The sequence below is a fragment of the Enterobacter sp. H2G27 genome, assembly GCF_054403075.1.
On the sequence record NZ_JBSVSI010000001.1, the window covers coordinates 4,298,410 to 4,356,080 of the forward strand.

General features: G+C 54.7%; 53 protein-coding genes, 2 pseudogenes and 1 other annotated feature (2 of these 56 only partly in view). Of the genes and pseudogenes, 29 read left to right on the forward strand and 26 right to left on the reverse strand.

The features are described from left to right. From ACW9E7_RS20460 to ACW9E7_RS20540, 17 genes and pseudogenes are all read right to left on the reverse strand, one after another. Positions 1-317, reverse strand: the 5' portion of a protein-coding gene (locus ACW9E7_RS20460) for an NADPH-dependent FMN reductase (RefSeq protein ID WP_045372098.1). 250 nt of this gene lie to the left of the window's left edge; only the first 317 of its 567 coding nucleotides appear in the window; its start codon is at positions 315-317; its stop codon lies off the left edge, out of view. Positions 318-353: 36 nt separating this feature from the next. Next, positions 354-1,100 (reverse strand): 4'-phosphopantetheinyl transferase family protein, encoded by a 747-nt coding sequence (locus ACW9E7_RS20465; protein WP_458728274.1) that lies wholly within the window; start codon positions 1,098-1,100, stop codon positions 354-356. Between the two features lie 122 nt (positions 1,101-1,222). Beyond that, positions 1,223-2,194, reverse strand: a complete 972-nt coding sequence (yidZ, locus tag ACW9E7_RS20470) for an HTH-type transcriptional regulator YidZ (protein ID WP_458728275.1) — start codon at positions 2,192-2,194, stop codon at positions 1,223-1,225. Next, the gene (locus tag ACW9E7_RS20475) at positions 2,163-3,338 is read right to left on the reverse strand and encodes an MdtL family multidrug efflux MFS transporter (RefSeq protein WP_458728276.1); all 1,176 of its coding nucleotides are present in this window, start codon (positions 3,336-3,338) and stop codon (positions 2,163-2,165) included. Before ACW9E7_RS20475 ends, yidZ begins: the two co-directional genes overlap by 32 nt. A 161-nt stretch (positions 3,339-3,499) precedes the next feature. After that, on the reverse strand, positions 3,500-4,117 hold the full coding sequence (locus ACW9E7_RS20480; protein ID WP_458728277.1) for a hypothetical protein: 618 nt from the start codon (positions 4,115-4,117) through the stop codon (positions 3,500-3,502). Between the two features lie 505 nt (positions 4,118-4,622). Next, positions 4,623-5,066, reverse strand: a complete 444-nt coding sequence (locus ACW9E7_RS20485) for a hypothetical protein (RefSeq protein WP_458728278.1) — start codon at positions 5,064-5,066, stop codon at positions 4,623-4,625. Further along, entirely contained in the window at positions 5,063-7,294 is a 2,232-nt protein-coding gene (locus tag ACW9E7_RS20490) for a M23 family peptidase (RefSeq protein WP_458728279.1), read from the reverse strand. The genes ACW9E7_RS20485 and ACW9E7_RS20490 overlap by 4 nt, the downstream gene beginning before the upstream one ends. A gap of 312 nt (positions 7,295-7,606) precedes the next feature. Further along, entirely contained in the window at positions 7,607-7,915 is a 309-nt protein-coding gene (locus tag ACW9E7_RS20495; RefSeq protein ID WP_458728280.1) for a phage integrase N-terminal domain-containing protein, read from the reverse strand. 758 nt (positions 7,916-8,673) lie between these two features. Next, on the reverse strand, positions 8,674-10,842 hold the full coding sequence (locus ACW9E7_RS20500; protein ID WP_458728281.1) for a DEAD/DEAH box helicase: 2,169 nt from the start codon (positions 10,840-10,842) through the stop codon (positions 8,674-8,676). Continuing rightward, positions 10,835-12,487, reverse strand: a complete 1,653-nt coding sequence (locus ACW9E7_RS20505) for a dsDNA nuclease domain-containing protein (protein WP_458728282.1) — start codon at positions 12,485-12,487, stop codon at positions 10,835-10,837. Before ACW9E7_RS20505 ends, ACW9E7_RS20500 begins: the two co-directional genes overlap by 8 nt. Positions 12,488-12,691: 204 nt before the next feature. Then, positions 12,692-13,742: pseudogene (locus ACW9E7_RS20510) on the reverse strand (tyrosine-type recombinase/integrase); the annotation flags it as partial. 143 nt (positions 13,743-13,885) lie between these two features. Further along, the gene (gene mnmE, locus ACW9E7_RS20515; protein ID WP_024907875.1) at positions 13,886-15,250 is read right to left on the reverse strand and encodes a tRNA uridine-5-carboxymethylaminomethyl(34) synthesis GTPase MnmE; all 1,365 of its coding nucleotides are present in this window, start codon (positions 15,248-15,250) and stop codon (positions 13,886-13,888) included. Positions 15,251-15,322: 72 nt separating this feature from the next. After that, on the reverse strand, positions 15,323-16,966 hold the full coding sequence (gene yidC, locus ACW9E7_RS20520) for a membrane protein insertase YidC (protein WP_115876769.1): 1,644 nt from the start codon (positions 16,964-16,966) through the stop codon (positions 15,323-15,325). A gap of 2 nt (positions 16,967-16,968) precedes the next feature. Continuing rightward, positions 16,969-17,226: a membrane protein insertion efficiency factor YidD gene (yidD, locus tag ACW9E7_RS20525; RefSeq protein ID WP_001307474.1), complete on the reverse strand. Its 258-nt coding sequence runs from the start codon at positions 17,224-17,226 to the stop codon at positions 16,969-16,971. Further along, positions 17,190-17,549: a ribonuclease P protein component gene (gene rnpA, locus ACW9E7_RS20530; RefSeq protein WP_032640303.1), complete on the reverse strand. Its 360-nt coding sequence runs from the start codon at positions 17,547-17,549 to the stop codon at positions 17,190-17,192. The genes yidD and rnpA overlap by 37 nt, the downstream gene beginning before the upstream one ends. Before the next feature lie 16 nt (positions 17,550-17,565). Next, complete coding sequence (gene rpmH, locus ACW9E7_RS20535) at positions 17,566-17,706, reverse strand: 50S ribosomal protein L34 (RefSeq protein ID WP_000831330.1); 141 nt, start codon at positions 17,704-17,706, stop codon at positions 17,566-17,568. Positions 17,707-17,934: 228 nt separating this feature from the next. Beyond that, a pseudogene (locus tag ACW9E7_RS20540) lies at positions 17,935-17,985 on the reverse strand (hypothetical protein); the annotation flags it as partial. A gap of 320 nt (positions 17,986-18,305) precedes the next feature. On the opposite strand from ACW9E7_RS20540, the gene dnaA reads away from it, so the two are divergent. The 4 genes from dnaA to gyrB are packed head-to-tail and all read left to right on the forward strand — an operon-like array spanning position 18,306 to position 24,318. After that, positions 18,306-19,700, forward strand: a complete 1,395-nt coding sequence (gene dnaA, locus ACW9E7_RS20545) for a chromosomal replication initiator protein DnaA (RefSeq protein WP_010426558.1) — start codon at positions 18,306-18,308, stop codon at positions 19,698-19,700. A 4-nt stretch (positions 19,701-19,704) separates the two neighbouring features. Beyond that, the gene (gene dnaN, locus ACW9E7_RS20550) at positions 19,705-20,805 is read left to right on the forward strand and encodes a DNA polymerase III subunit beta (protein WP_008500170.1); all 1,101 of its coding nucleotides are present in this window, start codon (positions 19,705-19,707) and stop codon (positions 20,803-20,805) included. Continuing rightward, positions 20,805-21,878 (forward strand): DNA replication/repair protein RecF, encoded by a 1,074-nt coding sequence (gene recF / locus ACW9E7_RS20555; protein ID WP_048030318.1) that lies wholly within the window; start codon positions 20,805-20,807, stop codon positions 21,876-21,878. Before dnaN ends, recF begins: the two co-directional genes overlap by 1 nt. 28 nt (positions 21,879-21,906) lie before the next feature. Further along, positions 21,907-24,318, forward strand: a complete 2,412-nt coding sequence (gene gyrB / locus ACW9E7_RS20560) for a DNA topoisomerase (ATP-hydrolyzing) subunit B (protein ID WP_111964243.1) — start codon at positions 21,907-21,909, stop codon at positions 24,316-24,318. Positions 24,319-24,352: 34 nt separating this feature from the next. On the opposite strand, the gene ACW9E7_RS20565 is transcribed toward gyrB, so the two are convergent. Beyond that, a complete protein-coding gene (locus ACW9E7_RS20565) occupies positions 24,353-25,288 on the reverse strand; it encodes a LysR family transcriptional regulator (RefSeq protein WP_458728283.1) in 936 nt (311 codons plus the stop codon). Between the two features lie 109 nt (positions 25,289-25,397). Here ACW9E7_RS20565 and ACW9E7_RS20570 point away from each other — a divergent pair, with 109 nt between their 5' ends. The 8 genes from ACW9E7_RS20570 (at position 25,398) to ACW9E7_RS20605 (ending at position 33,585) form a co-directional block, all read left to right on the forward strand. Further along, a complete protein-coding gene (locus tag ACW9E7_RS20570) occupies positions 25,398-26,423 on the forward strand; it encodes a zinc-dependent alcohol dehydrogenase family protein (RefSeq protein WP_458728284.1) in 1,026 nt (341 codons plus the stop codon). Positions 26,424-26,538: 115 nt separating this feature from the next. After that, positions 26,539-27,351, forward strand: a complete 813-nt coding sequence (gene yidA, locus ACW9E7_RS20575) for a sugar-phosphatase (protein WP_133293459.1) — start codon at positions 26,539-26,541, stop codon at positions 27,349-27,351. Positions 27,352-27,577: 226 nt separating this feature from the next. Then, positions 27,578-28,267 (forward strand): D-galactonate utilization transcriptional regulator DgoR, encoded by a 690-nt coding sequence (gene dgoR, locus ACW9E7_RS20580; RefSeq protein ID WP_003861109.1) that lies wholly within the window; start codon positions 27,578-27,580, stop codon positions 28,265-28,267. Further along, entirely contained in the window at positions 28,264-29,142 is an 879-nt protein-coding gene (locus ACW9E7_RS20585) for a 2-dehydro-3-deoxygalactonokinase (RefSeq protein WP_458728285.1), read from the forward strand. Before dgoR ends, ACW9E7_RS20585 begins: the two co-directional genes overlap by 4 nt. Then, positions 29,126-29,743: a 2-dehydro-3-deoxy-6-phosphogalactonate aldolase gene (locus tag ACW9E7_RS20590; RefSeq protein ID WP_458728286.1), complete on the forward strand. Its 618-nt coding sequence runs from the start codon at positions 29,126-29,128 to the stop codon at positions 29,741-29,743. Before ACW9E7_RS20585 ends, ACW9E7_RS20590 begins: the two co-directional genes overlap by 17 nt. Further along, positions 29,740-30,888: a galactonate dehydratase gene (dgoD, locus tag ACW9E7_RS20595; protein ID WP_136195852.1), complete on the forward strand. Its 1,149-nt coding sequence runs from the start codon at positions 29,740-29,742 to the stop codon at positions 30,886-30,888. The genes ACW9E7_RS20590 and dgoD overlap by 4 nt, the downstream gene beginning before the upstream one ends. A gap of 78 nt (positions 30,889-30,966) precedes the next feature. Further along, positions 30,967-32,304, forward strand: coding sequence for an MFS transporter (locus tag ACW9E7_RS20600; RefSeq protein WP_458728287.1), 1,338 nt, complete (start codon positions 30,967-30,969; stop codon positions 32,302-32,304). Positions 32,305-32,355: 51 nt separating this feature from the next. Beyond that, a complete protein-coding gene (locus ACW9E7_RS20605) occupies positions 32,356-33,585 on the forward strand; it encodes a DUF3748 domain-containing protein (protein WP_271369063.1) in 1,230 nt (409 codons plus the stop codon). On the opposite strand, the gene ACW9E7_RS20610 is transcribed toward ACW9E7_RS20605, so the two are convergent. Beyond that, on the reverse strand, positions 33,582-33,914 hold the full coding sequence (locus ACW9E7_RS20610) for a YceK/YidQ family lipoprotein (protein WP_096150942.1): 333 nt from the start codon (positions 33,912-33,914) through the stop codon (positions 33,582-33,584). The two genes, ACW9E7_RS20605 and ACW9E7_RS20610, sit on opposite strands and share 4 nt — an antisense overlap. 248 nt (positions 33,915-34,162) lie before the next feature. Then, positions 34,163-34,234: a sequence feature (ROSE (Repression Of Heat Shock gene Expression) occurs in the 5'-region of heat shock genes and acts as an RNA thermometer to modulate expression.), on the forward strand. Between ACW9E7_RS20610 and ibpA the strand changes: the two genes are divergently transcribed. From ibpA to ACW9E7_RS20625, 3 genes are all read left to right on the forward strand, one after another. Continuing rightward, positions 34,228-34,638 carry a small heat shock chaperone IbpA gene (ibpA, locus tag ACW9E7_RS20615; protein ID WP_008500162.1) on the forward strand — a complete coding sequence of 137 codons (411 nt, stop codon included), beginning with the start codon at positions 34,228-34,230 and terminating at the stop codon, positions 34,636-34,638. Its footprint overlaps the feature before it by 7 nt. A 136-nt stretch (positions 34,639-34,774) precedes the next feature. Beyond that, positions 34,775-35,203, forward strand: a complete 429-nt coding sequence (ibpB, locus tag ACW9E7_RS20620; RefSeq protein ID WP_458728288.1) for a small heat shock chaperone IbpB — start codon at positions 34,775-34,777, stop codon at positions 35,201-35,203. Positions 35,204-35,367: 164 nt separating this feature from the next. Continuing rightward, positions 35,368-37,029: a putative transporter gene (locus ACW9E7_RS20625; RefSeq protein ID WP_458728289.1), complete on the forward strand. Its 1,662-nt coding sequence runs from the start codon at positions 35,368-35,370 to the stop codon at positions 37,027-37,029. Here the strand turns inward: ACW9E7_RS20625 and ACW9E7_RS20630 are convergent. Next, positions 36,997-37,743, reverse strand: coding sequence for a GntR family transcriptional regulator (locus tag ACW9E7_RS20630; RefSeq protein WP_063440101.1), 747 nt, complete (start codon positions 37,741-37,743; stop codon positions 36,997-36,999). The genes ACW9E7_RS20625 and ACW9E7_RS20630 overlap by 33 nt on opposite strands. Before the next feature lie 221 nt (positions 37,744-37,964). Between ACW9E7_RS20630 and ACW9E7_RS20635 the strand changes: the two genes are divergently transcribed. The 4 genes from ACW9E7_RS20635 to ACW9E7_RS20650 all read left to right on the forward strand — a co-directional run bounded on the left by ACW9E7_RS20635 (position 37,965) and on the right by ACW9E7_RS20650 (position 41,683). Continuing rightward, the gene (locus ACW9E7_RS20635) at positions 37,965-39,587 is read left to right on the forward strand and encodes an alpha-glucoside-specific PTS transporter subunit IIBC (protein WP_458728290.1); all 1,623 of its coding nucleotides are present in this window, start codon (positions 37,965-37,967) and stop codon (positions 39,585-39,587) included. Continuing rightward, positions 39,584-40,906, forward strand: a complete 1,323-nt coding sequence (locus tag ACW9E7_RS20640) for a 6-phospho-alpha-glucosidase (protein WP_111964251.1) — start codon at positions 39,584-39,586, stop codon at positions 40,904-40,906. The genes ACW9E7_RS20635 and ACW9E7_RS20640 overlap by 4 nt, the downstream gene beginning before the upstream one ends. A gap of 92 nt (positions 40,907-40,998) precedes the next feature. Next, entirely contained in the window at positions 40,999-41,346 is a 348-nt protein-coding gene (locus ACW9E7_RS20645; protein WP_115876760.1) for a YidH family protein, read from the forward strand. Continuing rightward, positions 41,336-41,683: a DUF202 domain-containing protein gene (locus ACW9E7_RS20650; protein ID WP_115876759.1), complete on the forward strand. Its 348-nt coding sequence runs from the start codon at positions 41,336-41,338 to the stop codon at positions 41,681-41,683. Before ACW9E7_RS20645 ends, ACW9E7_RS20650 begins: the two co-directional genes overlap by 11 nt. 35 nt (positions 41,684-41,718) lie before the next feature. Here the strand turns inward: ACW9E7_RS20650 and dsdA are convergent, their stop codons facing one another. Next, positions 41,719-43,005 (reverse strand): D-serine ammonia-lyase, encoded by a 1,287-nt coding sequence (gene dsdA / locus ACW9E7_RS20655; protein WP_458728291.1) that lies wholly within the window; start codon positions 43,003-43,005, stop codon positions 41,719-41,721. 17 nt (positions 43,006-43,022) lie between these two features. Next, positions 43,023-44,360, reverse strand: a complete 1,338-nt coding sequence (dsdX, locus tag ACW9E7_RS20660) for a D-serine transporter DsdX (RefSeq protein WP_458728292.1) — start codon at positions 44,358-44,360, stop codon at positions 43,023-43,025. 204 nt (positions 44,361-44,564) lie between these two features. On the opposite strand from dsdX, the gene dsdC reads away from it, so the two are divergent. Then, positions 44,565-45,491 (forward strand): DNA-binding transcriptional regulator DsdC, encoded by a 927-nt coding sequence (gene dsdC, locus ACW9E7_RS20665; protein WP_458728293.1) that lies wholly within the window; start codon positions 44,565-44,567, stop codon positions 45,489-45,491. An 84-nt stretch (positions 45,492-45,575) separates the two neighbouring features. Then, entirely contained in the window at positions 45,576-46,664 is a 1,089-nt protein-coding gene (locus ACW9E7_RS20670; protein ID WP_458728294.1) for a cellulase family glycosylhydrolase, read from the forward strand. Here ACW9E7_RS20670 and emrD read toward each other — a convergent pair. From emrD to tisB, 4 genes are all read right to left on the reverse strand, one after another. Beyond that, a complete protein-coding gene (gene emrD / locus ACW9E7_RS20675) occupies positions 46,567-47,751 on the reverse strand; it encodes a multidrug efflux MFS transporter EmrD (RefSeq protein WP_149367384.1) in 1,185 nt (394 codons plus the stop codon). The genes ACW9E7_RS20670 and emrD overlap by 98 nt on opposite strands. A 175-nt stretch (positions 47,752-47,926) precedes the next feature. Then, positions 47,927-48,760 carry an EamA family transporter gene (locus tag ACW9E7_RS20680; RefSeq protein ID WP_127729032.1) on the reverse strand — a complete coding sequence of 278 codons (834 nt, stop codon included), beginning with the start codon at positions 48,758-48,760 and terminating at the stop codon, positions 47,927-47,929. 62 nt (positions 48,761-48,822) lie between these two features. Further along, on the reverse strand, positions 48,823-49,269 hold the full coding sequence (locus ACW9E7_RS20685) for a GNAT family N-acetyltransferase (RefSeq protein ID WP_458728295.1): 447 nt from the start codon (positions 49,267-49,269) through the stop codon (positions 48,823-48,825). 64 nt (positions 49,270-49,333) lie between these two features. Continuing rightward, positions 49,334-49,423, reverse strand: a complete 90-nt coding sequence (gene tisB / locus ACW9E7_RS20690) for a type I toxin-antitoxin system toxin TisB (RefSeq protein WP_008500146.1) — start codon at positions 49,421-49,423, stop codon at positions 49,334-49,336. A 523-nt stretch (positions 49,424-49,946) separates the two neighbouring features. Here tisB and ivbL point away from each other — a divergent pair. The 8 genes from ivbL to ACW9E7_RS20730 form a co-directional block, all read left to right on the forward strand. Beyond that, on the forward strand, positions 49,947-50,045 hold the full coding sequence (ivbL, locus tag ACW9E7_RS20695; protein WP_057979964.1) for an ilvB operon leader peptide IvbL: 99 nt from the start codon (positions 49,947-49,949) through the stop codon (positions 50,043-50,045). A 106-nt stretch (positions 50,046-50,151) separates the two neighbouring features. Next, positions 50,152-51,840: an acetolactate synthase large subunit gene (ilvB, locus tag ACW9E7_RS20700; RefSeq protein ID WP_458728296.1), complete on the forward strand. Its 1,689-nt coding sequence runs from the start codon at positions 50,152-50,154 to the stop codon at positions 51,838-51,840. 3 nt (positions 51,841-51,843) lie between these two features. Further along, a complete protein-coding gene (ilvN, locus tag ACW9E7_RS20705; protein ID WP_008500144.1) occupies positions 51,844-52,131 on the forward strand; it encodes an acetolactate synthase small subunit in 288 nt (95 codons plus the stop codon). A gap of 76 nt (positions 52,132-52,207) precedes the next feature. Beyond that, the gene (gene uhpA / locus ACW9E7_RS20710) at positions 52,208-52,801 is read left to right on the forward strand and encodes a transcriptional regulator UhpA (protein ID WP_022646555.1); all 594 of its coding nucleotides are present in this window, start codon (positions 52,208-52,210) and stop codon (positions 52,799-52,801) included. Further along, positions 52,798-54,303, forward strand: coding sequence for a signal transduction histidine-protein kinase/phosphatase UhpB (gene uhpB, locus ACW9E7_RS20715; protein WP_127729034.1), 1,506 nt, complete (start codon positions 52,798-52,800; stop codon positions 54,301-54,303). The genes uhpA and uhpB overlap by 4 nt, the downstream gene beginning before the upstream one ends. Then, a complete protein-coding gene (uhpC, locus tag ACW9E7_RS20720; RefSeq protein WP_111964259.1) occupies positions 54,296-55,615 on the forward strand; it encodes an MFS transporter in 1,320 nt (439 codons plus the stop codon). The genes uhpB and uhpC overlap by 8 nt, the downstream gene beginning before the upstream one ends. A gap of 140 nt (positions 55,616-55,755) precedes the next feature. Continuing rightward, positions 55,756-57,147 (forward strand): hexose-6-phosphate:phosphate antiporter, encoded by a 1,392-nt coding sequence (uhpT, locus tag ACW9E7_RS20725; protein WP_023309834.1) that lies wholly within the window; start codon positions 55,756-55,758, stop codon positions 57,145-57,147. 175 nt (positions 57,148-57,322) lie between these two features. Then, a protein-coding gene (locus tag ACW9E7_RS20730; RefSeq protein WP_115876746.1) for a DUF1198 domain-containing protein crosses the window boundary here: on the forward strand, positions 57,323-57,671 show its 5' portion. The gene runs 104 nt beyond the window's last position; only the first 349 of its 453 coding nucleotides appear in the window; its start codon is at positions 57,323-57,325; the stop codon falls past the right edge of the window.

A 57,671-nucleotide genomic window follows, 5' to 3' on the forward strand; every position in this document is an offset into this window, starting at 1 on the left:
AGAGGCTGTTCAGGTAAACGGGACAGCCAGTCGATGGCATTCTTCAGGCCACCCGGAACCGAGTAGTTATATTCCGGCGTGACGATGACCACGCCGTCAGCCTGGCGGATCTGCTCTGCCAGCGCCTCGACGCTCTGCGGGAACCCTTCTTCCTGCTGGACGTCCGCATCATACAGCGGAATATCGCCAATAGACGGCAGGGCGCTAATTTCCATACCTGCCGGTGCCAGCTGTGGCAGCGTGCGGGCAACCATCCCGTTAAATGAACCTTTGCGCAGGCTTCCCAGTAACGTAACTATTTTCAACGTATCAGACATGATTACTCCTGTTTCATCATGATGACCCTGATTGGATCAGCTAAGGGTGAATACTTTTTCTGCCGGTAAACTGGTTAAACGCATCAGGCGTGCGGCGGGCTCGTTGGCGCGCTCGGGCACATCAGGAAGGCTACGCCATCCCTGTTGACTGTCAAATTCCCAGATTTTCATGCGTTCGATGGCAGGGGTAACCGCAATCGACCAAATAAGCACATCCTCTGCGTCACTGAGTGCCTCCACCAGCGTGGCCTGTGCGGCACGCAGACGTCCGGAACCAGGCAACAGCTGCAGCAGGCTGGCGTCGTCTGAGGCGCATCCACAGAGCTTGCGAATGCTCTGTCGCAGGGTAATGAGCTGGGCTCTGGCTTCGACAGGATCGTTCTGGTTGCGTACCCACAGCTTCTCATTGCTGGAGAGCGGATAGTCTTCATGCGCATTACCGCCATGGAAGCTGCGCGTTGCGCGCTGAAGTTCCATATCGAGCCCACAATCCCCTTCGGTGGTCAGCGCGACGCCGATGATATTGCCCGCGTAGGCAATCGAAAAACGAGGGAGATCCGGGTCGGCAAAGACCGGACGGCCTTCGGGTTGGGTAATGATGTCCGGCAGCTCGCTGGTGCCGTACAGCATAAACAGCAGTTCTGCGAGAAGCGCTCTGGACGCTAAAAACCGCGTCCTGCGGTGTTCCGGGAGAGCGAGTGCTTCACGGTGACAGGCTGAAGAAATTCTTGCCGATACGAGACGTCCTTCCGTAAGTATCCCTCTTGCAAAGTGCGTAGCCATTTTTCGCTCCTTGATAATGGTCGTAATCGGTTAAACGGTTACATGATTATCGCTTAACTTGACTCCTGTTTTAATCAGTAAATGGGAGTAAGAGAAGCCTTAGGACCGAACTTTACATTTTCTTAGGCAAAAATTGGATCGCTCGCACCGTACAGCGCCTTGATGGTTTCCCGCAACCAGAGAATTTTCGGATTATGGCTGTTCCGTTTATGCCAGATCAGCGTGAAGGGAACGGTAAGCTTTTCAGCCTGCGCATCGTCAATGGGAATAGGAAGCGCGATCAGCTTCCGCTGGTGGAGTTGATTGTAGTGATGACAGTAGTGCGGAGCCGTGGCGATATAGTTGTGATCGGGCTGCGCTGCCATAAACATCGACTGCTCAAAGCCCGGCACGCTCATGGCAATGTTTCTCTCCCGACCCATCTCCTTTAGCACTTCGTCCAGTGCCCAGGTGTCGCTGCGTTCCCAGAAGATGCTGATGTGCGGGTAGCGCAGGAAGGTCTCGAGGTTCCATTCATCCTGTAGCGCGGGGTGATCCTCACGCAGATACACGCACGGGCGGTCGCTGAACAGGATCTCATAGTCGATGAACCACGGCATTAGCTTCAGCAATTCACGCGATCGCGGGTGCGTTTCGCGTCCGGTGAATCCCAGGTCCACCTCTCCACGCGTAATGGCGTCCAGAGAGTCGTAATCCCAGTGGCGCATTTTCACCGTAGCCTGCGGATAGCGCTGGTTCACCTGCTCCAGCAGGGCATTGAAGCGGATCAGCATCAACGGCGTTTCCGCGGCCAGCACGAACGTCAGCCCGCCCGGAGAATCATGGTGGAATTTATCGAGGATTTGGTTGCCGATTTGCATCCAGTCAGCCAGATCCTGCTCAAGACTCACCGTCAGCGGCGTCGGCAACAGCCCTAGCGGCGTTTTGACAAATAGGGGGTCTTCGAACCAGTCGCGCAGCTTGGCAAGCGATTTGCTCACCGCCGACGGCGTCACGTTCATCCGCTTTGCCGCTTTGGTGACGCTGCGCTCCTGCAGCAAAAGCTGCAGGCACAGCAACAGGTTAAGATCGAGACTGCTGATGGGCTTCTTCATAGCGCGCCGCGGGCTGGATGACCATAAGTAAGGTAATGCACAGTATGCTACAGCCAATCAGAACCCCGATCAGCATATTCAGCGCGTTAAGCCCGATGACCGCCGCCAGCCAAATCCACAGCGACGAGCCGCAGACCTGTGCGATACCCAGCACCGAGCTGGCCACGCCTGCCCGCAGCGAAAATGGGCCAAGCGCCTGGCTCATCGCTACGCCAAAGCCAACCGAGAACCCGGCACAAATGAGCGTAATACCCGCCAGCATGACCGCATGTGAGCTGGTGGTCGCCAGGATCGCGCCGGCGGCGAGGAATAAAACCTGTGAGGTCAGCATCAATGTGCGCTGGCTGAAAACATTTAGCGCAAACGGCGTCGAAAACGAAACGGCCATACTGACCATCGCGGTTAATGCCATCACCGTTGAATACTGACCGCGATCGAAGCCCATGGTCTCCATCAGCAAAACCGGGGAAACGTTTACATAGGTCAGGATCACCGCCACGCTTAACGTGGTCACGGCCAGACGACTGAGGAAAAAGCGGTTGATGAGCCTCTCTGCCGGGTGAATGGTTGCGGTATGGCCGGTATTCTGCGAGCCCGGGTGGGTCTCCTTCAGCACGGCAATCGACAGGACAAACACCAGCGCGCCCATCGCCGCCATGGTCCAGAACAGGCTCTGCCAGGGGAATTTCAGCATGATGAGATAGCCCACAACCGGGGCCAGCACCGGGATGATGCAGGTAATTCCGTTCAGCATCGACAGCACTTTGGCGCGACGCTGGGCGCTTAAGGTGTCGCGCAAAATCGCAAACGCGACGACGTAGCATCCACCGGCTCCAATGCCCTGGATAAACCGTCCGGTCAGGAACACGGTGCTATTCTGCGCCTGTGAGCAGAGAAGGGACGCCAGGGCAAAAACGATGGCTCCGGCGATAGCGACAGGCTGACGGCCTGCCTTATCCGCGATCTTTCCGGCAAACACCATCGACGACGCCATCCCCGCGAGGTAGGCCGAAAACGCGATGTGCAGCTGCGCTTCGCTGGCGCCCAGATCGCGGGCGATATGCGGTAATCCCACCAGATACATATCAATGCCTGACGGATAAAGCAGAACTAAAGCGAAACTACAAAACAGAAAACGCGCCATAAACCCCCCATAGATGAAGGCATGCAGGATAGGGGGTGAAAAGGAATTAGGCGAGTTGCCATTTGGACAATGGTGATTTCCCTGGAGGAAATCACCGATACAGAAACCGGGAAATGACTAAGACGTTAATAGCTTCCTGGTTCTTTATCGGAGCCACTCGTTTACAGCTTTGCCGGAAGCCCCATTTCAATCGTTTCAAGGGATTTGAACACATAGGGGCTGAAATCCACATCCTTGCCGTCAAATGTGTAAACCATCGGGCCAGAGCCACACAGAGCATCGCCATCGTGCATTAGGCAGAATGAAATTCTTTTACCTTTCATTCCGTGGTTGTGGTCTTCTTTGGGGATGTTGCTGTCAATGACGGCATATCCTTGGGCGTTCACTGACTCAATGTTATATACCGTTACCGTTTGCAGGGCGTTGATATCGCTGATTCCGTAAGTGCGTAATGACGCCTTCGTTTCTTCCTTGCTCAGGTGGTATTTCTTTTTCTTCCAGATCCCGTTTTTTTCATCAAAATAGACTTTTTCCGGGAGCAGGCGACCAGGACCATACCCATCCTTTCTTTCTGTGTTCTCAAACTCGCAGTACCAAAAATCTATCCCTTTATACACAGGATCGTTGTTTTTATCTTTTAGGGTGCGATAGGGTGTTGGATTGAAGTCTTTAAATGTCACCCCTCCACAGCCGTTATTTGTCACTGCGTTGTATCCTTCAAATCCACCGGCATCAAGACGAACGGCTGAAAATGAGCTCTTATTAAATCCATCAGGCATGGTTATGCTTGGTGTGATATTTCCCCATGCTGTGGATGAGCAAAGTATTAATACTAAAGGTAAAAAATGTTTGCTTACTTAGTTCTCCTTAGCTGATTTGATTCTGGTTTTTCATTCGCTAATTCACCATGAAAGTTGGGAAACATCTGTTTAGTAAGAACTGAAATAGCACTACCGTAAACACAGCAGCGAGCCTCAACTCCATTCAGCCTTCTGTAATGAGTGTCCCCAATGCGTCCAGAAGGTTAGCTGACGCACTGGCCTTCCAGAATGCTTGGCTGCGGTAATATACCTTGCCACCTACTGAACATATTTGAACATATTTCTAGTGAGTACCCAGCATTGGCGTACTTAGCCATTCCCTTGCCTACGGGAAAACTGATGCTACGGGTTGCGCCTAATTTGAAGATGCTCTGCGTTTCACGTACCACTACTTTCTCCCGTCTGACCCCAGAAATGCCGCCAGTGTGAACCGGATGGTGTACGTGATGGAAGTTCTGATAAATCATTTTTGAGATAGTGAGCCAAAGTATGTTGGATCTATATTAATTAAATCACCATAAACACTATTCGGCGTACAATATAGTGTCTTTATTACATGTTCACCTTTCATTATATTCAATGATGTGGTTGATTCGTGCTCCTCTGAAAATTTATCAATATTAGATGTTAATTGGTAAGAGTATGCGCCATTTTTTACCTCTACTGAGTTGCTCAACCCACCCCCTTCAGGATCTTCTAAATATATTTGCACATCACTTTTCTTTCTAATTATCTCTAACTCTGGCTTTGAATTTTTCTTTCCAAATATGTATTTTATGTTTTCACCATCTCTATACAGAGATACTTGTTTATTGTTGTCTGTCGTGCATTTGAATACCAAGTCCTTAGCATTGGCATTCATGCTAAATACAACAAGAAAGGCTGGAATTATTACGTTAATTTTCACTTGTCTCTCCTGAGTTGGTTTGATTCCGGTTTTTCAATTGTTAACTGTTGATTTGAGTCTGGGAATTTCATTTCAGTAAGTACCGATATTGCGTTGCCATAAACACAACATCTGGTATCAAAAGCATTGATCCCAGAGTAGCCGGTTTTGCCAACTTCACTTGGAAGGTTAACTGCTGCGCTTGCGTTCCAAAACGAGTGACTACGATAGTATACTTTTACACCTCGATTAGTTCTAATGCTACACCTTTCTAGAACGTGAGGGTTGTCAGCATATTTAGCCATTTCCCTGGATACCCAGTAAAAGCCAGCACTGTCAGTAGCCTCATAATCCGGCGACTCTACATTACCTCGCCATTCAATTACATTTGCAGGAAGATTACTATTCTCTGCATCCGAAAGATGGTTGTCTGAGTATCTTAAATTTCTATGTTTATATAGACGCTCGTATTCAAATGAAAGACTCGACTTTACCCTTTCTGGATAGGTGCGACCTTTAAAACTAAAGTAATTGAAATAGTTTTCTGGATTGGTGATCTGTAATAATCCACGACCGTGCCAAGGGTAATACCAAATATTGTGGTGCCCTATAACAGCTTTTGTTCGTGGATCTCTATCTGTATATCTATACCCTTCGTAAGTTGTGCTTAACCACTTTGTTTCTTGAATGGCGTTACCAAAGAAACAGGACATTCTCAGCGGAGTTGTAACCAGATACTTTTGCATCATTTTATTTAAACTGAGATGAATATTATCTGGCACACTTCCTTTTGAATCATCAAAATGTACAGGGCTCCAAGTTATCTCATTTAGAGCATTTAGCGGGACAAGCTGTTTTAGCTCTGACGTACTTAGCCAGCAACACTTGCGCAAATGGCTGATAAATGCAACAGGGTGGAAATGCCAAAGTCGGCCTGTGCCAAGTGCGCCTGTATCAAAGCACAGAGCGAAAGCATGCTCCTTGATTTTGCTGTACTCCGTATCCGACATGATGGGGACATCTTCGCTGCCTTTTTTCAGCCAGGCATAGCGCTGGTCAAAGGTGGCTGCATTCCATTCCAGCGGAAAATGGCAGACAAGCTTGCTGCTCAGTTCACTGAGTTGCCCGTTTTTCTGTAAATCCGCAATGAGTGGGGAATTACACTGGCTGTTATTGTCCGTGTCATCGTCCACCATCCACCACCCTGTCCAGTGGGGAAAGTCGGCATCACTAAATTTTTTTATGCCAGTAGATGCAAGGTTAACCATTCCCTTACCTCCGGGAAAACTGACGGTACGCCACAGCGGAGCGCTGGCAGGTGTCAGGGTTTCATGTTCGGTGTTGATGACCCGCCCGAAGCGAAGGAGTTCGAACCCGGCTGACGGGTTTTGTGGATACAGACGGCATGCAGTACGGTAAAGACTGTATTCATAGCCAACAGGCTTTCCGTCCTTATTTTTTTCGCTATCTGTATCCACCAGGGGAGCGCCCACCATGTCATAAACAAAATCACTGCCCGAACTTTTCCGACGCGTAAGCATCGTACAGCTACCTTTTTCAAAATTCATACTGACGAAAAGCGGGGTTGTACTGGTGTGAATCTTATTCAGATTGCCTGTATCAGGTGAACCTGCATCGGCTACCTGCTCATAAAACGGCGTTCCCGAAGGCAGATAAAAATGTATATCACCGTATACGGTGTCCGTTCTGCCGTCTGTCGCAATATTCAGCCCCGGAGTGGTGCGGCCGGTTATCTTCATCATGTTCTCATCGTCACAGAATACCTGAAAATGGAAGGCATTCGCGCCATCCACCATGCCACTCTGTCCAATGACATCCTTGCGCCAGATTTTGGCCCCTTCCACGATGGCTGGGGCCAGCCGCTCCCGCAGATGCATGTACAGGGAATAGAAAACAATTCTGCCGCTGTCTCCGCTACCAATCGCGGTTTCATGCTTTAGCAGCACATAGCCGTCATCTGTTTTTCCGTTGTAGTTCAGCGGGAACGCATCGCGCTTTTCCAGACCTGAAGGTTTGCGAAAAGAAACCACCACACCATCAGCAATAGCCCGGAGCATTTCCGGGCGGCTGGTTGCATCGGTATGGGTGACATGCACGCCACCATGCCAAGAACTATGTGTATTCAGCGGAAAGCTTCGGTGTGCATCGATGGGAAGCATATTGTTTACCCAGGTATAATCACTGTCACCAGCGTTCTGTTCACGGATAAAGGGCGGGCTGATAATCATGATGACTTCCTGTCTGTGTAGCGGGAAAATCCCTGTTTTTCGTATGTCTAATTACGATAGCGTACTGAAAGACTGAGAGAAAAGGCAAAAAGAGCGACAACTGGATTTAGCTACTAACGATGCCCATTTTTGATTAAAAAGATACTGTTTTGAGGGCATTTTCTATGTCCTATGAGTTTCGATATATCAGATAGTTACTTAACTAATGTAAGCTTTCGTTCTAATAGATTTCAGCCCCCAGCAGGGGCTTCGAAAAAAGCACTGGGTCGGATAACCGGTACGCCAACCCTGTCTGGTTCACTACCAGTGAGCCTAGCGTTGCCCAACCCGAACGCTTCGTTCCGATTGGGTAAACCTTTCGCGTCCAGCCAGAGCAAAAATGGTGCGCAGGTCGGCCATCTCGTTTTGTAGCGTGCGTGGCGTAATGCCTGCTTCCCGTCGCGCCATCACGTAGCTTTCGATATGTGACGATTTCAGATGCTGGAGATCCTGAATCTGGATATTCAGCTTGTGCAGATGCTGGCTTAAACGCCCGGCGATGCGGAGGCAATCATGGACTGTTTTAAAACTGCCGCCAGCCAGCAGGGCAAGTTTTTCCATGCGTTTTGTTAGTTTCGACATAGCTACTCTCCACTCAATTCCCCGATGCGCGGTTGGGCACAGCGTGCTGTGCTGAACGATACCGGTGCGCCGGAGAATGCGCGGATGAGGTATGACGGGGTACGGTGATGCACGAATGCAGCCGCCTGCTCAGGCAGGTATATCCCCACAGATAAAATGACCTGTCCTCCGGTATCGGTCCGGTAGTGCTGGTTTCTCCTCCTGGTAAGTGAATTTCTGACATCTGTTTGAGTGTCAGCCTGTTTGTTGCAGTGGAATTGCAGGCAGTAGCTGGGTTGAAGCTGATCTGCGCGCTGGCGTCACTTTCACTCGCTTACGCTCTTAAAAGTGACGCCGCGTTTTGTAAATTCAGCAGGAAGTTCGGACGCAAAGCCTTCGGCAATGCCGTCCGACTTCTCTACAGCGTTCTGTCTGTCGCTACGCTTGCAACAGGGTAGCGATAAAGGGGGTGGTCACCTGTATCGAGACAGGAGGTCAGTTTCAGACCACGCTTCGTTCCCTGATCGACCGGCGGGCTGACCGCCAAAGGCGCTTCTTACAGGTCGCAGTTCGTCTTAGAACAGGAAGCTTTTAGGGGGACTGCTATGAGTTGGGGATAGGGTAGATCTGGGGAAGGGGGAAAGCTGCGGGAAAATGTTTTTAGAATTTAGAAATTTATAAAAGAAAGGAATTATGATGTGCAAATTATTTATGACATCAAAGGGAGGGCTTTTAATAAGCACAGAGAGGTATCGAGCCTCTCTATGCTAACTAAGATATTAAATAATCAATGCTCTCTCAATAAATTTCCGTTCTAACCTACTTAGTGTTTTATTTAAAAAATAAATATTCTTTATATATTCGATGCATTTATTTATATCTACAATCGCGTCATCAGGAAAATTGATTTTTTGTAATATCTGAAGTGGAACGCCCATTTCTTCTAGTGCGGATATGTTACCCGGTAAGTGAAATTTTTCAAAAATATTAATAATAAAACTATAATCAGCAGTTAAGTTCAATTTTCTTTTTTGGCTTATGAAATTGATTATATCTTGTTGCAAAGCCAAAGATTTAGGTATTGAATAAGAAAATACATTTCTGATTATTTTTAACTCTCTATTTATAAGTTCCGAAATTTCTGGCTCTGAGATTTGGCTATTTATGATTCTACTTAATTGAGAGTCAAAATATGTTTGATGTGTTTCCGCGCTTATATATGAAAATAACATTCCGCTTATATGCTCGATCTCAGTAGATACCGAATTTCTTGTAAATGTTTGTCGGGATGTAATCAGTAAATTTTTGCTGATCTGGTTCATTGCTTTTTTATCAGGATATCTCTGGAAGCACAAATCCGAAATTTCACTGTCTTTTAACCAGTCAATTTCATTGAATAACTCTAAAACTTTATTGATTTCATATGAAGCATGTTTTTTTATTATTTCTTTAGGGAGCCTATTTTCCGATAAATACTCTTCCAGTCTATTTTCAGAAAGGCTAGATACGTGTTCGTCTTGCATACCAGCTATGAGATTTAGAGGCGTTGTGTCGTCTTGTAGTCCTATTGGTATTTCAACTATACTGTCTTCTATTTTTCCCTCAGGAGATTCTTCAAGACAATGAACATTTCCAATGAAATGTTGTTTCATACGTCCCGCTCGTCCTTTTATATTATTATGTGTAAATTTATCAATGCTATTGTTCCCATCTCTGTTATCATAAATAATCACATGTTGAGCATTGGTATTAACTCCTTCAATTATTGTAGAGGTACAAATTAATATATTCACCTTTTTATTATTAAACAAATCAATTGTATATTGTTGAATTGCTCTAGGCAGAGTTCCATAATGTAGACCTATACCATGTCTGATTGCCTTTGTATAAACCCAAAATTGAGAATAATATTTTTCCAACCAAAGTGAGTATTCCTCTTCATTAGTATCTGATGATACCCCTGATTTTATTAAAAAAGAAGCAATAGATTCTGCAACCTTTGGCGATTTACAGTATATTATGAATTGACCATTATTTTTTTCTATAATACTAAGTGTTGTTAATTGTTTTAATGATTCATTATTAGGCAGTATATTATATTCAAAAACATTCAAAGCAACGGTGTTAAAATCTGATGACAGGAAAATAAAATCTTCATTAATGTTATTAAGGCCACGAAGAAAATCAATATTAGGTCCTATCATATAAAACTGTTTTGAAACAGTAAGTAACTTACTTAATGCGACATTTAACGATATTACTCGCTCATCATAATATTTTTCACTGGTTTTGTTCTTGAATGATAATTTATAAAATTCATCGATAACAAAGATGTCTACCTCATTTAAGTCTTCACGCTCGTTAACTCTCTCTTGAGTTAATATATATATTGTTTTCTCATTGTTTCTTTCTTGTGCAGAGTGATATATTATCTCATATATGTTTGAGAATTTTTTGTGTAATCTTCTTCTTGTTTCATCAATTAGAGCTATTGTAGGTACAACAATTACTATTGTATTATATTTTTCACATGAAACTAATGAGTCAATAATTATACTCTTGCCCATGCTGGTTGGTGCACTGAGGGCAAGGTTAGCGCCATTCATTAACAAATGGAATACAGTCATTTGCATTGAATGAAAAATAAAATCATCACTATTTGGTGAGCGATATATTTCAGTGGCTAATTTTTCATCTGAGTCTAAATCGTCAAATTCACTGTATAAATATGGGTATAAACCAGATTTTCTGATCATTGCTCTTAGTTGTTTTATATGATGAGAAAATTTACTTTTTTCATTTAATGCTCGAATCGTAAGATCACGACCTTGTGTCTTTTGGACTGGATTATCTAATAATGTATTTATTGTTTTTATATATTCAAAGGCATCGAAATGTTCATTATCAGCAGATAAATTGTTTTTCGCTATCTCATATAAATTATCCATTTATATCACCAACCATTTTATTTTTGAAGGAGTCCACCAAACTATCAATACAAGGCAATGGATACATATATATTATAAAGTTTAAATCTATAACGGAATCATGGTTATGAATTAGTTCTTCGATGATGCTTTTAAACTTTAATAAAACTTCTTCCTTTAGATTTTCTTCATAATCTTTTTTAACTTCTAATGTCTGGGTTTCGCTAATGTATCCAATAAAAACAACGAAATATATTCTAGATAAATGATCAGTTATTGATGTTGCTGGGTCCAGTACACAATTAACATCATGTTTAACTAAATACTCATCTGATTTTATGTCTAATATTATTTTTCTTTGTGTGTCACATGTTACATCTACGAAAGAAAGAACCTTAGATGCAAATAAACTAACTGTTTTTTCTATACTTCCATCACACCAAAAACTCAGACCGAACCACATCTCATCTGGATCGTTTTCTCTAATTACTATATGAATATTATCGAAATCGATCATATCCCCTTTCTTTTCAGTGTAAAGATGAGCAGGAATTGGTTGGCTTGAACAATGGTGCCGAACTAAAGAATGTAGTAAAACTCGAGAAATTATATTTTTAATATCATGATTGTTCTCGCTGATTGTTTTATAAACATCCCGCACTCTGGAAATCATATTTGTTGGAGTGATTGTAGATAACTCTTCTGGTCTAAGTAGTAACTCTGGAAGCCACTGTACTAAATTTGTAGAAATGAAATCAAATCGATAGCTCAATCTATTATAAGACTGATAATAGCTTGTGCCGCTAATAGTATCAATCTTGGAATCTTTTAATTTATTTAATTCATTCAATATTGTTGGTAAGTTATTAGATTTTGTTTTGTACACTTTATGCGGTTTTTCTTCGCTAATACGTTCTATTTCAGCTTGAAACCATGTAATCAGATCCACTCTAAAATATGTTTTATCTTTACTTAAAAATTCTTTTTTAGATAATGTGCTTAGTTTAGTTACTTTAGCCAAAATAGAGTTTAATATAATTTCATTATCATGATTCGGGTCAAGATAAAATCCATTTTCACTAGCACATTTCATTATATTACTTAAACATAATAATTTAATGTGGTCACTGTTATGAAATGTATTCCATTCACAATTATCCACCCAATATGCAATGTCGTTATTATTATTTGATCTAAATTCTTTTATTTGTCTTGTAATTGAGTTAATTAATTTATCTCTCTGTGATGTTTTATCAAATCTTTTATCATGTTCAATCTTTAAATAAAGCAGTGTCGAATCAACATCTCTGGTGCTGATTATTCCAAACATTGCCTTAAATTTATCTGACGAATCACATGTTAATGATTTATGAACAATTGAATCTTGATTATAACGATTAGAATCTTTCTTTTTGGTACGCTGGCAGAGTTCTTTAGTGCTCCATTTTTTATCACCATCAGTTGTTTTTATTTGAATAAAACGAACATGATTTTCATAAATTATATCTACATCGTCTTTAACTTCACAACATACGCCTTTAATTCGTTTATCGCGAAGCATTTCGGTTACATATAAGGCAGCGACATAATCCTGAAATAAAAAACCTTTTTTTGCCCCAACGCCGCCAGAATTACTATTGTCCATGTTATCCAAGCCCATGGTCATGTAGAGTTCCTTTTTTATGTATATAAAAACAGTGCTGTGTATGCATACAACTATATTTGCAATAATAACAACGATTTAAGTACATATAGTTCAGATTGTCCACATAAAACCCCTTCATTTGTAAGCTTCTAGTGCTTAAACCTATATAACCAGTATTTTCTCACTGGTTTAATTTTATTGGCAGCCTTATGAGATCTCATAAGCCTACCCAAACTTCCCGATAACCACCTGCCGCCCCACCTCAATCTGCGCATCAACAAAGTCCGCCCAGGACTGAAGCATCTCCCGGCGCTGATTCAGGTACTCCGTACGGTTGTAGACACCGCGAACGCCGCCGATCTTATGCGCCAGACATTTCTCTACCCAGTCGGAGTTTTAGCCTTGCTCATTTAGCAATGTGCTGGCAGTACGCCGGAAGTCATGAATAACAAAATCCCTGACGTCCAGATCCAGTGTACGCACCGCACAGTTAAGTGTTGTTTTGGAGATCGGGCGTCGGTGGTCGTTTCGGCTGGGGAAGACGTAAGAGGAATCTCCGGCCAGAAATTTTAGCTCTTCGAACATCGACAGCGCCTGCTTTGACAGCGGAACAATATATGGGTTATCCATCTTCATTCTTTCGCCGGGGATACGCCATTCCAGCGCGTTGAAGTTAACTTCACCCCATGTCGCTTCAATCAATTCGATTTACGCACCATGCAGATGATCGGCAGGTGCAGGGCCAGCTTGTGGCGTCGGTTCATATTAGAGATGTAGATCCCCCGTGGCAGGATGCCGATCTCTTCTGCTGTTAGCGCCACGTCTCGGCTTGTTGCTTGTGCAATATAGCGGCTGACGGGTTGTTGAATATGATTCCCCTGGAAATCGCATAGGCCAGCATGCGTTTAAGCACGTTTCGCGTCAGTAGCTCGACGTGATCCGAACCTCGTTGCTTGATAAGGTCGAGCACGACCTGAATATGGGCGGTTGTGAGTTCTTCGAGTTCCAGCTTCCCGATGATGGGAATGATGTCCTTCTCGATAACGCGAGTGACGTTGCGCGGATCGCGGTTACTTTTTTCAACGATATCGGTCAGCCAGCGTTTGGCGAATGTTTTGACTGTCGTTGGGTCTTTCTGTTTAAGCTTTTCTTCCTGCTTTTTCTGCGAGGGATTGATGCCATGGGCAACCATTGAGCGGCACTTTTCACGCCAAAGCCGCGCTTCTGCAAGTGAGAAAGTAGGGGATTCGCCCAGTGTGATATTTTTCTGTTTGTTAATTTTGAGATGGGTACAATTTCAGGACACAAAAATCGCGGATGAACCCGTACGACAACGGACCAGTACGAAAAGTAAAAACCCGCCTTAACAGATAGTTAATGCGGGTTAGTGAACGTTCACGGACGAGGATGGACTAAAACTTACTTACCAATACAGAAGCTCGAGAAGATCCGTCCCAGCAGATCGTCCGACGTAAACTCCCCGGTGATCTCGCTCAGATTCTGCTGTGCCAGACGCAGCTCTTCCGCCAGCAGCTCGCCCGCCCACGCGCCGATCAGCTGCGCTTTACCCTGGACAAGGTGGTTAGCCGCCTCTTCCAGCGCCTGCAGGTGACGGCGACGCGCCAGGAAGCCGCCTTCCATGCTGGTGTCAAAGCCCATGCTCTGCTTGAGATGATTGCGCAGGTCGTCCACGCCTTCACCGGTCCGCGCCGACAGGCGAATCAGTGAGTGACCATTCACATCGCTGATACCGAGCGTTTCGCCGGTCACGTCCGCTTTGTTACGCACCACGGTGATCGGCAGTTTGGCCGGCAGGCGGGCAATAAAGTCCGGCCAGATCTCTGCCGGGTCAACGGCGTCGGTCGTGGTGCCGTCCACCATAAACAGCACGCGGTCGGCCTGCTCGATCTCCTGCCAGGCGCGTTCGATACCGATGCGCTCAACCTCGTCGCTGGCATCGCGCAGACCGGCGGTGTCGATGATGTGCAGCGGCATGCCGTCGATGTGGATGTGTTCGCGCAGCACGTCGCGAGTGGTACCGGCAATGTCGGTCACGATTGCCGCTTCACGGCCCGCCAGGGCGTTCAGCAGGCTCGATTTCCCGGCGTTAGGGCGTCCGGCAATCACCACCTTCATCCCTTCGCGCAGCAGGCTTCCCTGGCGCGCTTCGGCGCGAACGGCGTCGAGATCGGCCATCACCTGGTTGAGCTGGGCTTCGATTTTGCCGTCAGAGAGGAAGTCGATCTCCTCGTCCGGGAAGTCGATAGCCGCTTCCACGTAGATGCGCAGGTGAGTAAGTGCTTCCACAAGGTGATTCACACGCGCGGAGAATGCCCCCTGCAGCGAGTTCAGGGCAGAGCGGGCCGCCTGCTCGGAGCTGGCGTCGATCAGGTCAGCAATGGCCTCAGCCTGCGCCAGGTCGAGCTTGTCGTTGAGGAAGGCGCGTTCGGAGAACTCGCCCGGCTTCGCAATGCGCAGGCCCGGCAGGGTCAGGATCCGTTTTAACAGCAGGTCGAGGATAACCGGGCCGCCGTGGCCCTGAAGCTCCAGCACGTCTTCGCCGGTGAAGGAGTTAGGGCCGGGGAACCACAGCGCAATGCCCTGGTCCAGCGGCGTGCCGTCGGCATCTTTAAACGGCAGGTAATCAGCGTAGCGCGGCTTTGGCAGTTTACCCAGCACCGCTTCGGCCACCTCGCGCGCCTTCAGGCCGGAGATGCGCAGAATGCCTACACCACCGCGTCCCGGTGGGGTTGCCTGGGCGACGATAGTGTCGTTATGGCTCATGGTTGCTCTCGTTCAATACAAATAAAAAAGGCGGTCAATCGACCGCCCTTATTTTAGCGTTAACTTATCGGATCAGGACTTTTTCTTTTCGCGGCTATGCAGGCCACGTTTTTCCAGACCACGGTAAATCAGCTGCTGCTGGATGATGGTCACCAGGTTGCTGACGATATAGTACAGCACCAGACCTGACGGGAACCACAGGAAGAACACGGTGAAGATGACCGGCATAAAGGTCATGATCTTCTGCTGCATCGGGTCGGTCACGGTGGTCGGCGACATCTTCTGGATGAAGAACATCGTCACGCCCATCAGGATCGGCAGGATGTAGTACGGGTCCTGTGCGGACAGGTCATGGATCCACAGAGCGAACGGCGCGTGGCGCAGCTCAACGGAACCCATCAGCATGTAGTAAAGCGCAAGGAAGATTGGCATCTGAATCAGCAGCGGGAAGCAGCCACCCAGTGGGTTCACTTTCTCTGCTTTATACAGGGCCATCATTTCCTGGCTCTGACGCTGTTTGTCATCGCCCAGACGCTCACGCATTGCCTGAATCTTCGGCTGCAGCATGCGCATCTTCGCCATGGAGGTGTACTGCGCTTTAGTCAGCGGGTACATGATGCCACGAACGATGAAGGTGATAACGATGATGGAGAAGCCCCAGTTACCCAGGAAGCTGTGGATGAACTTCAGCAGCTTAAACAGCGGCTGAGAGATGAACCACAACCAACCGTAATCCACGGTCAGATCCAGGTGCGGCGCAACAGCGGCCATTTTGTCCTGAATTTCCGGGCCGACCCACAGGGTGCTTGCCAGCTTACCGGTTTGACCCGGCTGTACCAGAACCGGCTGAGATTTGTAGCCGATGGCTGCAATACCGTTGCCCAGGTTCGCGGTATAGAAGTTGTTGGTACCGTCGTTATTTGGCACCCACGCAGTGGCGAAATACTGCTGCAGCATTGCCACCCAACCGCCTTTAGCGCTGACGTTCAGGTTTTCGTTATCGGCAATGGTGTCGAATTTGTATTTCTCATACTTCGCGTCTGGCGTGGAGTACGCCGCGCCGCGGAAGGTATGCAGCGCAAAGTTGCTGCTTCCGGTGTCACGGTGAGACGGCAGATTGATGGACTGCTTCAGCTGACCGAAGGTGGACAGTTCCAGCGGTTTCGCACTGGCGTTCTGTACGCTGTAGCCCACGTTCACCGCATACTCACCGCGCTTCAGGGTGAAGGTTTTGGTGAAGGTGTTGCCTGCGGCGTCGGTATAGGTCATCGGGATAACGAGTTCGTTCTGGCCATCAGCCAGCACAAAGGTGTCATTCTCGACGGTATACAGTGGACGCGCACCGTTAGCCGGGTTATCCGGGCCATCACGACCGGTCAGGCCGCTCTGCGCCTGGTAGATAAACTCAGGCGTGGTTTCCAGTAACTGGAACGGTTCGTTAGACTTCAGCTCTTTCGGGTAGGTCAACAGCAGCGCCTGCTCAACATCACCACCACGGGTGTTGATTGTCAGCTCAAGCACATCGGTCTTAACCGTAATCTGTTTCCCCTGGCCACTGGCCGGTACGCCCTGGTCGGCGGCGCTACCCGCTGCGGTGGTCGTAGTCTGCGTGGTCTGCTGCTGGGGTTGAGGATTTTTATCCTGCTCCCATGCCTGCCAGATCATGAAAGACACGAACAACAAAGCGATGATAAGAAGATTGCGTTGCGAATCCATCGTTAGTGTTCTCTGGTATCAAAGGGTCCTGGAGGGACGGGGTCGTCTCCACCGGGGTGTAAAGGGTGGCATTTTAATACGCGTTTCACCGTCAACCAACTGCCTTTTATCACTCCAAACCTGCGCAATGCCTCAATTCCGTAGCTTGAGCATGTTGGTGTGAAACGGCAGTGCGGCCCGAGTAGCGGACTAATCAGGCGTTGATAGACCCGAATAAGGGCTATCAGGACCCGTGAGCCAGGCGACAGTGGCGGCGCCATAATTTTTCCAACGCTTCCGAGAGAGCACGGTTATCGAGGTCGGCAACCCCCTTTTTAGCCACCACCACGAAATCCATTGAAGGCAGTTCGTGCTGACGTAAACGGAAGCTTTCACGCGTCAGACGTTTAATCCGATTGCGTTCATGCGCACGCTTAACATTTTTCTTGGCGACTGTGAGACCGATGCGGGGATGCCCCAGCGAATTTTGGCGGCCGAGGATGGTGATTTGCGGCGTGCCAGCCCGTAGTGGCTGCTGGAAGACGAAAGTGAAATGAGCGGGAGTTAACAAACGTAACTCCCTGGGAAATGCTAGCTTAACCACTCAGGGGTTAGCTTTATTACTTGGAAACGGTCAGACGAGCGCGGCCTTTAGCACGACGACGTGCCAGAACCTGACGACCATTTTTAGTAGCCATACGAGCACGGAAGCCGTGAGAACGGTTGCGCTTCAGTACAGACGGTTGAAAAGTGCGTTTCATGGCGATTTCTACCTAAACTTGAATAAATTCACTGACTTTTGCGTATACCCGAACGAGTTTCGAACGACTAACGCCTCAGCGTGGGTGATTAAAGAGGCCGGATTGTAATAATTGTACACTCCGGAGTCAATTCTCTTTCCTTATTTCCCGCGTATTTCCGCACGTTTTCGCGTGGAAAATGAGCAACGGACGACGCAGGAAGATGAGCATCACGCGCCGGGTCGAGGATTATACGGGCTCACCGACAAAGCGCAAGGATCGTCCCGGATCTTCGTTAGATCATTTAAGCAATAAATTGTCTGTGCTCATTAATTTTTCCAATATGCGGACTAAATCGCGGGGCACTCGCGCCAGGATCGTTTACACTTACCCGGTTCTGGATCTTCCTGTGGATAAATCGGGAAGAATCTGTGAGAAACAGAAGATCTCTGGCTCAGTTTAGGCTATGATCCGCGGTCCCGATCGGGATCCCAGGATCCTGGTCAGGATAAATTGCAGATAGCAATTCGCACGTCCCCCTTTACACAGGGTCATGTCGATGTGCGCCAACAATCATGAATATTCAATAGTTTTCTTTTATTGTTCGAGTGGAGTCCGCCGTGTCACTTTCGCTTTGGCAGCAGTGTCTTGCCCGATTGCAGGATGAGTTACCAGCCACAGAATTCAGTATGTGGATCCGCCCGTTGCAGGCGGAACTGAGCGATAACACGCTGGCTTTGTATGCGCCAAACCGTTTTGTGCTCGATTGGGTAAGGGACAAGTATCTTAATAACATCAATGGACTGCTGAACGATTTCTGTGGGTCAGATGCCCCGCAGCTGCGCTTTGAAGTGGGCACAAAGCCGGTCACCCAAACCGTACGTGAAACCGTGAACGTCGCAGCGCCTGCTCAGGCCGCTCCTGCTCCGGCCCCTCGCGTCGCACCCGCTCGTCAGGGCTGGGATAATGTCCCTGCACCGGCTGAGCCAACCTACCGCTCTAACGTTAACGTGAAACACACGTTCGATAACTTCGTTGAAGGTAAATCGAACCAGCTGGCGCGCGCGGCGGCTCGTCAGGTTGCTGATAATCCCGGTGGCGCCTACAACCCGCTGTTCCTTTATGGCGGCACGGGTCTGGGTAAAACGCACCTGCTGCATGCGGTGGGCAACGGCATCATGGCGCGCAAGCCCAATGCCAAAGTGGTGTATATGCACTCCGAACGCTTCGTTCAGGACATGGTAAAAGCCCTGCAAAACAATGCGATCGAAGAGTTTAAACGCTACTATCGTTCCGTTGACGCGCTGCTGATCGATGACATCCAGTTCTTTGCCAATAAAGAACGATCGCAGGAAGAATTTTTCCACACCTTCAATGCCCTGCTGGAAGGCAATCAGCAGATCATTTTGACCTCGGATCGTTACCCAAAAGAGATCAACGGCGTTGAAGATCGTCTGAAATCCCGCTTCGGCTGGGGCCTGACCGTGGCGATCGAGCCACCGGAGCTGGAAACCCGCGTCGCGATCCTGATGAAGAAAGCCGATGAAAATGACATTCGCCTGCCGGGTGAAGTGGCGTTCTTCATTGCCAAGCGTCTGCGCTCCAACGTCCGTGAGCTGGAGGGGGCACTGAACCGCGTTATCGCCAATGCCAACTTCACCGGTCGTGCGATCACCATCGATTTTGTGCGTGAAGCGCTGCGCGATTTGCTGGCATTGCAGGAAAAACTGGTCACTATCGACAATATTCAAAAGACGGTGGCTGAGTACTACAAGATCAAAGTGGCAGATTTACTGTCTAAACGTCGTTCCCGCTCGGTGGCGCGTCCGCGTCAGATGGCGATGGCGCTGGCAAAGGAGTTAACCAACCACAGTCTGCCGGAAATCGGGGATGCGTTTGGTGGCCGTGACCATACGACCGTGCTGCACGCTTGTCGCAAGATTGAGCAGTTACGCGAAGAAAGCCACGACATAAAAGAAGATTTTTCCAATCTAATCAGAACATTATCATCGTGACGCTATGAAATTTACCGTTGAACGTGAACATTTATTAAAACCGCTGCAACAGGTGAGTGGCCCATTAGGCGGTCGCCCAACGCTGCCTATTCTCGGAAACCTGCTGCTTCAGGTCGCGGACGGTACGCTGTCGCTGACCGGTACAGATCTGGAAATGGAAATGATCGCGCGCGTTACGCTGACGCAGCCGCACGACGCGGGCGCGACCACGGTTCCGGCACGTAAATTCTTTGATATCTGCCGCGGGCTGCCGGAAGGCGCTGAAATCGCCGTGCAGCTGGAAGGCGACCGTATGCTGGTGCGTTCTGGCCGCAGCCGTTTCTCGCTCTCCACGCTGCCAGCAGCGGACTTCCCGAACCTGGACGACTGGCAGAGCGAAGTTGAATTCACCCTGCCTCAGGCGACGATGAAGCGTCTGATTGAAGCCACGCAGTTTTCCATGGCGCATCAGGACGTTCGTTACTACTTAAACGGCATGCTGTTCGAAACCGAAGGTGAAGAGCTGCGTACCGTGGCAACCGACGGCCACCGTCTGGCGGTCTGTTCTATGCCGATTGGCGACTCACTGCCAAACCATTCGGTGATCGTGCCGCGTAAAGGGGTGATTGAGCTGATGCGTATGCTCGACGGTGGCGACACGCCGCTGCGCGTGCAGATCGGCAGCAACAACATCCGCGCACACGTGGGCGACTTTGTCTTCACATCGAAGCTGGTTGACGGCCGTTTTCCCGATTACCGCCGCGTATTGCCGAAGAATCCGGACAAAACGCTGGAAGCAGGCTGCGACAGCCTCAAGCAGGCCTTTGCCCGTGCCGCCATCCTCTCTAACGAGAAATTCCGCGGCGTGCGCCTGTACGTGAGTGAAAACCAGATCAAAATCACCGCCAACAACCCGGAGCAGGAAGAGGCAGAAGAGATTCTGGACGTCACCTACGCCGGGGCTGAGATGGAAATCGGCTTCAACGTTAGCTACGTGCTGGATGTGCTGAATGCGCTGAAATGCGAGAACGTGCGCATCCTGCTGACCGACTCCGTTTCGAGCGTACAGATTGAAGATGCCGCATCACAGTCGGCTGCCTATGTTGTCATGCCAATGAGACTGTAATGTCGCTCACCCGTCTGTTGATCCGCGACTTTCGCAATATCGAAAGCGCGGATCTCGCTTTATCCCCCGGCTTTAACTTCCTGGTTGGCGCGAACGGCAGCGGCAAAACCAGCGTGCTGGAAGCCATCTATACGCTCGGCCACGGCCGGGCGTTTCGCAGTTTGCAGATTGGCCGCGTCATTCGCCACGAGCAGGAATCCTTTGTTCTGCACGGGCGTTTGCAGGGCGAGGAGCGGGAGACCGCCATCGGCCTGACCAAAGATAAGCAGGGCGACAGCAAGGTGCGCATCGACGGCACTGACGGCCATAAAGTGGCGGAGCTTGCGCTGCTGATGCCGATGCAGCTGATAACGCCCGAGGGGTTTACTTTACTCAACGGCGGCCCCAAATACAGAAGAGCGTTCCTCGACTGGGGATGCTTTCACAACGAAGCCGGATTCTTTAACGCCTGGAGCAACCTGAAGCGTCTGCTCAAGCAGCGTAACGCCGCGCTGCGCCAGGTGACGCGCTACGCCCAGCTGCGTCCGTGGGACATGGAGTTAATCCCTCTTGCGGAACAGATTAGCCGCTGGCGTGCCGAATACAGCGCTGGTATCGCCGAAGACATGGCCGACACCTGCAAACAGTTTTTACCTGAATTCTCTCTCACCTTCTCCTTCCAGCGCGGCTGGGAGAAAGAGACGGACTATGCCGAGGTGTTAGAGAGAAGCTTCGAGCGCGACCGCATGTTGACCTATACCGCGCACGGCCCGCACAAGGCGGATTTCCGCATTCGTGCTGACGGTGCGCCGGTGGAAGACACGCTGTCGCGCGGGCAGCTCAAGCTCCTGATGTGTGCGCTGCGCCTGGCACAGGGGGAGTTTCTCACCCGCGAGAGCGGAAGACGCTGCCTGTACCTGATAGATGATTTTGCCTCGGAACTTGACGACGCGCGGCGCGGGCTGCTTGCCAGCCGCTTAAAAGCCACGCAGTCGCAGGTTTTCGTTAGCGCGATAAGCGCTGAACACGTTATAGACATGTCGGACGAAAATTCGAAGATGTTTACCGTGGAAAAGGGTAAAATAACGGATTAACCCAAGTTGAAATGAGCGAGAAACGTTGATGTCGAATTCTTATGACTCCTCCAGTATCAAAGTCCTGAAAGGGCTGGATGCGGTGCGTAAGCGCCCGGGTATGTATATCGGCGACACGGATGACGGCACCGGTCTGCACCACATGGTATTCGAGGTGGTAGATAACGCTATCGACGAAGCGCTCGCGGGTCACTGTAAAGACATCGTGGTCACCATCCATGCGGACAACTCCGTCTCCGTCACCGATGACGGTCGTGGCATCCCAACCGGTATTCACCCGGAAGAGGGCGTCTCTGCAGCGGAAGTGATCATGACCGTCCTGCACGCAGGCGGTAAGTTCGACGATAACTCCTATAAAGTTTCCGGCGGCCTGCACGGTGTAGGTGTTTCGGTAGTAAACGCCCTGTCGCAGAAGCTGGAGCTGGTTATCCAGCGCGAAGGCAAAATCCACCGTCAGCTTTATACGCACGGCGTGCCGCAGGCACCGCTGGCCGTTACGGGCGACACCGACAAAACCGGTACCATGGTGCGTTTCTGGCCGAGCCTCGAAACCTTCACCAACGTCACCGAGTTCGAGTACGACATCCTGGCGAAACGCCTGCGTGAACTGTCGTTCCTGAACTCCGGCGTCTCGATTCGCCTGCGCGACAAGCGTGATAACAAAGAAGACCACTTCCACTACGAAGGCGGTATCAAGGCGTTCGTTGAGTATCTGAACAAGAACAAAACGCCTATTCACCCGAATATCTTCTACTTCTCCACCGAAAAAGACGGTATCGGCGTGGAAGTGGCGCTGCAGTGGAACGATGGTTTCCAGGAAAACATCTACTGCTTTACCAACAACATTCCACAGCGTGACGGTGGTACTCACCTTGCCGGCTTCCGTGCGGCGATGACCCGTACCCTGAACGCCTACATGGACAAAGAAGGCTACAGCAAGAAAGCGAAAGTCAGCGCCACCGGTGACGATGCCCGTGAAGGCCTGATTGCCGTGGTTTCCGTGAAGGTGCCGGATCCGAAGTTCTCCTCACAGACCAAAGATAAGCTGGTCTCTTCTGAGGTGAAATCGGCGGTTGAGCAGCAGATGAACGAACTGCTGAGCGAATACCTGCTGGAAAACCCGTCCGACGCGAAAATCGTGGTGGGCAAAATTATCGATGCGGCGCGTGCCCGTGAAGCGGCGCGTAAAGCGCGTGAAATGACACGTCGTAAAGGCGCGCTGGACCTGGCAGGCCTGCCGGGCAAACTTGCTGACTGTCAGGAACGCGACCCGGCATTGTCCGAACTGTACCTCGTGGAAGGGGACTCTGCGGGCGGTTCTGCGAAGCAGGGCCGTAACCGTAAGAACCAGGCTATCCTGCCGCTGAAGGGTAAAATCCTCAACGTTGAGAAGGCGCGCTTCGACAAGATGCTCTCTTCACAGGAAGTGGCGACCCTCATCACCGCGCTGGGCTGCGGCATTGGCCGTGATGAGTACAACCCGGACAAACTGCGCTACCACAGCATCATCATCATGACCGATGCGGACGTCGACGGCTCGCACATTCGTACGCTGCTGTTGACCTTCTTCTATCGTCAGATGCCTGAAATCGTTGAGCGTGGCCACGTCTACATTGCACAGCCGCCGCTGTACAAGGTGAAAAAAGGCAAGCAGGAACAGTACATTAAAGACGACGAAGCGATGGATCAGTACCAAATCGCGATCGCCCTTGATGGCGCGACCCTGCACGCGAACTCGCACGCCCCTGCACTGGCCGGTGAGCCGCTGGAGCGTCTGGTGTCCGAGTTCAACGCCACGCAGAAAATGATCACGCGTATGGAACGTCGTTATCCGAAAACGCTGCTGAAGGAACTGGTTTATCAGCCAACCCTGACCGAGGCCGATCTGAGCGACGAGCAGACCGTCACCCGCTGGGTGAACGCCCTGGTGACCGATCTGAACGAAAAAGAGCAGCACGGCAGCCAGTGGAAATGCGATGTTCAGCAGAATGCCGATCAGCAGTTCGAGCCGATCGTTCGCGTGCGTACCCACGGCGTCGACACCGACTACCCGCTGGAGCACGAATTTGTGACCGGTCCGGAATACCGTCGTATCTGCACGCTCGGCGAGAAGCTGCGCGGCCTGATCGAAGACGATGCGTTCATCGAACGTGGCGAACGTCGTCAGCCGGTAGCCAGCTTCGAGCAGGCGCTGGACTGGCTGGTGAAAGAGTCCCGTCGCGGCCTCGCGATCCAGCGCTATAAAGGTCTGGGCGAAATGAACCCGGAGCAGCTGTGGGAAACCACCATGGATCCGGAAAGCCGCCGCATGCTGCGCGTTACCGTTAAGGACGCGATTGCTGCAGACCAGCTGTTCACCACCCTGATGGGCGATGCGGTTGAACCACGTCGTGCCTTCATCGAAGAGAACGCCCTGAAAGCGGCAAATATCGATATTTAATCGACGTTATACCGCACGATAACTGGCCGCGCGTTTAGCGCGGCTTTTTTATGGGCGCAGGCATATCCAGCGACATCACGGATGGTAAACGGCTCGCCAGCGTATCTATCGCTATTCTTACCCTCAGCGGCAGATGCGGCGTCTGCTGCCACACGGCATGAACGTTGAAATGCACATCCGGTGCCTGCTTCAGGAGAGGGACGAGTTTACCCTGGTGAATATCTTTGACGACCATCCAGCAGGGCAGCCATGCAATGCCGCGTCCGGCCAGCGCAGCGTCGAAGATCGCCTGCAAATCATCCATATTGAGTGATGACCGGGGTGTAAAGGTGTGCGACGTTCCTTCGTTATCCATCAGCTGCCAGGACAACACTCTGCCTGCGCGCAGATAGTTAATCGCCGTATGATGGGGTAAATCAGCCACGCTTTGCGGCTGGCCTTTTTTCTGCAGATATTCCGGCGCAGCGCACAGCACCATGCGGTGTTCGCCCAGCTTTCTGGCGACCATCATGCTGCTGTCCTGCAGCGTGCCGTTACGCACCGCCATATCAAACCCTTCCTCTACCAGATCCACCACGCGGTCGCTGAACGACATTTCAAGCTCAAGCCCGGGGTGTTCCTGCGCCAGTTCAATCAGCAGCGGCGCGACGCACTGGCGGCCAAACAGTACCGGCATGGCAACGCGCAGGCGGCCGCTGACCTGCTGTTTCCCCGTTTCAAGCAGCGACTCTGCGCCCCGAATCTCCTCCAGCGCGCGCAGGCAGCGTTCATAAAAAAGGGCGCCGTTATCGGTCAGCCTCTGGCTGCGGGTGGTGCGCTGAAAGAGCCGTACTCCCAGGCGTTCCTCAAGGCGAGCAATGCTTTTTCCCACCGCCGAGCGCGACAGGTGCAGGCGAACTGCGGCCTGTGCAAAACTTCCCGCCTCAACGGCAGCGACAAAAACAGGAATATCTTTCAGCGTATCGGTCATGGATTGTATCCATTCAGGCATCAATAAAGAGAAAAATTATCGCCATTGGTGACGAAGAGTCAACGCTAAACTGTAGGTACTGAAGATTATTTGATCGCAGGAGAGAAAAATGACAGAGACAATGCAACGCTGGACGATGAACGCCCTCGGGCGCGAGAGCCTTACGCTTATTCAGGAGCCCATTCCACAGCCCGGTCCGGGTGAAGTGCGCGTAAGGGTGAATGCCGTCGCGCTCAACTATCGCGACAAAATGGTGATTGAAGGCACGATGCCGATTCCTCTTTCCTTCCCGTTTACCCCGGCGTCTGACATGGCGGGCGTCGTCGACAGCATTGGTGAAGGCGTCACGCGTTTCCAGCCAGGCGCCCGCGTCATCTCAACCTTCTTCCCGGAGTGGATCGACGGTAAACCGCAGGCTGATGCGCGCAATTTGCCCTATAAAACGTCCGGCGGATACTTCCAGGGAATGCTGGCCGAGTACGTGATTGTGAAGGAAGACGCGCTGGCGGCTTCCCCGGAGACCCTGGATGACGCCGAGGCCAGCACCTTACCCTGCGCAGGGCTTACCGCCTGGTTTGCGCTGGTGGAACGTGGCCAGCTGCGCGCCGGTCAATCGGTGCTGGTGCAGGGCACGGGCGGCGTGGCGATATTCGCCCTGCAAATCGCAAAAGCGCACGGGGCGGAGGTTTTTGTCACCTCGGGGAGTGATGAAAAACTGGCGCTGGCCAAAAAGCTGGGAGCCAGCCAGGGCATCAACCGTCTGAAAGGCGACTGGGCGGAAAATACGCTGGCGCTCACGCAGGATCGCGGCATCGACCATATTATTGAAACCGTAGGCGGAGAGAACCTGAAGCATTCCCTGCGCGCCGTTGCCGTTCACGGACGTATCTCCGTCATTGGCGTGCTGGCCGGGACGGAGATTACGCTCTCTGCTGGCGAACTGCTGCTGAAATCACCCGTCATTCAGGGGATTGGCGTGGGGCACCGCCGGGCGCTGGAAGATTTTGTCCGCGCAGTTGACGTCACGGGGCTGAAGCCGGTGATAGAGCATCGCTACCGTTTTAACGAGCTTGAACAGGCGTTTGAACACCTCGATCGCGGCGCGTTCGGTAAAATAGTTCTCACCCGCGAGTAAGCCTTCGTTCCCCGGAATCAGCGTAAAAGGGGCATTCCTGTTGCGCAATATAGCTCTATTTTTGTGTGCTTAATCGCGTTAGCATGAGGCAGCACTCATTTATTCCGGGGAACTCATGGCTATCAAACTCATTGCAATCGACATGGACGGCACGCTGCTGCTGCCAGACCACACCATTTCTCCAGCCGTTAAAAACGCGATCGCCGCGGCGCGCGCAAAGGGCGTGAATGTGGTCCTGACCACGGGGCGTCCGTATGCGGGCGTACACAGCTATCTGAAAGAGCTGCACATGAATCAGCCGGGCGACTACTGCATCACCTATAACGGCGCGCTGGTGCAGAAAGCCGCTGACGGCAGTACGGTTGCGCAAACCGCGCTGAGCTACGATGACTACCGGTTCCTGGAAAAACTGTCCCGTGAGGTGGGTTCCCACTTCCACGCGCTCGATCGCAATACGCTTTACACCGCCAACCGTGATATCAGCTACTACACGGTACATGAATCCTACGTTGCGACCATTCCGCTGGTGTTCTGTGAAGCCGAGAAAATGGACCCGGCGACCCAGTTCCTGAAAGTGATGATGATCGACGAGCCGGAGATCCTGGATAAGGCGATTGCACGCATTCCGGCCGAGGTGAAAGAGAAATACACCGTGCTGAAAAGTGCGCCGTACTTCCTCGAAATCCTCGATAAACGCGTCAATAAAGGCACCGGCGTTAAATCGCTGGCCGACGCGCTGGGCATCAAGCCGGATGAAATCATGGCGCTGGGCGATCAGGAAAACGACATCGCGATGATTGAATTCGCGGGCATGGGAGTGGCGATGGATAACGCTATTCCGTCGGTGAAAGAAGTGGCTAATTTTGTCACCAAATCCAACCTGGAAGACGGCGTTGCCTACGCGATCGAGAAGTTTGTGCTGCAATAACGCTTATTTTTAATCATCTGCCTCGGTTATCAACCGGGGCTTTTTTTTGCGCTGAATTTATTGAATTGTTCTTTTTGTGATCTTGATTGTAGTACAACATTAAATAATTGTACTACATTACAGCCATGACAAAGACGAACTCCCTCACGTTTGTACTGCAAAAGTGAGGTGAAATTCAGCGGTCGCGGTAAAGTAGTGATGGACATACAGAGCACAAGGACTCTCCATGACACTCAATAAAACCGATCGCATCGTCATCACGCTGGGCACACAGATTGTGGGTGGCAAATACGTTCCCGGTTCGCCGCTGCCGGCAGAGGCCGAACTGTGTGAGGAGTTTGAAACCTCGCGCAACATCATCCGGGAAGTATTCCGCTCGCTGATGGCGAAGCGGCTGATTGAAATGAAGCGCTATCGCGGCGCGTTTGTTGCCCCGCGTAACCAGTGGAACTATCTCGATACCGACGTGCTGCAGTGGGTGCTGGAAAACGACTACGACCCGCGGCTTATCGGCGCGATGAGCGAAGTCCGAAACCTGGTTGAACCGGCCATCGCCCGCTGGGCGGCGGAACGCGCAACTTCCGGCGATTTGGCCCAGATCGAGTCGGCTTTAAACGACATGATCGCCAATAACCAGAACCGGGAGGCGTTTAACGAGGCAGATATTCGCTACCACGAAGCGGTGCTGCAGTCGGTGCATAACCCGGTATTACAGCAGCTTAGCGTAGCGATCAGCTCGCTACAGCGAGCAGTATTTGAACGTACCTGGATGGGCGATGAGGCCAACATGCCGAAAACGCTCCAGGAACATAAAGCGCTGTTCGATGCGATACGGCATCAGGACGGCGATGCGGCAGAGCAGGCGGCACTTACTATGATTGCCAGCTCGACACGAAGGCTGAAGGAAATCACATGACATCTCGCTACATCGCAATTGACTGGGGATCGACCAATCTGCGCGCCTGGCTGTATCAGGGCGAGCAGTGCCTGGAGAGCAGGCAATCAGATGCAGGCGTGACGCGCCTGAACGGTAAATCCCCCGAGGCGGTGTTAGCAGAGGTCACACAAAACTGGCGCGACAGCGCCACGCCGGTGGTAATGGCGGGAATGGTAGGCAGCAATGTAGGCTGGAAAGTTGCGCCTTATCTGCCGGTTCCCGCCCATTTCTCCGCGATTGGCGAGCAGTTAACGTCCGTTGGCGACAATATCTGGATTATTCCCGGCTTGCGCGTTTCTCGCGACGACAACCATAACGTGATGCGCGGCGAAGAGACGCAGCTGCTTGGCGCGCGCGTGCTTTCTCCTTCTTCTGTCTACGTCATGCCCGGAACGCACTGCAAGTGGGTCCAGGCTGACGCTGAGCAAATCCACGACTTTCGCACCGTGATGACCGGCGAGCTGCACCATTTGCTGCTCAACCATTCGCTGGTCGGGGCCGGTTTACCTGAGCAGGAAGACTCGGCAGAGGTGTTTGCTGCCGGGCTTGAACGTGGGATCGCTTCTCCTGATGTCTTGCCGCACCTTTTTGAGGTTCGCGCCTCGCACGTGCTGGGAAATCTCCCGCGCGAGCAGGTCAGCGAGTTTCTTTCCGGCCTGCTGATTGGCGCTGAGGTTGCCAGCATGCGTGATTTCATCGCGCACGAGCAGGCCATCACCATTGTCGCAGGCGCATCGCTGACGTCGCGCTACGAGCAGGCGTTTCGCACCGTTGGGCGTAACGTTTCAACGCTATCCGGCGACACGGCATTTCAGGCAGGAATAAGGAGCATCGCTCATGCAGTGGCAAACTGATCTTCCCCTTATCGCAATTTTGCGCGGCATCACGCCCGATGAGGCGTTAGCCCACGTCGGCGCGGTTATTGACGCCGGGTTCGACGCGGTGGAAATCCCGCTTAACTCTCCGAAGTGGGAAAAAAGCATTCCGACCGTGGTGGAGGCCTTCGGCGATAGGGCGCTGATTGGCGCAGGCACAGTGTTACGGCCTGAGCAGGTGGATGAACTGGCGAAAATGGGCTGCAAGCTTATCGTCACGCCCAACATTCAGCCAGAGGTGATCCGCCGCGCGGTAGGGCACGGCATGACCGTCTGCCCGGGCTGCGCCACCGCCACGGAAGCCTTTACTGCCCTTGAAGCAGGCGCACAGTCGCTCAAGATTTTCCCGTCATCGGCTTTTGGTCCGGACTACATCAAAGCGCTTAAAGCGGTATTGCCCGCCAGCGTGCCGGTCTTTGCCGTGGGCGGCGTAACGCCAGAAAACCTGGGCCAGTGGATGAGCGCTGGCTGTGTGGGCGCGGGGCTGGGCAGCGATCTTTATCGTGCCGGACAGTCCGTGGAGCGTACCGCACAGCAGGCGGTAGCATTTGTGAAAGCGTATCGAGAGGCAGTGAAATGAAAATAACCAAACTCACCACGTACCGTTTACCCCCGCGCTGGATGTTCCTGAAAATCGAAACCGATGAAGGGGTTGTGGGCTGGGGCGAACCGGTGATTGAAGGGCGGGCGCGTACCGTAGAAGCGGCGGTGCACGAGCTGGGTGAATACCTGATTGGTCAGGATCCGGCGCGCATTAACGACCTTTGGCAGGTAATGTACCGCGCGGGCTTCTACCGCGGGGGGCCGATCCTGATGAGCGCCATCGCCGGCATCGACCAGGCGCTGTGGGATATCAAAGGCAAAGTGCTGAACGCGCCGGTATGGCAATTGATGGGCGGCCTGGTGCGCGACAAAATCAAAGCCTACAGCTGGGTCGGCGGTGACCGTCCTGCGGATGTGATTGATGGCATCACGCAGCTGCGCAACATCGGCTTCGACACTTTCAAGCTCAACGGCTGCGAAGAGATGGGCATTATCGACAACTCGCGCGCGGTAGACCGGGCGGTGAATACCGTGGCGCAAATCCGTGAAGCCTTCGGCAACGAGATTGAGTTTGGCCTGGATTTCCACGGCCGCGTCAGCGCGCCGATGGCCAAAGTGCTAATTAAAGAACTGGAGCCGTATCGTCCGCTGTTTATCGAAGAGCCGGTGCTGGCCGAGCAGGCCGAGTACTACCCGAAGCTGGCTGAACAGACCCACATTCCTATCGCGGCGGGTGAACGTATGTTCTCGCGCTTCGAGTTTAAACGCGTGCTTGAAGCGGGAGGCATTGCCATCCTGCAGCCGGACCTCTCTCACGCGGGCGGCATCACCGAATGCTATAAAATTGCCGGGATGGCCGAAGCTTACGATGTGGCGCTGGCGCCGCACTGCCCGCTTGGCCCGATCGCGCTGGCTGCCTGTTTGCACGTCGACTTTGTCTCCCGCAATGCGGTGTTCCAGGAACAGAGCATGGGGATTCACTATAACAAGGGCGCGGAACTGCTCGATTTTGTGAAAAATAAAGAAGACTTCTGCATGGAAGGCGGTTTCTTTAAACCGTTAACGAAGCCGGGCCTTGGAGTGGAAATTGACGAAGCCAAAGTCATTGAGCTGAGTAAAAATGCGCCGGACTGGCGCAACCCGCTGTGGCGTCATGAGGACGGCAGCGTAGCGGAATGGTAATCGCCATCCCGTAGACCCGATAAGCCTCCGGGCAAAAATCATACATACAAAAATATAACCCTCTGTAAATTACAGGGCATGGTGAGCGGCTTCGCTATGCCCAAAATCTGGAGACAGATTGCGATGGATATTCCAGTTACCGCTACAAAAACCGGGCGTCGCCGCTACCTGACGCTGATTATGATATTTATTACCGTGGTCATTTGTTATGTCGACCGCGCCAACCTTGCCGTGGCATCGGCCCATATTCAGGCAGAGTTTGGCATCACCAAAGCGGAAATGGGCTACGTCTTCTCGGCGTTTGCCTGGCTGTATACTTTATGTCAGATACCGGGCGGCTGGTTCCTTGACCGCGTGGGCTCACGTTTGACCTACTTTATCGCCATTTTCGGCTGGTCCGTGGCGACCCTGTTCCAGGGCTTCGCGACCGGGCTGATGTCGCTGATTGGCCTGCGCGCCATCACCGGAATTTTCGAAGCGCCCGCGTTTCCCACCAACAACCGCATGGTGACCAGCTGGTTCCCGGAACACGAGCGTGCGTCAGCCGTCGGCATTTACACCTCCGGACAGTTCGTTGGCCTGGCGTTTCTGACGCCGCTGCTGATCTGGATCCAGGAGCTGCTGAGCTGGCACTGGGTATTCATCGTCACGGGTGGGATTGGCATTATCTGGTCACTAATCTGGTTCAAGGTTTACCAGCCGCCGCGTCTGACCAAAAGCATCACCAAAGCCGAGCTGGACTACATCCGTGACGGCGGTGGCCTGGTGGACGGCGATGCACCGGTGAAAAAAGAGGCGCGCCAGCCGCTGACCAAAGCGGACTGGAAGCTGGTCTTCCATCGTAAGCTGGTGGGTGTTTATCTGGGCCAGTTCGCGGTGACCTCCACGCTGTGGTTCTTCCTCACCTGGTTCCCGAACTACCTGACCCAGGAGAAGGGGATCGCGGCGCTGAAGGCGGGCTTTATGACCACCGTGCCGTTTCTCGCGGCGTTCTTCGGCGTGCTGCTCTCCGGCTGGCTGGCCGATAAGCTGGTGAAAAAAGGCTACTCGCTGGGCGTGGCGCGTAAAACGCCGATCATCTGCGGCTTGCTGATCTCAACCTGCATCATGGGTGCCAACTACACCAACGATCCGGTGTGGATTATGACCCTGATGGCGGTGGCGTTCTTCGGTAACGGTTTCGCCTCTATCACCTGGTCACTGGTCTCATCCCTTGCGCCGATGCGGCTGATTGGTCTGACCGGCGGCGTGTTCAACTTTGTCGGCGGGCTGGGGGGGATCACCGTACCGCTGGTCATCGGCTACCTGGCGCAGGACTACGGCTTCGGCCCGGCTCTGGTTTATATTTCTGCCGTGGCGCTGATCGGGGCACTCTCCTACATCCTGCTGGTGGGTGATGTGAAACGAGTAGGCTAATCCCTGCGGATGTTTTACCCTGATGCATTCACCGTGCATCAGGGTATCCTCATGAAACAAATCACCTTCGCTTCCCGCAACCACCAGCTGACCAACATCAATACCTGGACGCCGGACAGCCAGTGGCTGGTCTATGACGTGCGCCCGTCAGGTGCGTCGTTCACCGGTGAAACCATCGAGCGGGTCAACGTCGGCACGGGTGAGGTGGAGGTGGTTTATCGCGCCACTGACGGCGCGCACGTCGGCGTGGTGACCGTTCATCCCGCGCAGGAGAAATACGTGTTTATCCACGGTCCGAAAAATCCGGATGCAGACTGGCACTACGATTTTCATCATCGTCAGGGGGTGATTGCGCATCACGGCCAGTTGAGCAACCTGGACGCGATGGATATCACTTCGCCGTACACTCCTGGCGCGCTGCGCGGCGGAAGCCACGTCCATGTCTTCAGCCCGAATGGCCTGCTCGTCAGCTTTACCTATAACGACCACGTGCTCCACGAGCGCGATCCTAAACTTGATTTACGCAACGTCGGCGTGGCGGCGCCTTTCGGTCCGGTAAACCCGCAGGGGAACCATCCCCGTGAATATTCGGGAACCTTCTGGAGCGTACTGGTTAGCCGCACGACGCCCAATCCGCAGCCGGGCAGCGACGAGATTAACCGCGCTTACGAAGAGGGCTGGGTGGGCAACGACAGGCTGGCGTTTATCGGCGATACCCTGTCTGCAACGGGCGAGAAAGTGCCTGAACTTTTTATTGTTAATCTGCCCGAAGACGAGCAGGGCTGGAAGCGTGCGGGCGATGCGCCGCTACAGGGCACGACGGATACCCTGCCAGCGCCGCCAGCGGGAGTAGAACAGCGTCGTTTAACCTTTACGCATCAGAGGGCGTATCCGGGTCTGGTAAACGTGCCGCGTCACTGGGTTCGCAGTAATCCGCAGGGGACACAGATTGCGTTTCTGATGCGGGATGATAACGGTATTGTGCAGCTGTGGCTGATCTCGCCGGAGGGCGGCGAGCCGCGCCAGTTGACGCGAAACGGAAGCGATATCCAGTCTGCATTTAACTGGCATCCTTCCGGCGATCGTTTGGGGTTTGTGCTCGAAAATAGGATCGCGTGCTGCGACGCACAGACCGGAGAGGTGACGTTTTTGACGTCCGATCACGGCAATCCGCCATCTGCTGATGCGGTCGTGTTTTCTCCGGACGGACGCGTTATTGCATGGATGGAAGAGACAGCCGGTTTCCGTCAGCTTTGGGTAACGGAAACCGCGCAGCGCTAGCGTGGAGGCATGTCAGCGGGCGGGATGACGGCGTTTGTCGCCAGATTCTCCTGCTCGCTTTTTTCTACCCGTGAGCGTACGGAGTTGTCCTTACGAAACATATCCCACGGCAGCAGAAGCGTATCCGCCACGGCCGTAAACGGCATATCGAGGATTACCAGGGATTTGGTGCCCCAGTTTGTATCGTCATCGGAGAGCATCGTCGCGCTGGCTCGCGTCCCCGGATATGTTCCTTCTTTACCGCCGGTGTGAGACATCACGCTCGAACACCCGCAAAGTAAAACAACCCCGCTGAACGTCGTCAGCTTTATCAGAACATTTTTCATCATCACTCAGTCATCGTTAATGGCACTGCATAGACCTTCAACTCAGGGTTATAGCGAGCCTTATCCAAAATGGATAGCCCGATAACCCCGCACTGTGGCAGCCATCGCAATTTAACCCTTTGTGCTGTTGTCCCAGTCTAAGCGAGATGCAGGAAAGTGCAAAAAAAAGTGCAGGTGTCGTTCTTGAAAAGGCCGATTGCAGACCCATTTTAATCATGTAGCCCGATAACGAACTCGCCTGATGGGTGTTCGGGGGCGCAAAGGCCTGTCCATGGTGGAAGGCTTCAACTTCTCGCTGATTTCAGGAGTTTTATTTATGCGTAACTTCGATCTTTCTCCGCTATACCGTTCTGCAATTGGTTTTGACCGCCTGTTTAATCATTTAGAAAATAACCAAAGCCAGAGCAACGGCTACCCTCCATACAATGTTGAGCTGGTTGACGAAAACCACTACCGCATTGCCATTGCCGTCGCCGGTTTTGCAGAAAACGAACTGGAGATCACCGCTCAGGACAACCTGCTGGTGGTGAAAGGTTCCCATACGGCCGAGCAGAAAGAACGTACCTACCTTTATCAGGGCATCGCCGAGCGCAACTTTGAACGCAAGTTCCAGTTAGCCGAGAACATTCACGTGAAAGGCGCGAACCTGGTCAACGGCCTGCTGTTTATCGAACTGGAACGTGTGATTCCGGAAGAGAAAAAACCGCGTCGTATCGAAATTAACTAATTATGCGGGTCGCGCGAGCGGCCCACCCGGACTTGCTTGCCGTAATGGGAGCATATGCGAATCCATGAGGATTTGCAGGAACAACTGTGCACAAAATTAAACTGTGCCGAACTCGCTTCTCAGAAGGAGATTTAGTATGCGTAACTACGATTTATCCCCCTTACTTCGTCAGTGGATTGGTTTTGACAAACTGGCTAACGCCCTGCAAAACACCGCTGAACAACAGACGTTTCCGCCTTACAACATCGAAAAAAGCGACGATGACCATTATCGCATTACCCTTGCGCTGGCCGGCTTCCGTCAGGAGGATCTGGACATCCAGCTTGAAGGCACGCGTCTGACCGTGAAAGGTACGCCGGAGAAACAAGAGACCGAGACCAAATGGCTGCATCAGGGGCTGGTTAATCAGCCGTTTAGCCTGAGCTTTACTCTGGCAGACCATATGGACGTCTCCGGCGCAACGTTTACCAACGGGCTGCTGCATATTGACCTGACCCGTAACGTGCCGGAAGCCATCGCGCCACAGCGTATCGCCATTAGCGACCGGCCGGCGTTAAACAGTTAATTGTGCGCGGGCTGGTGCCCTCACCCGACCCTCTCCCACAGGGAGAGGGTGAAAAGATAAAGCCCTGCCCCGGCAGGGCTTTTTTGTGCGCCATCGCCCATACAACCGCCCACGGCTCTGAGAGAATCCTTAGCATAACTAAGGTTATGCCAAGGAAGTGGATCATGAGTGATATCGCGTTAACCGTAAGCGTGTTGGCCCTGGTCGCTGTTGTTGGCCTGTGGATAGGGAATATCAAAATCCGCGGCGTCGGGTTTGGGATAGGCGGGGTGCTGTTTGGCGGCATTTTTGTCGGGCACTTTGCCGACAAGCTCGGGCTGGTCCTCAGCGCCGAAATGCTCCACTTTACCCAGGAGTTCGGCCTGATCCTCTTCGTTTATACTATCGGTATTCAGGTGGGACCGGGGTTTTTCGCCTCTCTTCGGGTCTCCGGATTACGGCTCAACCTGTTTGCCCTCGCCATTGTGATAATGGGCGGGCTGGTCACCGCGATTCTGCACAAAATCTTCGATATCCCGCTCCCCGTAGTGCTGGGCATTTTCTCCGGGGCGGTCACCAACACGCCTGCGCTCGGCGCGGGGCAGCAGATCCTTCGCGATTTGGGTATCGAACCCGGCATCGTCGACCAGATGGGGATGAGCTACGCCATGGCCTATCCGTTTGGCATTTGCGGCATTCTGCTCTCCATGTGGCTGGTCCGCGTCCTGTTTCGCATTAACGTCGACAAAGAGGCGAAGGACCATGAAACCACGCTCACCAACGGCCATATGCCGATCAAAACCATCAATATTCGGGTCGATAACCCTAATCTGAATAATATGGCGATTCAGGACGTGCCGATCCTGAACAGCGCCAATATCATCTGCTCCCGCCTTAAGCGCGACGATATGCTGATGGTCCCCGCACCCGGCACCGTCATTCAGCAAGGCGATCTGCTGCACCTTGTCGGTCAGCCCGGGGATTTAAATAACGCGCGGCTGGTGATTGGTCAGGAAGTGGATACCTCGCTCTCAACCCGCGGCACCGATATGCGGGTGGAGCGCGTGGTGGTAACAAACGAGCATGTACTCGGCAAGAAAATACGCGATCTGCAGGTAAAAGAGCGCTATGACGTGGTGATTTCCCGCCTCAACCGTGCGGGTGTTGAACTGGTCGCCAGCCCGGAGGCCAGCCTGCAGTTCGGGGATATCCTCAACCTGGTCGGCCGGCCCTCGTCCATTGACGCCGTGGCGGATATGGTGGGCAACGCCCAGCAGAAACTGCAGCAGGTGCAGATGCTGCCTGTGTTTATCGGTATCGGGCTCGGCGTGCTGCTCGGTTCTATTCCTGTGTACGTACCGGGCTTCCCGGTGGCGCTCAAGCTGGGCCTGGCGGGCGGGCCGCTGATTATGGCGCTGATCCTCGGGCGTATCGGCTGCATCGGTAAGCTCTACTGGTTTATGCCGCCGAGCGCCAACCTGGCGCTGCGCGAGCTGGGCATCGTGCTGTTCCTGGCGGTGGTCGGGCTGAAGTCCGGCGGGGATTTTGTCGATACCCTGGTCAAGGGCGAAGGGATGAGCTGGGTCGGCTACGGCATCTTTATCACGGCGATCCCGTTGCTGACGGTGGGCATACTGGCGCGGATGTTCGCCAAAATGAACTACCTGACGCTGTGCGGCATGCTGGCGGGTTCCATGACCGATCCGCCCGCGCTGGCCTTTGCCAACAACCTGCACGCCACCAGCGGCGCGGCAGCGCTCTCGTATGCCACCGTCTACCCGCTGGTGATGTTCCTGCGCATCATCACCCCGCAGCTACTGGCGGTGCTGTTCTGGGGGATGGGCTAGTAAATCTTCCGGGTGGATGCGCCGCAGATGGTAGTCCACCTGGTAATCGCTGGTATTTCGGAACATCACGGAATAATTAAGGAACTCGCCGCTGTCGCTGTAGGAAAGAGACGTAATGCGCAGCAGCGGCGTCTGTTCCGGCAGGTTCATATAACCGGCCAGCGTTTTATCTGCCAGCACCGGCGTCAGGCTCTCGTAGTTGCCACTGATGGTGATCCCGCACTCCTTCTCGATGTAATCAAACTTTGACCCTTCAAGATGCGCCAGCGACAGGTTGCGAAACAGCTTCACCGGCATAAAGCTGTCCTCCAGCATCAGCGGTTTTCCGTCCACGTAGCGCACCCGTCTGGAAAAGTAGATCCGCTCATCCACCTGAATCCGCAGCTGGCTGGCGATGGCGGGCGGGGCGGGCATCACTTCAAACTGCAGCACCTTGCTCTGCACCTCTTTTCCCTGCTGACGCAGCACCTCCACCAGCCCGGTCAGGTTGGTGGTTTCGTGGTGAACGTCTTTGCGCGACACAAACGTGCCGCTGCCGTGCCGCCGTTCAACCAGCCCCCAGCTCACCAGCAGATCCAGCGCCTTGCGGATGGTCATGCGCGCCACGCCAAACTCCTGCGCCAGCGCTTTCTCGCCCGGCAGCGGGCTTCCGATGTTGTAGTCCGATGAATTCAGCCGCAGCCGCAATCTGTCAGCAATGGATTTGTAGATCACTAGTAGACCTCTCTGCCCTTATCAGGGCGTGGATGGCGTCCTGACATGTCCATATTTACCGTAAAAAGTAGACCTGATTGGTCAAAATAAAACCATGAATGCGATCACGAATCGCAGCGGCACGCCATGTTCGCGCATCAGTAAGTTCTTATGCTCACCTCAGGCCAGCAAAAAACCATAAAGGCCTCTATCCCTACAGGTTGTTTCATGAGGATTTAAAAATGCTCAGTCAAATACAACGTTTTGGCGGTGCCATGTTTACCCCGGTGTTGCTGTTTCCGTTCGCCGGGATCGTGGTGGGAATCGCCATCATGCTTCGCAACCCGCTGTTTGTCGGCGAAGCCTTAACGGCCCCCGATCATCTTTTCGCGCAGATTGTTCACATCATTGAAGAGGGCGGCTGGGCGGTGTTTCGCAATATGCCGCTGATTTTTGCCGTCGGCCTGCCGATTGGCCTGGCGAAGCAGGCGCAGGGCCGCGCCTGTCTGGCGGTGCTGATTAGTTTCCTGACCTGGAACTACTTTATCAACGCGATGGGGATGACCTGGGGCCACTTCTTTGGCGTCGATTTCTCCGCCGAACCGACGGCAGGTAGCGGGCTGGCGATGATTGCCGGGATCAAAACGCTCGATACCAGCATCATCGGGGCCATCGTGATTTCAGGCATCGTCACCGCCATCCACAACCGCTATTTTGACAAGCCGCTGCCGGTGTTTCTGGGGATTTTCCAGGGCAGCTCGTTTGTCGTTATCCTCGCGTTCTTCGTCATGATCCCCTGCGCCTGGCTGACGCTGCTGGGCTGGCCGAAAGTGCAGATGGGCATTGAGTCTCTGCAGGCGTTCCTGCGCTCTGCCGGGGTGCTGGGCGTGTGGGTGTATACCTTCCTGGAACGCATTCTGATCCCAACCGGGTTGCACCACTTCGTCTACGGTCCGTTCATCTTCGGCCCGGCGGCGGTTGAGGGCGGGATTCAGGTCTACTGGGCGCAGCATTTGCAGGAATTCAGCCAGAGCACCCTGCCGCTGAAAACCCTCTTCCCGGAAGGCGGCTTCGCCCTGCACGGTAACTCAAAAGTGTTCGGTTCGATCGGGATTGCGCTGGCGATCTGGTACACCGCGTCGCCGGAAAACCGCGTCAAGGTCGCGGGGCTGCTGGTTCCGGCCACGCTTACCGCGGTGCTGGTGGGCATTACCGAACCTCTCGAATTCACCTTCCTGTTTATCTCGCCGCTGCTGTTTGCCGTTCACGCCGTGCTGGCGGCGACCATGGCGACGGTGATGTACGCCTTCGGCGTGGTCGGGAACATGGGCGGCGGCCTGCTGGACCAGTTCCTGCCGCAAAACTGGATCCCGATGTTCCATAACCACGCCGCGATGGTCTTCACCCAGATCGGCATTGGCCTCTGCTTTACCGGGATCTACTTCGTGGTCTTCAAAACGCTGATTGCGCGTCTGAACCTGAAAACGCCGGGCCGGGAAGAGAGCGAAATCAAACTCTACAGCAAGGCCGACTATAAGGCGGCGCGCGGGCAAACCACCGCCCCGGCGGCGGCCAGCCAGCAGGTCGGACAGGCCGCCGGGTTCCTGCAGGCGCTTGGCGGCGCGGCCAACATCGAAAGCATCAACAACTGCGCCACCCGCCTGCGCATCGCCCTGGTCGATATGGCGAAAACGCAAAGCGATGACGTCTTCAAAGCCCTCGGCGCCCACGGCGTGGTGCGACGCGGCAAAGGCATTCAGGTGATTGTCGGCCTGCACGTTCCTCAGGTGCGCGACCAGCTGGAATCGCTGATGAAAACCCCCTTAACGAATGAACAAACCACCCTGACAGAGGCTATATCATGAAAAAATTCTCAGTTGTCATTGCAGGCGGCGGCAGCACCTTTACGCCTGGTATCGTCCTGATGCTGTTAGCCAACCGTGACCGTTTCCCGCTGCGCGCCCTGAAGTTTTATGACAACGACGGCGCGCGTCAGGAGACCATCGCCGAAGCGTGCAAAATCATCCTAAAGGAGCAGGCTCCGGAGATTGAATTCAGCTACACCACCGATCCGAAAGCGGCGTTTACCGATGTCGATTTCGTAATGGCGCATATCCGCGTGGGCAAATACCCAATGCGTGAAAAAGATGAAAAAATCCCGCTGCGCCACGGCGTGCTGGGCCAGGAAACCTGCGGCCCGGGCGGCATCTCCTACGGCATGCGCTCTATCGGCGGCGTGCTGGAGCTGGTGGATTACATGGAGCAGTACTCCCCAAACGCGTGGATGCTGAACTACTCCAACCCGGCGGCGATTGTCGCGGAAGCCACGCGCCGCCTGCGTCCGAACGCCAAAATTCTCAACATCTGCGATATGCCGATCGGCATTGAAGGGCGCATGGCGCAGATTGTCGGCCTGAAGGACCGCAAAGAGATGCGCGTGCGCTACTACGGCCTGAATCACTTCGGCTGGTGGACGTCGATTGAAGACCTGAACGGCAACGATCTGATGCCGAAGCTGCGCGAATACGTGGCGAAAAACGGCTATGTTCCGCCTTCGGAGGATGCGCACACCGAAGCGAGCTGGAACGATACGTTCGCTAAAGCAAAAGACGTGCAGGCGCTGGATCCGGACACCATGCCGAACACCTACCTGAAGTATTACCTGTTCCCGGACTACGTGGTCGCGCATTCCAACCCGGAACGCACCCGCGCCAATGAGGTCATGGATCACCGTGAAAAGCATGTGTTCAGTTCCTGCCGGGCGATTATCGAGGCGGGCAAATCCTCCGCCGGTGAGCTGGAAATTGATGAACATGCGTCGTACATCGTCGATCTGGCGACCGCCATTGCCTTTAACACCCAGGAGCGGATGCTTCTGATTGTGCCAAACAACGGGGCCATCCATAACTTCGATGCCGACGCGATGGTTGAGATACCGTGCCTGGTCGGCCATAACGGTCCTGAGCCGCTTACGGTGGGCGATATTCCACACTTCCAGAAAGGGCTGATGAGCCAGCAGGTAGCGGTGGAAAAACTGGTGGTGGATGCCTGGGAGCAGCGCTCGTACCAGAAACTCTGGCAGGCGATTACCCTGTCGAAAACCGTGCCGAGCGCGTCCGTCGCGAAAGCGATTCTGGATGACCTGATCGAGGCCAACAAGGATTACTGGCCAGAGCTGCACTGATCGTCCTGACCGACATCGCCCGATGTCGGTCTCCTTGTCCTTGTCGATTTACGCTATGCTGAAGCCTGCCCGTAGCTCGACAAGGAACCTTCATGAAAATTTCCCGCCTCGGCGAAGCGCCGGACTACCGCTTCTCGCTGGCTAATGAACGCACGTTTTTAGCGTGGATCCGCACCGCGCTGGGATTCCTTGCCGCAGGGGTGGGTCTCGACCAGCTCGCGCCTGATTTTGCCACGCCGCTGATTCGAGAGGTGCTGGCGCTGCTCCTGTGCCTGTTTGCGGGCGTGCTGGCGGTTTACGGCTACCTGCGCTGGCTGCGCAATGAGAAGGCGATGCGTCTGAAGCAGGATCTGCCTTATACGCGCGGGTTACTCATCATCAGCGCGGTTTTGCTGGCGGTGGCGGGCGTGGTGATGGTGCTGGTATTCTATGGCGGATAGCCGCAAAGCGCGACGGGAAGCGGACCCCGGCCTGCAGCCGGAGCGGACGTCGCTCGCCTGGCTGCGTACGCTGCTGGGGTATGGCGCGCTGATTGCCCTGGCGATTAAGCACAACTGGCACCGCACCGGGGTGCCGTTCTGGATCTCGCTTGTTGTGCTGGCGCTGGTGGCGATCGTTTTATGGCGCTATACCCGCAGCCGTAACCTGATGGACGTGGCGCAGAACGACTTTGTGCAGCCGAAGGCGGTGCGGGATAAGTTCCTGATTGCTCTGGCCGTGCTGTCTCTGTCTTTACTCTTCGCAGTGACTCACATTCAGCAAATTGTGAGCTTTTAAAGCCCGGTGGCAGCTACGCCTTACCGGGCCTACGATTAGCGGCCTTTTGCTAAATACTTCGCCATCTCGTCTTCCGGCACCATCCCGCCGCCGGTCGCCCACACCAGGTGGGTAACGTTCGCACCGGCACTGACGCGCACCGGCCCGGCCATCCCCGCCAGCGCCGACGGTTCCAGACGAATGCCTTCCTCCTGCGCCAGCCAGCCGAGCATGTCGTACATGCTCTGATCGGAAAGCGTATAGAACCCGTCGAGCAGGCGCTCCATCGCGCGACCCACGAAGCCAGACGCGCGCCCTACCGCCAGCCCGTCCGCCGCCGTCACGTTATCAATGCCCAGGTCCTGTACGGCAATCTCGTCGTGCAGGCCGGTGTAAACCCCCAGCAGCATGCACGGGGAGTGCGTGGGCTCCGCGAAGAAGCAGTGGACGTTGTCGCCAAAGGCCAGCTTCAGGCCAAACGCCACGCCGCCGGGGCCGCCGCCGACGCCGCACGGCAGGTAGACGTATAGCGGATGCTCCGCATCCACCACGCGGCCCTGTGCGGCAAACTGCGCCTTCAGCCGCTCGCCCGCCACCGCATAGCCCAGGAACAGGGTGCGGGAGTTTTCATCGTCAATGAAGAAACAGTTAGGATCGCTTTCCGCCGCTTTGCGTCCCTGCTCCACCGCCACGCCGTAATCCTGCTCGTATTCCACGACGATCACGCCGTGGCTGCGCAGTTTGGCTTTCTTCCACTCGCGGGCGTCGGCGGACATATGCACCGTCACCTTAAAGCCGATGCGGGCGCTCATAATGCCGATGGACATACCCAGGTTGCCGGTTGAGCCCACGGCGATGCTGTACTGGCTGAAGAAGTCCTTAAAGCGCGGCTCCAGCAGAACGCTGTAGTCGTCTTCAACGCTCAGCAACCCGGCTTCCAGCGCCAGTTTTTCCGCGTGGGTCAGCACCTCATAGATACCGCCGCGCGCTTTAATCGAGCCGGAGATCGGCAAATGGCTGTCTTTTTTCAGCAGCAGGGTGCCGGGAATGGCCTTGCCGGACTCTTTCTCCAGCCGCGCCTGCATTGCCGGAATCGCGACCAGTTCGGATTCAATAATCCCGCCCGTTGCCGCCGTCTCCGGGAAGGCTTTCGCCAGATAAGGCGCGAAGCGTTTCAGGCGAGCGTGGGCGTCGTCCACGTCGGCTTTGGTCAGCCCGACATAGGGCAGCCCTTCAGCCAGCGTCGTGGTGCGCGGGTTAAGCCAGGTGGTTTCTTTCAGGGCAATCAGATCCTCAACCAGAGGAAACCGTGCGGTTAAAGTAGTGATAGTTGCGTTTTCCATAATACGTCTCTTCGCGCTCAGATAATGAAAGAAAGCAGGAATGTGCCGCCAAGTGCAAGCACCGAGGCGATAAACGTCGCCGTCGTATAGTATTTGAAGGTCTCATTCAGGGTCGCGCCGCAGTATTGCTTCACCAGCCAGAAGAGGGAATCGGTTACGATCGTGCAGCCAATGGCGCCGGAACCGATGGCAATGGTGATGATCTCCGGGCTCACGTTCGGGTAGAGCGGCAGCATCGGCGCGACTATCGCCGTGGCGCCCATCATCGCCACCGTCGCGGAGCCGACGGCGGCATGCAGCACCAGCGCCACCAGCCAGGCGAGCAGGATAGGGTGCATGTGCAGGTTCGAGAGAATATGCGCCAGCGAGTCCGCCAGTCCGCTGGTTTTCAGGATGGCGTTAAACGCGCCGCCCGCGCCGATAATCAGCAAAATGTTGGCGATAGAGCCGAAGCCGTGCTCGGTATGCGTCAGCATCGTGCCCATGCCCATATGCTGGCGTATCCCCAGCAGGTAGTAGGCGACAAACACGGCGATAAACATCGCGGTGATCGGGTTGCCGATAAACTCCAGCAGCGTATACAGCGTGCCTTCTTTCGCCATATTCAGCTCGGCGATGGTTTTCAACAGCATCAGGGCAATCGGCAGCAGCACCGTGAACAGCGTGGCGCCCAGCGACGGCAGGGTGTGCTCTTCCCGCACCTTCAGGTCTGAAAATTCCGCCGGAACCGGTTTAAACGGCAGACGATTGCCGAGCAGTTTCAGGAACAGCGGGCCGCCGACCAGCGAGGCCATCAGGCCTACCATCAAACCGTAGACAATGACCGTTCCGACGTCCGCGCCTAATTTATTGGTCACAAACAGCGCGGCCGGATGCGGCGGCACCACGCAGTGCACCGCCATCAGCGCGGTACAGAGCGGAATGGCCAGCTTAAGCAGCGACGTGTTGGTCTTTTTGGCGATGGAAAACGCCAGCGGGATCAGCAGTACCACGCCCACTTCCACAAACAGCGTAATGCCGCAAATAAGGCCCACAAGCACCATAATCACGTCCGCCGACAGCCAGCGGCAGCGCTGCAGCGCGATCCCGATGCGCTCGGCCGCGCCGGAAACCTCCATCATCTTGCCGAGAATGGTTCCAAGGCCGATCACCGCCGCCAGGAAGCCCAGCGTGCCGCCAATCCCGCTCTCGATGGCGTTCACCATATCCAGCGGGCTCATTCCCATCATTGCGCCGACGAAAAAGCTCGCCAGCAGCAGCGCGAGGAATGGGTGAAACTTCAGTTTTACGATGGTTAAAACAATCAACACGATGCTGACAAGCAGCGTTGCCACAACCCAGACCTGAGATCCCATATCTCACCTCATCCTTATGTCATCTGGGGGTATTGGACGAAAAAGCGGCGTGGGCTGACAAACGATATAAATTGGCGTTCAGGTGAGCCAGATTGAATCAAATGAGTGACTATGCTCTAAAAAACGCACTTAATCTGCATTAGGGTCACATAAATTCACCCAGGAACGGTATGCTGAGCGCAGAAAACACGCGTGAGAATTGTGATGACCGATGCAAATGAAGCCAGAAACCGGCTATTAAACGGCTGGCAGCTGTCGAAAATGTACACCTTTGAAGTGGCTGCCCGGCATGAATCCTTCGCGCTGGCGGCGGAGGAACTGTCGCTTAGCCCCAGCGCGGTAAGCCACCGCATCAACCTGCTGGAAGAAGAGCTGGGTATTCAGCTGTTTGTCCGTTCGCACCGTAAAGTCGAGCTGACGCAGGAGGGAAAGCGCGTTTACTGGACGCTAAAATCGTCTCTCGACACCCTGAATCAGGAGATCCTGGACATCAAAAACCAGGCGCTGTCCGGCACGCTGACGGTCTACTCCCGGCCATCGATCGCTCAGTGCTGGCTGGTACCCATGCTGGGTGACTTTACCCGCCGCTATCCGTCGATTTCGCTCACCATCCTGACCGGCAATGATTACGTCAATATGCAGCGAACGGGCGTCGATCTGGCGCTCTATTTCGACGATACACCGCCAAACCATCTGTCTCATCACTTCCTGATGGACGAGGAGATTTTGCCCGTCTGCTCCCCGCGGTATGCCCGCGAGCATGAACTGCTGAAAAACCCTGATAACCTCAGCCACTGCACGCTGCTGCACGACCGTCAGGCCTGGAGTAACGATTCCGGTACGGATGAATGGCTGAGCTGGGCGCAGCACTTTGCGGTGAGTATGCCGCCATCGTCGGGCATTGGTTTCGATCGTTCGGATTTGGCGATTATTGCGGCCATCAACCACGTTGGCGTCGCGATGGGCCGAAAGCGGCTGGTGCAAAAACGGCTTGAACGGGGCGAGCTGATCGCCCCGTTTGGTGACAAGACCCTGAAATGCCATCAGCACTACTATGTCTCGACGCTTTCTGGCCGTCAGTGGCCGAAAATAGACGCCTTTATCGGCTGGCTGAAAGAACTGGCAGGTTGAAGAATTATTACGCTTTCGCTCTACACCAAATGTGAAAAAGCGTGCTAAATACAGGTAATGCTTTCGATTTATCCAGGGTAAACCGTGTTAAAGCCTTTTATTGCCTCTGCATTACTGATCTCTTCCGGCTGGGCGATGGCCGCTGAGCCGCCGCTGACGGCTGCCCGTTATGCGCAACAGTTGGGCGTCGGGATGGATGTGGACTGGGCGCGCACCGAGCGCGGCATACGTGAATTCGACCCGCTGGTGGTCCGCGATTTTCGTGCAAAAGGCATTACCCACGTGCGCATCCGCGTGGCCGATGAGCCGACGGAAGCGCGGTTAATTCACCTGCGCAAGCTGGTAGAAGCCTGCGAGCAGTATGGCGTGATCCCGATAATTGCTTATCAGGCTGATGAATATAAAAACGACCCGAAAGCCGATAACGAGAAAGAGACGGTCAACTGGTGGATTGCCGTGGCACACTATTTCGGCCAAAGCTATCCGCAGCTGGGTTTTGATCTCATCTATGAGCCGGCCGACAAGCTTAACCACAGCCTGGCGTCGCTAAACCGCGTGTATGAAAAATCTATTAAAGCGATCCACGACATCGACCCCCAGCGCATGATCTTTATTGCGCCGCGCCTGCGTGCCGCACCGGAGGATTTATCCAGCCTGAAGCTGCCTGCGCATAGTCAAAACTACCTGCTGGCGGAGTGGCATATTTTCCCGTGGGGGCCGCTGAAAAATGGTGGTAAATACCCGTGGACGTCCGGCACGGCGGCGGAGAAAGCGGCTATCCATAATCGCATCAATACCGCGCTGCGCTGGCAGCAAAAAACCGGGCACGTTAGCTGGGTCGGGGGCTGGGGCGTGGGGGAGTCAAACCACCTCACGCCAACCGCTTCGCAAATGGCCTTCGCCACCTTTATGGCCTGCGAACTGCAAAAAGCGAAAATCCCGTATGCGCTTAACGCGGATTTCCAGTTTTACGACGGGGAAGAGGGGGCCTGGCGGCCAGCGCCAGAGCCCTTACTGCAGGCGATGATAACCCCTGCCTGTGAAAAGCCCGGCGAGAAGCCGGGCCATCATGCGCTTAAACCGGCTGCTCGTGATGCGGAACGCGCGACGCCAGCGGCAGCCAGCACAGTAAAATCAGCAGCCCCATCAGCGTCATCAGCAACCCCAGACTAGACTGCCCGGTCTGCGGCATCATCGCCGACAGCCAGGCCAGCGCGCCGGAACCAATGTTCTGCAAACCGCCCACCAGCGCGCCCGCCGTGCCTGCGAGGAACGGGAACGGCTCCATCGCGCCGCTGGTGGCGAGCGGGAACAGCATCCCCGCGCCGAAGAAGAACAGCGCTGCCGGGATGAGCAGCGTCCAGACGGTCATCACGCCAAACAGCCCTGGGATCCACATCATCAGACCCGCCAGCAGGCAGCTGATCACCGACTGCCACATCAGGGTGGAGAAGCGCTTGTTTTGACGCCCGGCAAACCACGCGCCGAAGAACGCCGCCGGGATCGGCAGAATAAACAGAATGCTCACGACCATACTGCTCAGGCCAAGACCCGCGCCCAGCAGCACGCCGGAGCAGGCTTCAAACACCGCGATGCCCGCCAGGCCGCCGATGAGCATCAGCAGGTAGCAGGTAAACGCGCCGTTGCCGAACAGCGTTTTATAGCTGGCGATAAGCTTCGTGCGCGGCGCGTCCTGCGGCCGCGTTTCCGGCATCCAGCGCGCCATGCTGAAGGTGACAATCATGCAGAGCACCAGCAGGAAGGCGTAGCAGGCGCGCCAGGACCACATCGTGTCCAGCAGGCCGCCGATCAGCGGGGCCAGCAGCGGGCTGACCAGAATCCCCATATTCAACAGACTGTTAGCATGACGGAGCTGGGTACCCTGATACATATCGCGCGGTAAGGTTCGCGCCATCACCCCGCCAACGCCGGTTCCGACGCCCTGCAGAGCGCTGGCGGCAATCAGTACGGTCAGGCTGTGGGTGGTCATCGCAATCACGGTCGCCACCATGAAAATGCACATACCGACTAAAATCACCGGACGGCGTCCGATACGGTCGGAGAGCGGTCCATAGAACAGCTGCGAAACGCCATAGGTCAGCAGGTAGGCTGCCATCACGCTTTGTACCGAGCCCTCGCGGACGTTTAATTCCTTTGCCATGTCGGCAATCGCCGGAATGTAGATGGTTTGCGCCATCTGACCGACGGCCACCAGTAACACCAGCATCAACAATAAGTTAACGTTCCGTTGCTTTTTCATGTCGCTGAATACTTTTGCCAAAAGAGAGAAATGAAGAATAAGTGACTGCGCATTCCCATAAATGCGCGAGGAATCTACCACAGAGAGATGACAATTTAAGCATTGTCTTGGTGAATGAAAAAACCGGCAAAGGCAGGATTTGTAAACAAGAACGGCAACTAATGTTGCCAGTGCTTTACGCCAGGCGCAGCAGAATGGCGCCGCCGGCGATACCCAGCGCCGCCGCGATGCGCAGGCCCGCAACCTTCTCTTTTAAAAGGATAAACGCGATTAGCGCGCCAAAGAGTATGGAGGTTTCACGCAGCGCCGCGACTACCGCCAGCGGCGCCTGCGTCATTGCCCACAGCGCCAGACCGTAAGAGCCCATGGTGCCAACCCCGCCGAGCAGCCCCTTTTTCCAGTGCAGGCGCAGGTAGCCGGACGCCTCGCGCCGACGCGCCACCATCGCCCAGCCGAGCAGGCAGAAGCCGTTCATAAAGAAGGTCCATAGCGTATAGCCCAGCGCGGTGTCCGACAGCCGCACGCCGGTGCCGTCCACCAGCGTATACCCGGCAATAAAGCAGGCATTTAGCAGCGCCAGCCAGATCCCTTTGCGTGACTGCATGCGCCCGTTCATCGCCATCGCCAGAATCGACAGGCAAATTACCCCGATGCCGGACCAGGCGAGCCAGGAGAGACGATCGCCGAGCGCCAGCACGCTGATCAGCGCCACCAGCAGCGGGGCGGTGCCGCGCATCAGCGGGTAGGTCTGGCTCATATCGGAGACCTGATAGGTCTTCGCAACCAGCACGGTGTACACCACCTGTAGGGCGCAGGAGACAATCAAAAACGGCCAGCTTTCTGCTGAAGGTTGTGGGGAAAACGGCAGTAAGACCAGAGCGATAACCGTGGCGGATCCGCTGACGCTTATTGCGGAATAGAGCTTGTCCGTTCCGGCCTTAACGATGGCGTTCCAGCTGGCATGCAGCAGCGCGGCGAAGAGCAAAATGCAGAATACGGTGATGGTCATGGCGTATCGGGTGGTGAATTGTCACTCAACTGTAACATTCACGCCCTGAAGCTGCCAGCCGCTTACACCGCACAAAAAAGGCGGTGCGTCACCCGCGGTTCGTCCGAGACCAGCGTAAATCCTGCCTGGCGATAAAACCCGTAGGCAGCGTCCGGCGCATGGGTATTGAGGAAATAAAACCAGATGCTGGCATCGGCCATCACCACGGTCAAAAGCTGCTTGCCAATTCCCAGCCCGCGGCACTTTTCGCTGACGTAGAGATGGCGAATACGTCCGGCGCGCGGCTGCTGGCTGAACGGATCGCGATTCAGACCGCACACGCCGACCAGCTTGCCGTTGAGAAACGCGCCTAACAGCTTTTCGCCCGGCGCGTTAAAGCGGTTCTCACCCCGCTGCCAGCTCTCTTCGAGCCTGCGCAGCATATTGAAATTCAGTGCAATACTTTCCGCCTTCAGGGCGATATACCCCGGCTCGTCTGGCGTGACAGGCTCAATTAACAGACGCGACATAGCATTCCCTCGTTATTAAAGAGGGGCGGTTGCCCGCCCCTCTCAGGTGCGACTTGAACCTGAATTACCGAACGAATTTCAGGACAGCATCAAGCAGTTGCAGTACAGCAACAATGAGTTTGAGGATAAGTATCACCATATCCACTACGCTCATACGCGTCTCCTTTTGGTTAAAAGGAGCACGATGCTGGCGTACCTTTCCGCCGCCTGTTGCCAGCACCTGGATTGACGTAACACAGTGTGCTCACTTCAGAGGGTTAAGGCACTGACGGCACCACCCGTTTCAGCCAGGACTTCGTTGCGCCGGTAGAACTGCGGCCCCCTCGCTCACTGCGAACACCCTCAGTATAGATAAATACTGTACGTATGAACAGTATTTTGTGGACAAAATCTGGATGGCGATCCATACTCAAAAACGTCAAAATCCGTGCCTCAATTGCGCGTTCGTCTTCGATCGCGTATACTTTTTTGCGTTGACGTAACACAGTGTGTTCTGCGGCGACCAACCGCAAAACCCTGATAAAAACCTCGCTTAGGCGGGGTTTTTTGTTTTCATCTCCCAACAAACGAAACGTGATCCCTGGCGCATTTTTGCGCAGATGAAAATTTTTCCATTGTCACGCCCGAAAACCTGTGTTTGTATAAATTCAATCAATGAATCCAAACACAGGTCCCCAATGACTTCATCCATCTTCACTTCGACCCTACTAAAAACTGCGCAACCAGCCGCAGTGGTCGTCGTGCGTGTGGTGGTGGTCGTCGGCAATGCGCCGTAGGGACTGGATCAACACACGAATCCAAAACCCCGCCGGCGCAAACCGGGCGGGGTTTTTCGTTTAGGACCCTCCCCGGAAAGTCGGCCCAGAAGAAAAGGACTGGAGCATGGCAAGTTCGGGCACAACATCCACCAAGACGCGTTTTACCGGTGCGCAGCTGATCGTTCATCTGCTGGAACGACAGGGCATCACCACGGTTGCGGGTATTCCGGGCGGCACGGTGCTGCCGCTGTACGATGCGTTAAGCCAAAGCACGCAGATCCGCCACGTGCTGGCGCGCCACGAGCAGGGGGCAGGCTTTATCGCTCAGGGCATGGCGCGTACCCAGGGTAAACCGGCAGTCTGTATGGCCTGCAGCGGGCCGGGTGCAACCAACCTGGTGACCGCCATCGCCGACGCGCGCCTCGACTCCATTCCGCTGATCTGCATTACCGGCCAGGTGCCGTCCTCGATGATCGGCACCGATGCGTTCCAGGAAGTGGATACCTACGGCATCTCTATCCCCATCACCAAACATAACTATTTAGTTCGCGATATCAGCGAGCTTCCTCAGGTTATCAGCGATGCGTTCCGCATTGCGCAGTCCGGCCGCCCGGGCCCGGTGTGGATAGACATTCCTAAGGATGTCCAGACCGCAGAAATTGAGATCGACGTTCTGCCGGAGCCGGGTGAGCGAGCCCCCGCGCCGGAATTCAGCGCTGAGAGCGTGCGCGACGCTGCCGCCATGATTAACGTCGCCAAACGCCCGGTGCTCTATCTGGGTGGCGGGGCGATTAACGCCGCAGATGAAATCCGCGAGTTTGCAGAAAAAGCCAACCTGCCGACTACCATGACCCTGATGGCGCTCGGCATGCTGCCAAAAGCGCACCCGCTGTCCCTGGGGATGCTGGGGATGCACGGCGCGCGCAGCACCAACTACATCCTGCAGGAGGCGGATTTATTGATTGTTATGGGCGCGCGTTTTGATGACCGGGCGATTGGCAAAACCGAGCAGTTCTGCCCGAATGCGAAAATCATTCACGTGGATATCGATCGCGCCGAGCTCGGCAAAATCAAGCAGCCGCACGTGGCGATTCAGGGAGATGTGGCGGAAGTACTGACGCAGCTGATCCCGCAAACCGACGCAACCGACCGCGCCGACTGGCGTCAGCTGGTGGCCGATCTGCAGCGCGAGTTCCCGGGTGCCATCCCAACCGAAGGCGACCCGCTGAGCCACTATGGTCTTATCAACGCCGTGGCCGCCTGCGTGGACGACAGCGCGATTATCACCACCGACGTCGGCCAGCATCAGATGTGGACCGCGCAGGCCTACCCGCTGAACCGTCCGCGCCAGTGGCTGACCTCCGGCGGTCTGGGAACCATGGGCTTCGGCCTGCCTGCGGCGGTCGGTGCAGCGCTCGCCAACCCGGACCGCAAGGTCATCTGCTTCTCCGGTGACGGCAGCCTGATGATGAACATTCAGGAAATGGCGACCGCGGCCGAAAACCAGTTAGACGTGAAAATCATCCTGATGAACAACGAGGCGCTTGGCCTGGTGCACCAGCAGCAGAGCCTGTTCTACAAGCAGGGCGTGTTTGCGGCGACCTATCCGGGGATGATTAACTTTATGCAGATTGCCGCCGGCTTTGGCCTGCACACCTGCGATCTGAACGCGGAAGAGGATGCCCATGCGGCGCTGCAGGCGGCGATTTCTCGTCCGGGCCCGGCGCTGATCCACGTCCGTATCGACCCTGAACAAAAAGTGTATCCGATGGTGCCGCCGGGTGCGGCAAATACTGAGATGGTGGGAGAATAAGCCATGCAGAAACAACATGATAACGTCATTCTGGAACTCACCGTCCGCAACCACCCCGGCGTCATGACCCACGTCTGTGGGCTGTTTGCCCGTCGGGCGTTTAACGTGGAAGGCATTCTCTGTTTGCCGATTCAGGGCAGCGAGCACAGCCGCATCTGGCTCCTGGTCAACGATGACCAGCGTCTGGAGCAGATGATGGCGCAGATCGACAAGCTGGAGGACGTCACCAACGTGGCGCGCAACCAGTCCGATCCCACCATGTTTAACAAAATTGCGGTGTTTTTCGAATAGATCGCTCATTGCTTGAACACCCGCGCGCTTATCGTTAAGGTAGGCGCGTTTTTTATCCGCCCGCCAGGAACGCGCCATGACCACCATCGCCCTTATCGACGACCACCTTATCGTCCGCTCCGGATTTGCCCAGCTTCTGAACCTCGAACCGGATTTTCAGGTGGTGGCCGAGTTTGGCTCCGGTCGCGAGGCGCTGGCGGGCCTGCCGGGACGCGGGGTGCAGGTCTGTATCTGCGATATCTCGATGCCGGATCTCTCCGGGCTGGAGCTGTTAAGCCAGCTGCCGAAAGGGATGGCGACGATCATGCTGTCGGTTCACGACAGCCCGGCGCTGGTCGAGCAGGCCCTTAACGCGGGCGCGCGCGGCTTCCTTTCCAAACGCTGTAGCCCGGACGAGCTGATTGCCGCCGTGCGCACCGTCTCCACCGGCGGCTGCTACCTGACGCCGGATATCGCCATCAAGCTGGCGGCCGGCAGGCAGGATCCGCTCACCAGACGCGAGCGTCAGGTGGCTGAGAAGCTCGCGCAGGGGATGTCGGTGAAAGAGATTGCGGCTGAGCTGGATTTGTCGCCAAAAACCGTGCATGTCCATCGCGCCAACCTGATGGAAAAACTTAACGTCAGCAACGACGTCGAGCTGGCGCGCCGCATGTTCGACAGCTGGCAATGAGTTCCGCTTTTTCACGGCTGATCGCCGTTGTCGCCAGCTTTTTTATCTTCTCCGCCGCGTGGTTCTGCCTGTGGAGCATTAGTCTGCATCTGGTGGAGCGCCCGGAGCTGGCGGTGCTGCTGTTTCCATTCGGCCTGCGTCTGGGGCTGATGCTGCAATGCCCGCGCGGCTACTGGCCCGTTTTGCTCGGGGCAGAGTGGCTGATGCTGGTCTGGCTGGCTCAGGAGGTTGCCCTCGCGCATCTTCCCTTATTGATGACCGGAAGCCTGCTCACGCTTCTCCCGGTTGCGCTTATTTCCCGCTATCGTCACCAGCGCGACTGGCGCACGCTGCTGCGCCAGGGGGCGGCGTTGATTGCCGCCGCACTGCTGCAGTCCCTGCCGTGGGTTGGCGACAAGGAGATGCTCAACGCGCTGCTGCTCACCCTCACCGGCGGCCTGACGCTGGCACCCACCTGCCTCGTGATCTGGCACTACCTCACCAGCACCGTCTGGCAACCGCTTGGTCCGGGGCTGGTGTCCCAACCGGTGAACTGGCGCGCCCGGCATCTCATCTGGTATCTGCTGCTTTTCGTGGTGAGCCTCTGGCTTCAGCTTGGTCTGCCCGCCGAGCTTTCACGCTTCACGCCGTTTTGCCTTGCGCTGCCGATTATTGCTCTGGCCTGGCACTATGGCTGGCAGGGGGCGCTTATCGCCACCCTGATGAACGCCATCGCGCTGATCGCCAGCCAGACCTGGCACGACCATCCGGTGGATTTGCTGCTCTCGCTGCTGGCCCAGAGTCTGACCGGGCTGCTGCTCGGCGCGGGCATTCAGCGCCTGCGCGAGCTGAACCAGTCCCTGCAGACCGAGCTGGCGCGCAATCGCCGTCTGGCTGAACGCCTGCTGGAGACGGAAGAGAGCGTGCGGCAGGAGGTGGCCCGCGAGCTGCACGATGATATCGGCCAGACGATCACCGCCATCCGCACCCAGGCGGGCATTGTCCAGCGTCTTGCGGCGGAAAATGCGGGCGTGAAGCAGGGCGGGGCGCATATCGAGCAGCTTTCACTTGGCGTATATGACTCGGTGCGACGCCTGCTCGGCAGGCTGCGCCCGCGCCAGCTTGACGACCTGTCGCTGGAGCAGGCGGTGCGCTCCCTGATGCGCGAGATGGAGCTGGAAAGCCGCGGCATTGTCAGCCATCTCGACTGGCGAATTAACGAATCTGCACTGAGCGAAGGCCAGCGCGTAACCCTGTTCCGCGTCTGTCAGGAGGGGCTGAACAATATCGTCAAACACGCCAGTGCCAGCGCGGTCACGATCCAGGGCTGGCAGCAGGACGAGCGCCTGATGCTGGTGATTGAAGACGACGGCTGCGGCCTGCCGCCGGGCTCCGGCCAGCAGGGCTTTGGCCTGGCGGGCATGCGCGAGCGCGTCAAGGCGCTGGGCGGCACGCTGAACCTTTCCTGCACCCACGGGACGCGCGTCAGCGTCAGTTTGCCGTTAAGGACGCATCATGTTTAAAACCCCAGCCAGCGCAGCCCCATTAAGCAACAAAGCGGAAATTGACGCCCGCTACCGCTACTGGCGACGTCATATTCTGATTACCATCTGGCTCGGCTACGCGCTGTTCTACTTCACCCGCAAAAGCTTCAACGCCGCCGCGCCGGAGATCCTCGCCAGCGGCGTGATGACGCGCACCGATATCGGCCTGCTGGCAACGCTGTTTTACATCACCTACGGCCTGTCGAAGTTCTTCTCCGGTATTGTTAGCGACCGCTCTAACGCTCGCTATTTCATGGGCGTTGGGCTGATCGCGACCGGGGTGGTGAACATCCTGTTTGGTTTCTCCACCTCGCTTTGGGCCTTCGCCCTGCTGTGGGCGCTGAACGCCTTTTTCCAGGGCTGGGGCGCGCCGGTCTGCGCCCGCCTGCTCACGGCGTGGTACTCGCGCAACGAGCGCGGCGGCTGGTGGGCCGTCTGGAACACCGCGCATAACGTCGGCGGGGCGCTGATCCCGATGGTGGTCGGCGCCGCGGCGCTGCACTACGGCTGGCGCGCGGGGATGATGATTGCCGGTGGCCTCGCCATTCTCGCCGGGTTGTTCCTCTGCTGGCGCCTGCGCGACAGGCCGCAAACCGTTGGCCTGCCTGCGGTGGGCGACTGGCGGCACGACGAAATGGAGATTGCCCAGCAGCAGGAGGGGGCGGGGCTGACCCGTAAGGAGATCCTCACCAAATACGTGCTGAAAAACCCGTACATCTGGCTGCTGTCGCTCTGCTACGTGCTGGTCTACGTGGTGCGCGCGGCCATTAACGACTGGGGCAATCTGTACATGTCCGAGACGCTCGGCGTGGACCTGGTCACCGCTAACTCGGCGGTGACGATGTTCGAACTGGGCGGGTTTATCGGCGCGCTGGTAGCGGGCTGGGGTTCGGATAAGCTGTTCAACGGCAACCGCGGCCCGATGAACCTGATTTTTGCCGCCGGGATTTTGCTCTCCGTCGGCTCGCTGTGGCTGATGCCGTTCGCCAGCTACGTGATGCAGGCGGCGTGCTTTTTTACCACCGGCTTCTTCGTCTTTGGCCCGCAGATGCTCATCGGCATGGCAGCGGCGGAGTGTTCCCACAAAGAGGCGGCAGGCGCGGCGACGGGCTTTGTCGGACTGTTTGCCTACCTTGGCGCATCGCTCTCCGGCTGGCCGCTGGCGCGGGTGATCGATATCTGGCACTGGAGCGGTTTCTTCGCGGTGATCGCCATCGCGGCGGGAATTTCCGCCCTGCTGCTGCTGCCTTTCCTGCACGCGCAGGCCCCGCGCGAGATGGGTGAAGCGTGATGCGCCTCACCTTTCTGGCCCGAGTGGCGTAAAACTAAGAAATTTTCCCGGTTTTACCTGGACGCTGTCTCAGGCATCTCTCCTGGCTGATTTTTACAATGCCTGCCATTCGCAGGTAAAAATCAGCTCAGGAGCAAACCATGCTGGCCTTCCTCAACCAGGTGCGCAAGCCGACCCTGGATCTGCCGCTCGACGTGCGGCGCAAAATGTGGTTCAAACCGTTCATGCAGTCCTATCTGGTGGTCTTTATCGGCTACCTGACCATGTACCTGATCCGCAAAAACTTTAACATCGCGCAGAACGACATGATCTCCACCTACGGGCTGAGCATGACGCAGCTGGGGATGATTGGCCTGGGCTTCTCCATCACCTACGGCGTGGGGAAAACGGTTGTGTCCTACTACGCGGACGGCAAAAACACCAAGCAGTTCCTGCCGTTTATGCTGATCCTCTCCGCCATCTGTATGCTCGGCTTCAGCGCCAGCATGGGCGCAGGGTCTGTCAGCCTGTTCCTGATGATCGCCTTCTACGCCCTGAGCGGCTTCTTCCAGAGTACCGGCGGGTCGTGCAGCTACTCCACCATCACCAAGTGGACCCCGCGCCGCAAGCGTGGTTCGTACCTCGGCATGTGGAACATCTCCCACAACCTCGGCGGAGCGGGTGCGGCAGGCGTGGCGCTGTTTGGCGCAAACTACCTGTTCGACGGCCATGTGATCGGCATGTTTATCTTCCCGTCGATTATCGCCCTGATTGTCGGCTTTATTGGCCTGCGCTACGGCAGCGACTCCCCGGAATCGTACGGCCTCGGCAAAGCCGAAGAGCTGTTCGGGGAAGAGATCAGCGAAGAGGACAAGGAGACCGAAGAGAACGAGATGTCCAAATGGCAGATATTTGTTGAGTACGTGCTGAAAAACAAAGTGATCTGGCTGCTGTGCTTCTCAAACATCTTCCTGTACGTGGTGCGTATCGGCATCGACCAGTGGTCCACCGTGTACGCTTTCCAGGAGCTGAAGCTCTCTAAAGAGGTGGCGATTCAGGGCTTCACCCTGTTCGAAGTGGGCGCGCTTGTCGGCACCCTGCTGTGGGGCTGGCTCTCTGACCTCGCCAACGGTCGTCGCGCGCTGGTGGCCTGCGTCGCGCTGGCGCTGATTATCGCTACCCTAGGCGTCTACCAGCATGCCAGCAACCAGTACGTTTACCTCGCATCCCTGTTCGCGCTCGGCTTCCTGGTGTTTGGTCCGCAGCTGCTGATCGGCGTGGCGGCAGTGGGCTTCGTACCGAAAAAAGCGATCGGCGCTGCCGATGGGATTAAAGGCACCTTCGCCTATCTGATTGGCGACAGCTTCGCCAAGCTGGGTCTGGGGATGATCGCTGACGGTACGCCAATTTTCGGCCTCACCGGCTGGGCGGGCACCTTCGCGGCGCTGGATGCAGCAGCGATCGGCTGTATCGTCCTGATGGCGATGGTCGCGGTGCTGGAAGAACGTAAAATTCGCCGTGAGAATCGTGCGCAGAAATTAAAAACAGCATGAGTGTGCAGGTAACGTCTTTGCCCGGTGTGTGATGCCGGGCTTTTTTATTTCCGCCGACGGCATTAATACCTTATCCCCCGTCCCGCAACGTCTTTTCAGTGCACTATTCTGGCTCTGCCCGCTGTTGACGCCGTGCGTTTCCCGCTATGATGAGCGGCTAGTCAAAGGAGAACGCATGGTCTGGATAATGCTGGCAACGCTTGCCGTGGTGTTTGTGGTGGGATTTCGCGTCCTGACCTCGGACTCCCGCCGCGCCATCAAACGTTTAAGCGAGCGTCTGGGCATCACCCCGATGCCGGTTGAGTCGATGATCGATCAGTTCGGCAAAATGCCGGGCAATGAGTTTATCCGCTACCTTGAGCGCCCGGACGAAGCGCATCTGCAAAACGCCGCGCAGGTGCTGCTGATCTGGCAGGTCTGCATTGTCGACGCCAGCGAGGAGAACCTGCACGCCTGGCACCGCATGCTGCGAAAAGCCCGCCTGGCGGCGCCGATCACCGATGCGCAAATTCGTCTGGCGCTTG

Bases quoted from the DNA above. Each gene is read 5' to 3' on its own strand.
- ilvN (WP_008500144.1), top strand. From the start codon at position 51,844: ATGCAGAAACAACATGATAACGTCATTCTGGAACTCACCGTCCGCAAC.
- uhpC (WP_111964259.1), top strand. From the start codon at position 54,296: ATGTTTAAAACCCCAGCCAGCGCAGCCCCATTAAGCAACAAAGCGGAA.
- dsdA (WP_458728291.1), bottom strand. From the start codon at position 43,005: ATGGAAAACGCAACTATCACTACTTTAACCGCACGGTTTCCTCTGGTT.
- dgoR (WP_003861109.1), top strand. From the start codon at position 27,578: ATGACACTCAATAAAACCGATCGCATCGTCATCACGCTGGGCACACAG.
- dsdX (WP_458728292.1), bottom strand. From the start codon at position 44,360: ATGGGATCTCAGGTCTGGGTTGTGGCAACGCTGCTTGTCAGCATCGTG.
- yidC (WP_115876769.1), bottom strand. From the start codon at position 16,966: ATGGATTCGCAACGCAATCTTCTTATCATCGCTTTGTTGTTCGTGTCT.
- dnaN (WP_008500170.1), top strand. From the start codon at position 19,705: ATGAAATTTACCGTTGAACGTGAACATTTATTAAAACCGCTGCAACAG.
- ivbL (WP_057979964.1), top strand. From the start codon at position 49,947: ATGACTTCATCCATCTTCACTTCGACCCTACTAAAAACTGCGCAACCA.
- ACW9E7_RS20635 (WP_458728290.1), top strand. From the start codon at position 37,965: ATGCTCAGTCAAATACAACGTTTTGGCGGTGCCATGTTTACCCCGGTG.
- ACW9E7_RS20610 (WP_096150942.1), bottom strand. From the start codon at position 33,914: ATGATGAAAAATGTTCTGATAAAGCTGACGACGTTCAGCGGGGTTGTT.
- rpmH (WP_000831330.1), bottom strand. From the start codon at position 17,706: ATGAAACGCACTTTTCAACCGTCTGTACTGAAGCGCAACCGTTCTCAC.
- yidZ (WP_458728275.1), bottom strand. From the start codon at position 2,194: ATGAAGAAGCCCATCAGCAGTCTCGATCTTAACCTGTTGCTGTGCCTG.
- ACW9E7_RS20500 (WP_458728281.1), bottom strand. From the start codon at position 10,842: ATGGATAATTTATATGAGATAGCGAAAAACAATTTATCTGCTGATAAT.
- ACW9E7_RS20475 (WP_458728276.1), bottom strand. From the start codon at position 3,338: ATGGCGCGTTTTCTGTTTTGTAGTTTCGCTTTAGTTCTGCTTTATCCG.
- ACW9E7_RS20505 (WP_458728282.1), bottom strand. From the start codon at position 12,487: ATGACCATGGGCTTGGATAACATGGACAATAGTAATTCTGGCGGCGTT.
- ACW9E7_RS20490 (WP_458728279.1), bottom strand. From the start codon at position 7,294: ATGATTATCAGCCCGCCCTTTATCCGTGAACAGAACGCTGGTGACAGT.
- gyrB (WP_111964243.1), top strand. From the start codon at position 21,907: ATGTCGAATTCTTATGACTCCTCCAGTATCAAAGTCCTGAAAGGGCTG.
- ACW9E7_RS20465 (WP_458728274.1), bottom strand. From the start codon at position 1,100: ATGGCTACGCACTTTGCAAGAGGGATACTTACGGAAGGACGTCTCGTA.
- ilvB (WP_458728296.1), top strand. From the start codon at position 50,152: ATGGCAAGTTCGGGCACAACATCCACCAAGACGCGTTTTACCGGTGCG.
- ACW9E7_RS20645 (WP_115876760.1), top strand. From the start codon at position 40,999: ATGAAAATTTCCCGCCTCGGCGAAGCGCCGGACTACCGCTTCTCGCTG.
- ACW9E7_RS20625 (WP_458728289.1), top strand. From the start codon at position 35,368: ATGAGTGATATCGCGTTAACCGTAAGCGTGTTGGCCCTGGTCGCTGTT.
- ACW9E7_RS20585 (WP_458728285.1), top strand. From the start codon at position 28,264: ATGACATCTCGCTACATCGCAATTGACTGGGGATCGACCAATCTGCGC.
- tisB (WP_008500146.1), bottom strand. From the start codon at position 49,423: ATGAGCGTAGTGGATATGGTGATACTTATCCTCAAACTCATTGTTGCT.
- mnmE (WP_024907875.1), bottom strand. From the start codon at position 15,250: ATGAGCCATAACGACACTATCGTCGCCCAGGCAACCCCACCGGGACGC.
- ACW9E7_RS20680 (WP_127729032.1), bottom strand. From the start codon at position 48,760: ATGACCATCACCGTATTCTGCATTTTGCTCTTCGCCGCGCTGCTGCAT.
- ACW9E7_RS20565 (WP_458728283.1), bottom strand. From the start codon at position 25,288: ATGACCGATACGCTGAAAGATATTCCTGTTTTTGTCGCTGCCGTTGAG.
- ACW9E7_RS20495 (WP_458728280.1), bottom strand. From the start codon at position 7,915: ATGTCGAAACTAACAAAACGCATGGAAAAACTTGCCCTGCTGGCTGGC.
- ibpB (WP_458728288.1), top strand. From the start codon at position 34,775: ATGCGTAACTACGATTTATCCCCCTTACTTCGTCAGTGGATTGGTTTT.
- uhpT (WP_023309834.1), top strand. From the start codon at position 55,756: ATGCTGGCCTTCCTCAACCAGGTGCGCAAGCCGACCCTGGATCTGCCG.
- ACW9E7_RS20570 (WP_458728284.1), top strand. From the start codon at position 25,398: ATGACAGAGACAATGCAACGCTGGACGATGAACGCCCTCGGGCGCGAG.
- ACW9E7_RS20605 (WP_271369063.1), top strand. From the start codon at position 32,356: ATGAAACAAATCACCTTCGCTTCCCGCAACCACCAGCTGACCAACATC.
- yidA (WP_133293459.1), top strand. From the start codon at position 26,539: ATGGCTATCAAACTCATTGCAATCGACATGGACGGCACGCTGCTGCTG.
- recF (WP_048030318.1), top strand. From the start codon at position 20,805: ATGTCGCTCACCCGTCTGTTGATCCGCGACTTTCGCAATATCGAAAGC.
- uhpA (WP_022646555.1), top strand. From the start codon at position 52,208: ATGACCACCATCGCCCTTATCGACGACCACCTTATCGTCCGCTCCGGA.
- ACW9E7_RS20650 (WP_115876759.1), top strand. From the start codon at position 41,336: ATGGCGGATAGCCGCAAAGCGCGACGGGAAGCGGACCCCGGCCTGCAG.
- yidD (WP_001307474.1), bottom strand. From the start codon at position 17,226: ATGGCGCCGCCACTGTCGCCTGGCTCACGGGTCCTGATAGCCCTTATT.
- ACW9E7_RS20685 (WP_458728295.1), bottom strand. From the start codon at position 49,269: ATGTCGCGTCTGTTAATTGAGCCTGTCACGCCAGACGAGCCGGGGTAT.
- ACW9E7_RS20600 (WP_458728287.1), top strand. From the start codon at position 30,967: ATGGTGAGCGGCTTCGCTATGCCCAAAATCTGGAGACAGATTGCGATG.
- dsdC (WP_458728293.1), top strand. From the start codon at position 44,565: ATGACCGATGCAAATGAAGCCAGAAACCGGCTATTAAACGGCTGGCAG.
- emrD (WP_149367384.1), bottom strand. From the start codon at position 47,751: ATGAAAAAGCAACGGAACGTTAACTTATTGTTGATGCTGGTGTTACTG.
- ACW9E7_RS20640 (WP_111964251.1), top strand. From the start codon at position 39,584: ATGAAAAAATTCTCAGTTGTCATTGCAGGCGGCGGCAGCACCTTTACG.
- ACW9E7_RS20480 (WP_458728277.1), bottom strand. From the start codon at position 4,117: ATGCCTGATGGATTTAATAAGAGCTCATTTTCAGCCGTTCGTCTTGAT.
- dgoD (WP_136195852.1), top strand. From the start codon at position 29,740: ATGAAAATAACCAAACTCACCACGTACCGTTTACCCCCGCGCTGGATG.
- ibpA (WP_008500162.1), top strand. From the start codon at position 34,228: ATGCGTAACTTCGATCTTTCTCCGCTATACCGTTCTGCAATTGGTTTT.
- uhpB (WP_127729034.1), top strand. From the start codon at position 52,798: ATGAGTTCCGCTTTTTCACGGCTGATCGCCGTTGTCGCCAGCTTTTTT.
- ACW9E7_RS20590 (WP_458728286.1), top strand. From the start codon at position 29,126: ATGCAGTGGCAAACTGATCTTCCCCTTATCGCAATTTTGCGCGGCATC.